Consider the following 41,275-nt stretch of genomic DNA (forward strand, 5'->3'; position numbering starts at 1 on the left):
TCGGGGCTGAAGCACCTCCCCCTGCTGAACGATGCAGAGGGAGGCGAGGATGGCGCCGTTCCTGGAGTGACGGGCCGCAAAATTCCCGCAGGCCTGAGACGCCGCTTTATCCATAAGGCCTGCTCGGGCCCGGTGAGCTCAAGAATCTTCAGCGGATAACTGCCCGCCGGGGATTGGGTGTGCATGACCGGTGGGTGATCGATGATAAGGCTATCGTTCCGCTACTCCACCTTTGGCAAGAACCAGGCCAGCAAGCCCATCAGGGGAAGAAAGGAACACAGCCGGTAGACGGCCTCGATGCCCTGGGCCTCAGCCATCATGCCCAGCAAAGCCGCGGCGATGCCGCCGAGACCGAAGTTCAGGCCGTAGAACAGGCCACCGACGAGCCCGACCCGGTTCGGCAGCAGTTCCATGGCGTAGATCAGGATCGAGGCAAAGGCACTTGCCATGATCAGGTTGATCGACACGGTGAGCACGCCCGTCCAAAAGAGATCCGCATAGGGAAGCACAAGCGTCAGCGGCAAGGGCCCTAGCACCGAGAACCAGATCATCCGGTAGCGGCCGATGCGGTCGCCGAGGATGCCGCCGGCCAGCGCGCCGGCCGCGGATGCGAGCAGGAAGATGAACAGCATCATCTGGGCGGCGGGGATCGACAGCCCGAAGCGATCGATCAGGTAGAAGGTGTAGAAGGACCGGAAGCTCTCGCCATACGCATTCTTCGAGAACATGAGCAGCGTCAACACCACGAGCCCCAGCACGATCGTGGCCTGCGTGTGGGCGGGCGATCCGGCGCGGGATTTGGCGATGGAGGAGCGCAGGGCCGCGAAGTGCTCGCTGATCCGGGCCTGCTGCCGCCCAATCCAGGTCAGCAGCATCATCGCGGCCAGGGCCGCGACAGAGAACCAGGCCAGGCTCGGCTGGCCCCATGGCACGATGACGAGGGCGGCGAACACCGGACCGAGCGCGCCACCCGCCTGGCCACCGACCTGGAAGATGCCCTGCGCCAGCCCCTGCCGCCCGCCCGCGGCATAGCGTGCCATCCGCGTCGCCTCAGGGTGAAAGATCGAGGACCCCGTGCCGATCAGGGCAACCGCGACCAGGATGAGCGAATAGCTCGTGGCGAAGGCGAGAGTCAGAATCCCAGCCAGCGTGAAGACCATGCCCAGCACCGGCGAATAGGGCGCGGGCCGGTGGTCCGTGTAATATCCGATCACAGGCTGGAAGAGCGACCCGGCAATCTGGAAGGTCAGCGTGATCAGGCCGATCTGCACGAAGTCCAGCCCATAGGCGCCTTGGATGATCGGGTAGATGGCCGGGATCAACGACTGCATCAGGTCGTTCAGCAGGTGGGTCACACCGAGAACGAGAAGCACTGCCACATGGGTCTTGGCCCTGGCCGGCTGCAATATGGCGGAACTCATGAGGTGGCCTTTATCCGTTGTGGATCTTGTGGAAAGGAGGTTTGCCGATCCTACGGACTGCCGGAGGGGAACGATAGCGGGCCCGCCTGAAGGCATGTCGGCCTCAGGAAAAGGGGGATGGCCATCGATGGCGCGATCCGGAAGTGACCTGCTACGATCTGCCGGGTAAAGGGCTACTTTGCTGAAAGCCTGTTTTGCTCATCGGCTAACAACAGGGGGATTAGGGCACAGATGTGAGGCTGCAGGGATAAAGCTGCTTGAAATCTCTTGCCGGCACTTTGATGCCTGAGCCCAGCCGAAGATCCGGGAGGCCAGCCGGCGACGTTGTTGGTGTTTCTCACGCAACCGGAATGCCATCCAGTAAGGCCGCATGACCGCCCTGGTCCTGCCGGCTATGCCAAAGGGCGCCGCGCCGGGCTGGAAAGCGGAGCCCGGTTTTCACCGGCCGCTGAAAGGCGAGCCGCCATCGATGGCCAGCGATGCGGGTCCATGAACGGAAAGGAAAGCGAAGTGACCGAGGGTGAGCAATGGGACGCCGCAGCGCCGGCCCTGGCGCGCGTGCGGCCGGAATGGGTGGATCATTACGGCCATATGAACCTTGCACATTATGTCACCGTGTTCGACATGGCGACCGATGTGTTCTGGCCCTCGCTCAACCTCGGCCGGACGTTTCGCGGACAGGGCTTCGGCACCTTCGCGGCGGAAAACTGGGTGTCGTATCGCCGGGAGGTGCGCCTGGATGATCCGCTTTCCGCCAGCAGCGCGGTGCTCGCCCATGACGAGAAGCGTCTGCTGATCCGCCACCGGCTGTTCCATGCGGAGGCGGGGTTCGAGAGCGCGCGTTGCGAGTTGCTGTTTCTGTGCGTCGACCTCGCCGCGCGCCGGGTCGCGCCCTGGCCGGAGCCGGTGAGGGCCGCCTTCGGTGCCGCCACGCCGGGCGCAACACCGGAAAGGCTGGCGCTGCGCCGCCCGGCCTAGCGGCCGTGCCGCCCCAGCCTCCTGCCACACCGCGGCGGCAGGAGCCGCCGCCTGTTCCCCCGGCGGCCTTCATGCGTCCAGCGCCTGGTTCTTGATCCAGTCCCGGAAGGCGCGGAGGGCGGGAATGTCCTCCGCCGCCTCGGGATAGGCGAGGCAATAAGCGGCATCACCATGCAGCGGCTGCTCGAAGGGTGTCGCCAACAGCCCTTCCTCGATTTCCCGACGGACCAGGAACCGCGGCAGCAGCGCGACGCCGAGGCCCGCGACACAGGCGGCGGCCACCATGGCGGTATGCTGCATCAATGGGCCACGCAGCCCGTCCACGCCCTCGGCCCCGACCTGATCCAGCCAGTCGACCCAGCCGCGCGGCCGCGTGGTCTGCTGGATCAGCACTTCCCGCGCCAGGTCGGCCGGCCCGTGCAGCCGCGCCGCGATGGCTGGCGCGCAGACGGGCAGGCGCGCATCCCGCATCAACCGGTGGCGGATGACGCCCGGCACCGCATCCTCCGAAAGCATGATGGCGGCGTCCACATCCTCCGCCGCGAAGTCCAGCGGCGTGAGGCGGGTCGTATAGTTCATGAAGTTCACGATCACGCCGGGATAGGCCGCGCGGAAGCTCGGCAGGCATGGCACCAGCCAGCGTGTCCCGAAGGTGGGGGACACGGCGATGTTCAGCGTGCCGCCGGCGCCGCGATGCGCCAGCAGGTCCCGCGTCGCTCCCTCCAGCCGGGCGAGGGTGGTGCGCACGCGCGGCGCGTAGGCGGCGCCGGCGGGGGTGAGCACCAGACGTTGCCGTACCCGCTGAAAGAGCCGGAGCCCCAGCATGGCTTCAAGCCCGGCGAGCTGGCGGCTGACCGCGCTCTGGGTCAGCCGCAGCTCCTCCGCGGCGCGGGAAACGCTGAGATGGCGTGCGCAGGCTTCAAAGGCCTGAAGTGCGGCTGTGGGCGGGACATGGCGTCGCATGGCCTGACTTTATTCCGTTTGCTCATGAATGCATGCCGGAGTTTCAGTTGCTCCGAGGGCAAATAGCGCGGAACCTGAGGGCAACCGAAGCGAACCAAAGGCATGAACACGCTGGGAAATGGACCGTCCGGCATCGAACCGGGCGGCTGAGGAAACGCTGCACGCCTCACCCGGCTCAGCAGGGAGTGAGTTCGATGACGCTTGTCCGGCTTCCGCGCCGCGCCGCATTGGCTGGCGCCGCCGCTGCCACCCTTTCGCCGCTGGCCGCCCAGGCGGCCTGGACGCCATCCCAGCCGATCCATGTGCTGGTCGGCTATCCGCCGGGCGGAGCCGTGGACATCCTGGTGCGGGTGGTGGCCGAGGGCGCGCACCGGCTGCATGGCTTGCAGGTGATGGCGGAAACCCGCAGCGGCGCCTATGGCTTCATCGCCGCCCAGGCCGCCGCTCGCGCCGCACCGGATGGCTACACCCTGTGCAGCGCCATCATGGGCATGATGAGCGTGCTTCCCGCCATTCCGGGCATTCCGGTTCCGCTCGACCTCGACCACGAATTGACGCCTGTTTCCGCCCTGGCCGGCACGCCCATGGCGCTGGTGGTGCGGCCGAACGCGCCCTTCAACGACATCGACGGCCTGATCGCCTATGCCAGGTCGCGGAAGGGTGCCGCCACCTACGCTTCCTCGGGCAATGGCTCGATCAACCATCTTGGTGGCGCGCTTTTCTGCGGCGCGACGGGTGTGGAAATGACCCATGTGCCCTATCGCGGCGGCGCGCCGGCGACGCTCGACGTATCCGCCGGCCGCGTGGACATGATGGTGGCCAATGTCGCCGAGGTGGCGCAGCAGATCAATGCCGGCCAGCTCAAGGGCTTCGGCGTCACCGCGGTGGAGCCGACGCCGCTGGCGCCGGCGCTGCCGCCGCTGGCGGCGCGCATCCCGGCCATGGAAATCAACAACTGGTTCGGCTTGGCCGGCCCCGCGAACATGCCGGCCGAGGTGCGCGACGGGCTGGGCCGGTTGTTCCACTCGGTTGTTCACGATCCGCAAACCTCGAAGATCCTCACCGAGCGCGGCCTCCTGCCACTCGGCGAATCAGGCCCCGCCTTCAGCCAGCGCATCCTGCGGGACCGCGCGCGCTGGAAGGAGGTCGCGCAGGCCAACAACATCCGCGGCGACTGACGGTCCGCTCCGTCTCGCGCATCAAGGAAGCCCATGACAGCGTCACGTCCAACCTCCGCCTCTCTTTCGCTGGGCATCGACATCGGCGGCACCTTCACCGATCTTGTCATCCTCGACCCGGCGGATGGCCGCGCCGCCATCTGGAAGGAAAGCACCACGCCCGACGACCCGTCGCGCGGCGCCATCACGGGCCTGCAGCGGCTGTTGTCGCGCAGCGGCACCGCGGCCTCCTCGATCGGGCGGGTGGTGCATGCCACCACCCTGTTCACCAACGCCCTGATCGAGCGGAAGGGCGCGCCGACCGGCCTGCTGACCACCGCCGGCTTCGCCGACGTGATGGAGATCGGGCGGGAGCGGAAATACGAGCTCTACGACCTGTTCCTCGACATGCCGCAGCCCCTCGTCCCGCGCCCCTGGCGGCACGAGGTGAAGGAGCGGCTGGCGCCGGATGGCAGCGTGGAGGTGCCGCTGGATCTGGACGGGGTTCTCGCCAAGGTCGCCGGCCTCGTGGAGCAGGGGGTGACCAGCCTCGCCATCTGCTTTCTGCATTCCTATGCCAATCCGGTGCATGAGCGCATGGCGGCGGAGGCCATCGCGGCGCGCTTTCCGCAGCTTTCGCTGTCCCTGTCCTGCGACATCGCGCCGGAGATCCGCGAATACCCGCGCACCGTGACCACGGCAGCCAACGCCTATGTCCGGCCGATCGCCGAAACCTATCTCGACACGCTGGAGCGCGCGCTGAAGCAGGCCGGCATTCCGGGCGGTTTGTTCCTCATGCTGTCCAATGGCGGCCTGACCCATGTCGCCGAGGCCAAGCGCGCGCCCGTGCAGTTGCTGGAAAGCGGCCCGGCCGCCGGCGCCCTGGCAGGCGCCTGGTTCGGCCGCCATGCGGGGCTGGAACGCGTGCTCGCCTTCGACATGGGCGGCACCACCGCCAAGCTGGCCCTGGTGGATGACGGCGAGCCGCTGGTGGCCTGGGGCTTCGAGGCGGCGCGCACCAAGCGTTTCCTGCGCGGCTCCGGCCTGCCCATCCAGATCGCGACGGTGGAACTGATCGAGATCGGCGCCGGCGGCGGCTCCATCGCCCGGCCTTCCGAGCTCGGCACGCTGCATGTCGGGCCGGAAAGCGCGGGCGCGCAGCCCGGGCCTGTCTGCTACGGCCGTGGCGGAACGGAGCCCACGGTCACGGATAGCGACCTGACACTGGGCTATCTGAACCCGGATTTCTTTCTCGGCGGCACGATGCAGATCGACCCCGGCCCGGCTGCGGCCGCGCTGGAAAGCCTTTCCACCCGGCTGGGGCTGGAGGCGGGGCGCGGCGCCCCTGGCATCCACGATCTGGTGAACGAGAACATGGCCGGCGCGGCGCGGGTCGCCATCGCCGAGCGGGGGCGCATCCCGCGCGACTACGCCCTGCTCGCCACGGGCGGCGCGGCACCCGTGCATGCCTGGAATGTGGGAACCAAGCTTGGCGTCTCCCGCGTCATCTGCCCGCCCGGGGCGGGGGCAGGCAGCACCATCGGCATGCTGATGGCGCCGGCCCGCATCGACCGCGTCGCTTCCCGCAACGAGGCGCTGGGCGCGGCGAACTGGGCGGAGATCGGCGCCACCTTCGAGGCCCTGGAAAAGGAGGCGCTGGAAATCGTCAGCGGAACGGGCGCCGATCTGGACCGCCGCAACGTGCGGCGGCTGGCGGATATGCGCTATGTCGGCCAGGGATCGGAGATCACCGTGCCCCTGCCCGAGACGCTGGACGCGGAAAGCGTGCTGGCCGCCTTCGAGGTGGCCTACCGCCAGCTTTTCGGCCGCACGCCGCCGGGCGCCAATGTTCAGTTCGTGGCGTTGCGCCTTTCCGCCTCGGCCCCCATGCCCGGCGCCGGCGAAACCCTGCGCATCGGCGGCGGCACTGCCGGGCGGGAGGTGCTGAAGGGCTATCGCCGTGTCCACTTCCCCGAAACCGGCGAGGTCGAGACCCCGGTTTATGACCGCTACGCCCTGGCCCCCGGCGTGGAGCTCGATGGCCCGGCCGTGTTTGAAGAAAACGAAAGCACTTTTGTCGTCGGGCCGGGCGCGCGCATCGGCGTGCTGCCCGACGGCTCCATCCTGGCGGAGCGCGTGGCATGAGCATGACGGAAACGGCGCGGCGCTTCGACGCCGTGGAGATCGAGCTGCTCTGGCGGCGCCTCATCTCCCTCGTGGACGAGGCGGCGGCGGCGCTGGTGCGCACCAGTTTCTCCACCCTGGTGCGGGAAAGCTACGACTTCTCCTGCGTGGTGACGGATGCCGAGGGCCAGTCCCTCGTGCAGGCGACGGAAAGCATCCCGAGCTTCATCGGCACGCTGCCGGAGACGGTGAAGCATTTCATCCGCCACTTCCCCGAGGACACGCTGCAACCGGGCGATGTACTGATCACCAACGACATCTGGCTCGGCACCGGGCATCTGCCCGACATCACCGTGGCCAAGCCGATCTTCCGCAATGGCAGGCTGGTGGCCTTCAGCGCCTCCACCGCGCACGCGCCCGACATTGGCGGCAAGATCCGCAGCCCCGAGCCGCGCGAGGTGTTCGAGGAAGGCCTGCAGATCCCGCCGATGAAGCTGCTGCGCGCGGGGCAGCAGGATGACACGCTGGTCGCCCTGATCCGCAAGAATGTCCGCACGCCCGACCAGACCATGGGCGATCTATGGGCCCAGCTCGTGGCGCTCGACCTGATGGAGGAGCGCCTGCTCATCCTCATGGAGCAGGCGGAGCTCGAGCATCTGCGCGATCTGGCGGCGGAGATCCATGTGCGCTGCGAAACCGCCATGCGCGCCGCCATCGCCGCCTTGCCGGATGGCACCTATACCAGTTCCCTCCAGACCGACGGGGTGATGGACAAGCCGATCACGCTGCGCCTGGCGCTGACGATCAAGGGCGACAGCATCACCGCCAATTTCAGTGGCACCGACCCGCAGGTGGACCGGGCCATCAACTGCGCCCTCTGCTACACCTATGCCATGACGATGTATGGGGTGAAGGTCTGCACCAGCCCCAACCTGCCGAACAACGAGGGCGCCTGGCGGCCCATCTCGGTCAAGGCGCCGGAAGGCTGCATCGTGAACCCCGTTTTCCCGGCTTCCGGCGGCTCGCGCATGCTGATCGGGCACTACATCCCGATGCTGGTCTTCGGCTGCCTCGGTCAGGTGGTGCCGGACCGGGTGATGGCGGCCTGCGGCTCGCCGATGTGGGGCATGAACCAGTCCGGCGTGAACGCGCAGGGCAAGCCATACGCCAACATGTTCTTCTTCAACGGCGGCATGGGCGGAAACATGCGGGGGGACGGCCTTTCCTGCCTGTCCTGGCCATCCAACGTGTCCTCCACGCCGGTCGAGATCACCGAGCACATCGCGCCGCTGCGCGTGCATCACAAACGCCTGCGCCCGGATAGCGGCGGCCGCGGCCGGCATCGCGGCGGGCTTGGCCAGGAAGTCCTGCTGGAAAGTCGTTCCGAGACGCCGATCGCCGTTTCCTTTCTGGCGGAGCGCACGCGCTTCCCGGCCTTCGGAATCGAAGGAGGCGAAGCCGGAGCCCCGGGGATGCTGCGCATCAATGGCGAGGCGGTGGACCCCAAGAAGCAATATGTGCTGGCGAAGGGCGACACGGTGCTGATGGCCACGCCGGGCGGGGGCGGGCACGGTTCCGTGGCGGAAAGAACCAGGGTCCAGGACAAGGCCGACCTAGAATTCGGCTACCGCACCGGCGGGCCTCAGTGATAAGGATGGCGGGCGCTCAAGGTGGCGCCCGCCATCCGGTCCGCCCGGCGCGTCATGGCTTGCGCGGCTCGTTCTGCTCGATAACCTCCTGATAGGCGGCGAGGTCGAGGAATGCCTCGGCCTCCGTCACGGAGCCATCCTTCATCCGGAAGATCCACACGAACTGGTTGCTGTAAGGTCTTCCCGAGGTTGTGGTGGCCGAGGCCTCAAAGCGGACCACGACGGTGTCGCCGCCGGCCCAGATGTTATGGATTTTGGGGACGAGGGGGGTTGCGAGACGGCTCGTGAGAGGCTGCGAAGCCTGCCTCACGAAATCGTCGCGGCCGCGATAGCTTCTCGCCGCGGGACCCGAGCCATGGACCGTCCAGGCCACGTCGGGCGCGAGAAGGTCCGCGAAAACGTTGCTGCCCGCCGCCCAGGCCTCGAAGGCCTCGACGACGATCGCCTGATTCCGGCCGGATGCGCCAGCGTCTGCGGGCATGGCGCTGGGCTGCGTGGAGGCCGTGATCAGCGCGAGCGCGCATGCTGCGGCGATGGCGCGCGACATGACCATGAAGCATCGGGGGAAAGGCGGCGGGGCCATAGGATGATTCCTTCTGGATGACTCCCGGGAAGCGGCAGCACGCCTGATCGCCGGGCCTGTGGAGGGAAAGGCGCGATCAGGGAGATGAACCGGCTCCACCATGCGCGGGCCGCCGGCGCAGCACCATGCCGCCGTGATGCAGGGTGTTGGCATCGACGAAGTCGCCATCGGCTGTGAAGCCGGTGTCGTCCCAGTATTCGATATGGGTTCCGGTGACCTCGTAGCGGCCCCGATACGCGCTTTCCCGGGCGCCCCGCGCCTCGTCATAGCGGCCATTCGGCAGGAGCTGGTGGCGGACATGCCCGTCATCGGTGACCCACAGGCCGGCATAAGGATGCGTTGCTTGCGCCAAGGTCACCTCCGCGAGGCCGGGATTGACGATGCCGACGGCCAGGGCCGCCAGGGATGCAAGAGCAATGCGCATCAATGCGCCGCCCGCGTCGGACGCACCACGATCTCGCTGACATCCACCTCCTCCGGCTGCTCCAGCGCGAAGCGCACGGCGCGGCCGATGGCATCGGGCTGGAGGGCGATGGCGCGATAATGCCGCATGGCGCTGGCCGCCGCCGGATCGGTGATGGTTTCAGCCAGCTCGCTTTCGACCACGCCCGGATGGATGCAGGTGACGCGGATATCGTCGCGTTCCTGGCGCAGGCCGTCCGAGATCGCGCGCACGGCGAATTTCGTCGCGCAATACACTGCCGCTGCCGGCGAAACGGTGAGTGCGCCAATCGATGCGATGTTGATGATGTGGCCCGAGCCGCGCGCGGTCATCTCCGGCAACACAGCCGCGATGCCATGGAGAACGCCCTTGATGTTGACGTCGACCATCCTGTCCCATTCATCGACCTTCATCGAGGCCATGAGGGAAAGCGGCATGATCCCTGCATTGTTGACGATGGCGTCCACCCGGCCGAAAGTGTCGCGCGCGGCGGCCACGAAGGCGGCAACGCTGCCCCGCTCCGTCACGTCGAGATGGCAGGTCGCCACGCGAGTGCCGAGCAACTCGTCGGCGAGGGCATCGAGGCGGTCCGTGCGGCGGGCGCCGAGCATCAGGCTCGCGCCGGATGCCGCGAGTTCGCGGGCGATTCCGGCGCCAATGCCGCTGGAGGCGCCGGTGATGAGAACGACCTTGTCGAGGGACATGGCTTCCTTTCCTTTCTGGCATGATCGGGCGGGTATGCGGGGCATTCGGCCCAGGCACTGCCCGACACGGGAAAGCTAGGAGGGCAGGCGCGGCACGATAACCGCCGCTATGCGCGATGCCGTGTTCAGTATAACTGGACAATGCTTCATGATCTGAACGCCCTCGCCATCTTTGCCACGGTGGCCGAGGAGCGGAGCTTCCGGGCTGCCGCCGACCGCCTCGGCGTCACGCGATCCGCCGTCAGCCAGTCCATCCGGCGGCTGGAGGAGAAGCTCGGCACCGCCCTGTTCCGCCGGACAACACGCAGCGTCGGGCTGACCGAGGCGGGCGAGAAGCTGCGCATCGACATCGCGCCCGCGATTGCCGAGCTTGGCCTGGCCATGGATCATGTGCGTGACCTTGGCGGAGCGCCGCGGGGGCGGCTGCGCCTGGCGGTTTCCTCCATCGCGGAAAGCTTTCTGTCCGGCCCGCTCCTCGCCGGCTTCGGGCGGGCCTTTCCCGAGGTACAGCTCGATGTTCTTGTTACCGACGAGGAAGGCGACATCGTCCAGATGGGCTTCGACGCGGGGGTGCGGCTCGGCGAGGTGATCGAGCAGGACATGATCGCCATTCCTGTTTCGGGCGACCAGCACCAGCTCGCCGTTTGCTCGCCCTCCTATCGTGCGGAACGGGGAGAGCCGAGGCATCCCCGGGATCTCGCGGAACACCGCTGCATCGGCTGGCGCCCGGCGCCCCACCGCCCACCTTATCGTTGGGAGTTCAGCGAGGGAGGGCGTGAATTCACCGTCGATGTCGCGCCCGAGGTCACCACGAACGACATGGGGCTGATGATCCGGATGGCCCTCAACGGCGCCGGGATCACCTTCGGCATGGCCGAAACGTTCCGCGCCTTGCTGGAGCGCGGCGAGCTGGTATCCCTGTTGCAGGAATTCAGCGCACCCTTTCCCGGCTTCTACCTTTACTATCCGACCCGCCGTAACCTGGACCCCAAGCTCCGGGCCTTGATCGACCACGTCAAACGCCACTCTCCTCCGGAAGCCGGCAGGAAGGCTCCATCGGCCATGCGCTGAAAGCCCAGCTGCCGCTGGCCTGTCCAATGATGGAGCTGGCTTTGCCGTTGGTCGCGAATGCTTTCTTTCCGGTTCGTTTCCGTTAGCCTGCTTCCCCAAGAAGAACGGGAGGAATCGGCATGCCTGATACGATGCGGCGCGCCATGCTGCGTGGTGCCCTGGGAATGGGAACGGCGCTGGGGCTGGCTCCGCTCCTGGCGCGGCCTGCCTTGAGCCAGGGCGGACCTGCCGCCGTCCCGAAGGTGGGAGGGGTCGCCGCGACCGCGATCCCCGAATTCAGGGTCGATCCCTTCTGGCCGAAGCCACTGCCCAACAACTGGATGATCGGCGCCGTCGCCGGCGTCGCGGTCGACAAGCGCGATCACATCTGGATCGTTCAGCGCCCCGGAACCATCGCGCAGCGCCAGCTCATGGCGGAACGCAGCCCGCCGGAAACAAGCTGCTGCGTCCGCGCGCCTTCCGTGCTGGTTTTCGACAAGCAGGGCAATGTGCTGCGCCATTGGGGTGGCCCAGGGCAGGGCTATGAATGGCCGGAGGTGGAGCACGGCATCTATGTCGATGCCAAGGATTTCGTTTGGCTGGCCGGAAGCGGGCCGAAGGACCACCAGCTGCTGAAATTCACCCTGGACGGGCAGTTCGTGATGCAGATCGGCCGTTCCGGCCAGTCCAAGGGCAACAGTGACACCGCCAACCTGAACCGCCCCGCCGATGTCGAGGTGGATACCGAGGCGCAGGAAGTGTATGTCGCCGATGGCTATGGCAATCGCCGCGTCATCGTGTTCGACAGCGAGACCGGAGCCTATAAGCGCCATTGGGGCGCCTATGGCCAGGCGCCGGTAGATGGCGGGCCCGAGGCTTATGGCGGCACCGCGGCCTATACGCCCGGCCAGCCACCTTCACGCCAGTTCGCCAGCCCGGTCCATTGCGTGCGGCTGACGAAGGACCGGCAGGTCTATGTCTGCGACCGGACGAATGACCGCTACCAGGTGTTCCGCCGGGATGGCAGCTTTGTCGCGGAATACTTCATCGCGCCGCAAACGCGGCTGAACGGCTCGGTGGCCGATCTCATCCCCTCGCTCGATCCGTCGCAGGAATTCCTGTTCAGCGTGGACAATTCCAACGGCGTGGCGCGGGTGATCCGGCGGCGGGATGGCGAGGTGCTTTCCACCTTCGGGCGTCCCGGCCGATGGGCCGGGCAATTCCATGTGCCGCACAACATCGCGCAGGACAGCGAAGGCAGCCTCTACATCACGGAGGTCGATAATGGCCAGCGCGTGCAGCGCTTTGTGCGCCATGCGCCATCCTGATACGGTCCTGCCCGTCACGGGCTGGGCGGCGGCCTGCCGTTTTCTTTGTCCTCGGCATCGTCAGCCTCAGTTTCAGGAAAGGTCCAGATCGCCACGGCTCAGGTGAAGGCGGCATCCGCATTCAGGACCTGGTTCCATTGCGCGGGTTCCCGCCAGTCTGGCTGAAGGCCCGTGGTCGTATCCTCGTCCTCGGCCTTGTAGCCCTTGGCGAGAATCGCCTTGTTCGGCCCTTCCGCCTTGGCAGCGGCGAGGAACATCGACACCGGCACTCCCCATCTCGGGCCGGCGGGCAGGGCCCCCTCCACCAGCGGGGCTCGGCTCCAGCTGGTGACAGGCCCGATGATCCTCGGAACGCATGCCGGCATCGCCACCTCCCCGGAGACCTGCGGACGCTCGCGGCTCGCGTCACTGCAATCCGCTCGCCGCGATCCCGCGCCATGACGGGGCCATGGACGCGCGGCCATGGAAAGAGCGGGCGAAGCCGGTCGATCTACCGCGATCTCGCTCCGAATTGGAAAGAAACACGGGACCGATCTTATCGGACGGGAGGGCTGATTCGACGTCCGGGTCCTGGTACCGAAGGTGACCGCGTGAAGCGGATGCCGCCGCGGCGACCTCCCTGGGCGCCAGCCATCAGCCCGGCAGCCTGGCCGATCCCCGGATCACGAGCTAGCCGCGCGGCACGGCGGTTTCATAGGGCAGGCCGGGATCCGCGATCCGGCCGGCCAGCAGGTCCAGACCGCGGCGGAGCATGACTGAAACCGGCTGCGCCACGATGGTCAGGTTGTAGATGGCCCGCGCGGATGGTCCGATATCATCGAAGCCGACAACCGACATATCGCCGGGCACGTCCAGCCCGGCCTGCCGCAGCGCGTCCATGAGCCCCATGGCCATGATGTCGTTCACTGCGAAAACGGCATCGGGCCGTTCGCCCCGCCCCAGCGCCCCGATCCGCAGCCCGGCCGGGCCGCAGCGGCTCGTGCCGCTTGGCCGAAATCATGGGGCAGGGGCCGGACGCCTTCGCCGCCTTTCTGGACAATCTGCGAAGCGTGCCGGCCCAGGTGATCCGCACCGGCGGGATCACCTTTTGAAGCCGGGGCCGGCCGGAGCCCGGTGGCTTCAGGCCGTACCCCCATCATGGGGTGGAGATGCCGGCATGTGGACGGCGAGCCAGAGCGTTTCCCGATCCGGGTCCGTCCAGGCCACCCTGTGGCGGCAGAAGGCAGGCAGGATGACGTAGTCCCCCGCCTCCAGCCGGCATTCGCCGCCATCCTGGAAAACCAGCCTGGCGGCACCGGAAACCAGCAGCACGAACTCGTCCCAGCCCTGTTCATACCAGAAATCCGGGCTGCTCGATGCGCCGAGCGAAAGGATGCGCTCGACCCGGGCGCCGCTCGGCGCGGCCAGCAGGTCGAGGAAGCATTCCTCTCCCGGCGAAGGCCTTGGACCGCCCGCGGCCAGCCGTCCGAAGACGGGAGATCCGGTCCGATCCATTCCCATCCTTTCCCTCCAGCCGCCGGCAGCCTTGCGCCAGACCGGCGGCACGGGAAGAAAATTTTTCGGCGGGGCATGGTTGCGCCCTTCCCACGCAACTGCAACTTTCCGCCGGAACACGATGAAGTAAAAGCCGGAGGATAGTTGATGCGTCGACGCTTGCTTCTGCAGGGGGCCGGAACGGCCGCGCTGTCCCTTGCCATGCCGGGTGTCTCGCGCGGCGCCGATGCCCGCACCCTGCGCCATGTTCCGCATGTCGACCTCGCCTTCCTTGACCCGCACTGGACCACGGCCAACGTCACCCGCAACCATGCCTTCATGGTCTTCGACACCCTCTACGGCCAGGACGAGAACTACGCGGCCGCCCCGCAGATGGTCGAAGGCCATGTGGTGGAGAATGACGGCAAGCTTTGGGCGCTGCGCCTGCGGGAGGGGCTGCTCTGGCATGATGGCGAGAAGGTGTTGGCGCGGGACTGCGTCGCCAGCATCCGCCGCTGGGCGCAGCGGGACGCCTTTGGCGGCGCGCTGATGCGCGCGACCGACGAATTGTCGGCGCCCGATGACCGGACCATCCGCTTCCGCCTGAAGAAGCCCTTTCCCCTGCTGCCCGACGCGCTCGGCAAGTCGCCCGTCTACATGCCGGCGATGATGCCCGAGCGCCTGGCCAAGACCGACGCCATGCAGCAGATCACCGAGATCGTCGGCAGCGGCCCGTTCCGCTACAAGATGGATGAGCGGCTGCAGGGCTCGCGCAACGTGTATGAGCGCTTCGCCGGCTACAAGCCGCGCGAGAACGGCACACCGAGCGGCACCGCCGGCCCCAAGGTCGCCTATTTCGACCGGGTCGAATGGACCACTATCCCCGATGCCTCCACCGCCGCCGCGGCGCTGCAATCGGGCGAGCAGGATTGGTGGGAACACGCCAATCACGACCTGCTGCCCGTGCTGCGGCGCAGCCGCAACATCAAGGTGGAGGTGGTGGACCCGGCCGGCATCCTGTCGATGATGCGGCCCAACCATCTCCAGCCGCCTTTCAACAACCCGGAGATCCGCCGCATCGTGATGCGCGCGATCGACCAGGAATCCTACATGCAGGCGATCGTCGGTGACGATCCCTCCATGTACCACACGCCCATCGGCGTGTTCTGCCCGGGCACGCCGATGGCGAGCGATGCGGGGCTGGAGCCGCTGCGCGGGCCGCGCGACTACGACAAGGTCAAGGCCGATCTCAGGGCCGCCGGCTACAAGGGCGAGAAGGTCGTGCTGCTGGTGCCGAGCGACTACGCCGTCATCAAGCCGCTGGGCGATGTCGCGGCCGACATGTTCACCAAGATCGGCATGAACGTCGAATATGTTTCCACCGACTGGGGCACGCTGTTGCAGCGCCGCACCAACAAGGGGCCGGTGGAGCAGGGCGGCTGGAGTGCCTTCGTGACCAACTGGAACGGCACGGACTGGATGACGCCGGCCACGCATATCGCCATGCGCGGCACCGGTGAGGCCGGCTATGCCGGCTGGTCCACCAGCCCGCGCACGGAAGAACTCTATGAGTCCTGGTATGAGGCGGCCGACGATGCCGGGCGGGCCCGGGTCTGCCAGGACATCCAGCGCCAGTGCATGACGGATGTGCCCTTCTATCCGCTGGGCCAGATGCGGCAGCCGAGCGCGTGGCGCAGCAACATCACCGGCGTCCTCGGCGGCTTCGCCAAGTTCTGGAACGTCCGCCCGGCCTGAGCGGCGCCGGCGGAGAAGGCCGCGCGGGCTCCCCGCGCGGCGAAGCACAGGGCGGGAGTGCCTGAATTGGACAAGATCTGCTTTCTGACGGCCGCCGCGCTGGGCCAGCGCTACGCGGCGGGCGACCTGTCGCCGGTGGAGGTGACAGAGCGCCACCTGGCGCGGATCGAGGCGCTGGAGCCGGCGCTGAACGCCTTCCAGCTGGTGGACCGCGACGGCGCGCTCCTGGCCGCCGGGGAGGCCACCGCGCGCTGGCGGCGGGGCGCGGCCCTGAGCCCGCTGGATGGCGTTCCCGTCACCATCAAGGACAATGTGGACATGCGGGGGCTGCCGACCCGCAACGGGTCGCTCACCTCCTCCACCGCGCCCGCCGCCGGGGATGCCCCCGTGGTCGCGCGCCTGCGCGAGGCGGGGGCGGTGTTTCTCGGCAAGACCACCACGCCGGAATTCGCCTGGAAGGGCATCACGGATAGCCCGCTCAAGGGCTTCACGCGCAATCCGTGGGACAGCGGCCGTTCCTCCGGCGGCTCCTCCGGCGGGGCGGCGGCGGCCCTGGCGGCCGGCATCGGCACCATCGCCCATGGCAATGACGCGGGCGGCTCCATCCGCATCCCTGCGAGCTTCTGCGGCGTGTTCGGCATCAAGCCGACCTTCGGGCGGGTGCCGCACCATCCGATGGAAGGCGTCTTCGCGACGGTGAATGCGGGCGGGCCGCTGGCGCGCAGCGTGGCCGACGCGGCGCTGGCATTGCAGGTCATGGCGCGGCCCGACCGCCGCGACTGGTATGCCCTGCCGCAGCCTTCCGAGGATTGGCTGGCCGGGTTGCGCCCGTGCCTGCGGGGCCTGCGCCTGGCCTACGCGCCCGATCTCGGCGAGGTGGAGCCGGACGCGGAGATCCGCGCCTGCGTGGAGCAGGCCATCGCCCGCCTGCGCGAGGCCGGCGCGGAGGTCGAGGAGGTCGGGCCGGTCGTTCCGCCGCTGCGCCCCATCTTCGAGGATTTCTGGATGGCGGGCTTCGCGCATCTGCTGCGGGGCGTGCCGCGAGAGCGTTGGGACGAGCTCGATCCCGGCTTCCGCCGGATCGCCGAACAGGGACTCGATATCAGCGCCGAGCGGCTGCTGGCTGGCGAAGCGGCGCGCGCGCGGCTCCACCGGCACTTCGCGGAGCTGTATGAGCGCCACGACCTGCTGCTCACCCCGACGGCGCCGCATGTCGCGCCGCCCGCCGAGACGGTGTACCATTCCCCGAATTATGACCGCTGGCGCGATGGCGTGGCCTATACGCTGCCCTTCAACCTGACGGGGCAGCCCGCCGCCTCCATCCCCTGCGGCGTGTCGGCTGCGGGCCTGCCCATCGGCCTGCAGGTGGTCGGTCCGAAATACGGCGAGCGGCTGATCCTGGAAGCCTGCATGGCGATCGAGGTCATGCAGGAGCAGGCGCCACATCCGCAGTTGCTGGCAAGGCTGGAAGCAATCGGCCGGTGAAGCCGGCCCGGAACAGGGCCGGCTTCACCGGAAGCCGCTGTTGACCCTTCGTTCTTCCGGACGTCGCAGCAGCAGGGCCATTATTGGCCGACCCTGTTGCGGTCCGCGGTTGGCGCCAGTCAGGAAAGGCTGCGGTCAACCCTGGGGGCGCGCAGCCCTTCCGCCTGAATGCCCGCCGCGCCTTCCTGCAAGCCCTCGAAGGAGATCAGCTCCCCTGCGATCGCACTTGCGGCAACGGTTGGTGGACTGGCCAGCCAGACACCGCCCGGCCCGCCGCGGCCAGGGAAGTTGCGGTTGATGGCGCTGACGGTCACCTGATCAGGGCGGGTGGATGTGCCGGGGCCGCAATTGGCGCAGGCCCCGCAGGCAGGCTGGAGGATCTGGGCGCCCACCTTCCTGAAGGCCTCCAGATATCCCTTGGCCTCGCAATAATCACGCACCGCCACCGTGCCGAACTGGAGATACAGTTCCACGCCCGGCGCCACGCGCATCCCGCGCTCCGCCGCCCAGGCCAGCACCTCGTGATAACGGTCGAAATCCTCCCGCTTGCCGGCGGTGCAGGAACCGCCATAGGCGATGTCGACCCGCACGGGAGCGGCGAGAGCGCCGAGGTCCAGCCCGCGTCCGGGGTCTCCCGGCGCCGCCACCATCGGGGAGAGGCTGGACTGATCCACTGTGATCCAGCCGGCGTAATGCGCGCCCGGATCGCTGCGCATCCAGGGTTCGATCGGGACATCGATGCCGCGCCGCTCACGCAGGAAGCGCCGGGTTTCCTCGTCAGGCTCCACGATACCGCTGAAGCCGCCAAGCTCGGCGGTCATGTTGGTGAGGGTGGTGCGCTCATCCGTGTTCAGCCCCGCGATGCCGGGGCCGCCGAACTCGAAGATCTTGCCCACGCCCTCGCCGGCGCGCAGGGAGGGCAGCGCCAGGAGATGCAGAACCAGGTCCTTTGCCGTGACGCCGCGCGGCAGGCTGCCCTGCAACTCGATCCGCAACACGGCGGGCACGGCGAGCCGGACGGCGCCCGTCGTCATGGCATTCGCCATGTCCGTGGTGCCGACGCCGAAGGCCAGGCAACCCAGCGCGCCGCTGTGCGGCGTGTGGGAATCCGTGCCGGCGATGAGCTGGCCGGGCAGGGCGTATTGCTCCGCCATGAGCGCGTGAGAAATGCCCTCGGAGCCCTCGCCGCCGGGCAGGTAGCCATGATCGCGCAGACCATGCTCGGCGACGAAGGCGCGGTGCGCCTCGGACAGTGCCCGGACCTGCGGCAGCAGACCGCGCGCCACATGGGCGGCGCTGCGATGCGCGTAGGAATAATGGTCCTCGAAGGTGAGGATGCTCTCCGGTTCGCGCAGCGCCAGGGCCTCTCCGAAGGCTTCGCGCAGCATGAAGCGGCACATGGCCGTGTAGATGTCGTGGATGAAGCGGAGATCCGGCCGCACGAAGGCGCTCTGCCCTGGCGCGAGTCCCGTGGCGATGCCGGGAACGGCGAGGGCATGCCGCGCCAGGATCTTCTCGGCCAGGGTCAGCCGCCCCTGCGGCGCCGCCCCTGTCAGCGCGGCCGTACCCAGCCGCTCGCGCCCGTAATTCAGCAGCCCGCCGGCACGCAACACCGCTGCGGCCACGGGGTCGCGATCCGCGACCAGCTCCTCCACCTCGATGGCCTCGCCACGGCGGATGCGCTCGACCAGGCCGAGATCGGTGGAGGTGAAGAGGCCGAGATTGTCGGCATTCTGGCGGTAGATGCGCTCGAAGCTCTCGGCGATGACAAGGCGGATGCCCGCCATGCGTTCCGCCAATGGCGAATGCTCGCGCGAGGAACCCTTGCCGTAGCGCCCCCCCGCGACCGTGACGGAAAAGCCGCCCTGCCGCACCGCGCCCACCCCGACGGGCAGCGCATCGCCGGCCTTCACCCCGGTATAGGCATGATCCGCCAGCCGTTCGTCGAAATAAACGAGGGAAGGCAGGGGGGTGATCTCGTCGGTGGAGACCTCGGCTCTCAGCGGCCCGGCCGAGCGCAGATCCAGATCCCGCCCGCCGAGCTGGTCCGCGATCACGGCAGGATCGGCGGAGAGGATGAGAACCCGGCCGGGCAGGGGCAGCGTGGTCATTCGGCCGCCTGAGGCAGGCTGGTGGAGGCCCAGAGCGTGCCCCCGGCCACCATGGCGTCGATCTCCGCCTCGCTGAGCCCGGCCTCCCGCGCGATATCCGCGCTGTGCTCACCGCTGCGGGGCGGCTGGCGGCGGATGCCCATGCGGCGCCCGTCGAGCGAGATGGGGAGCCCAGGCAGGCCGGCGGCAGGCTGCACCGGCACGCCGCCGGGCGCGCCCTGGGCGCTGGTCAGCTCGGTCTCGAGCAGGCCGCCGGAGGCGCGCAGATGCGGGTCCTCGAAGAGGTCGGCGGGCCGGGCGATGGGCGCGAAAGGCAGGCCCAGCGCCTCGCAGCGCGCCATCAGCGTGGCCTTGGGAAGGCTGCGGAACACAGCCGCCACGCGCGGCAGGTAGCGGGAGCGGTCGGCCACGCGCTTGGACTGGGTGGCCAGCGATGGGTCGGACAGCAGCTCCTCCAGCCCGAAAGCCTCGCAGAAGCCGCGCCACTGCGTCTCCGTCACCACGCCGACAAAGACCTGCTCGCCCGGATCGGCACTGTCGAAGACATCATAGACCGACCAGGGCTTCTGCATCGCGGGGTCGGCGAAGGGCGGCGGGTTGCGGCCGGTGATGGCGGCGCCGGCCATGTGCTGCGCCATCATCACCATGTTGGTCTCGAAGAGGCCGGACTGCACATGGGCACCACGGCCCGTCGCCGCCCGCTCCCGCAGCGCGGCCAGGATGCCGATGACGCCGAAAAGCCCGCCCATGATGTCGTTGACCGAGGCGCCGGCCCGCAGCGGCTGGCCCGGCGGGCCGGTCATGTAGGCGAGGCCGCCCATCATCTGCACCACCTCGTCCAGCGCGGCGCGGTGCTCGTAGGGACCGGGCAGGAAGCCCTTGCAGGAGCAATAGACCAGCCTCGGGTTCAGTGCCGAGAGCGCCTCATAACTCAGGCCCAGCTTGTCCATGGCGCCGGGCCGGAAGTTCTCCACCACCACATCCGCCTGCGCCGCCAGCTTGCGGACGAGCTCCAGGCTGGCCGGCTGCTTCAGGTCCAGGCTGAGGCTGCGCTTGTTGCGGTTGAAGGAGGGGAAGAAGCCGATGGCGGCCCCCATCAGGCGGCGCGTATTGTCGCCATCTGGCCCGGGCTCCACCTTCACCACATCGGCGCCGAGATCGGCCAGCACCATGGCGCAGCTCGGCCCCATGATCATGTGGGTGAATTCCAGCACGCGGATGCCGCTCAGGGGGCCAGGCTTCGTGGTCTCGCTCATGATCGGCTCCGTCAGGCAGCAGCGTGGTGCGCGGGTTGGAAGGTGCGGGGAATGCCGGCTGCGGCCACGCGGCCGGAGAGAGGCTCATCGGGCAGGCCGGCGCGCAGGGGCTCGCGCGCCGCGATCAGGGCCGCAAGGTCGATGCCGGTGTCGAAGCCCTCGGATTCCAGCAGGTAGACGAGGTCCTCGGTGTTGATATTGCCCACCGAGCCGGGGGCGAAGGGGCAGCCGCCCAGCCCGCCCAGCGCGGCGTCGAAGCCGCGCACGCCTTCCTCCAACGCGGCAAGCACATTCGCGAGGCCGGTGCCCATGGTGTCGTGCAGGTGGAGGTTGCCGAAGCGCTCGGCACCGACCACGCCACGCACCGCCCGCACCAGCCGCCGGACCTTGGCCGGGTTGGCATAGCCCAGCGTATCCGCCAGGGCGATGACATCGGCCCCGGCCTCCGCCAGCTCCGCCGCGAGGGCCACCACCTCATCCTCCGGCACCACGCCTTGCAGCGAACAGCCGAAGGCGGTGGAGATGCCGGCCTCGATGCGCGGCGCCGCCCCATCCAGGGAGCGCGCCCAGGCGGTGATGCCGCGGAAGGCTTCCACCTGCTCGGCCCGGCTGCGCCGGACATTGGAGCGGCTATGCGCCTCGCTGGCGGATACCGGGATCACCAGGGTCTGCGCCCCGGCGGCGGCGGCATTCTGCGCCCCGCGCAGGTTAGGGGCGAGCGCCACGGCATGCACCGAAGGGTGGCTCTGGCGCACGGCGCGCACCAGTTCGGCGGCATCGGCCATCTGCGGCATGGCGGCGGAGGGCACGAAGCTCGCCACGTCGATCTCCCGCAGCCCGGCTTCCGCCATGGCGGCGATCCAGCGCAACTTCGCCTCGGTCGGCATGATGGCGCGGCTGTTCTGCAGCCCGTCACGCGGCCCCACCTCGCGCACCAGCACGGCGAGCCTTTCCGGCATATTCCTCATGCCGCCATCATGCCCCCGCAGATCGCGTGGCAGAAGCGCCATTTCGCGGCCCCAGCGTGCGCGGTTGGCGCACGCTGGCTAGGAGGTGGTCCCGCAACAGCCGGGCAGGTGGGGGAAGCGTCTCGGCAGGCCGGGTGACCAGCCGCAGGCTGCGTCGCGCCCAGGCTTCCCGCAGGGGGATCGCCCTCAGCCCGGCCTGTTCAAGCCCATGGCGCACCAGCCCATCCGGCATGATGGTGAGCCCGAGCCCGGCCGCCACGAGGCTGCGCGCCGCATCCGTGCCCACCACATGGAAGCGGAAGGTTAGGCTTCGGCCGAGCTTCCGGGCCTGTTCCTCCAGCAGGAGGGAAAGCGCCCCGCCCTCCTGCACGCCGATGAGGGGGTGGTCCAGCACCTCCGCGAAGCGCAGGCCAGGGCGGGCCTCCAGGGCATGCCCACGCGGCAGGAGGACCACGAGCTGGTCCCGTCGCCAGGGCCAGCTTTGCAGCGGCGCCGGAATCTCCCCCGCGCCGGTGACAAGGCCAAGGTCGGCCCTTCCTTCCATGAGGTCGTGCAGCACGGTGGAGCTGGCTTCCTCGCGCAGTTCCACGCGGATGCCGGGCCGCTCCCCGAGAAAGGCGGCGAGAAGGGGGCCGAGGTCCGGGCCGCCGATCACGGAGGAGGTGGCATGGAGGCGGACATGCCCCTGCCCCCCGGCGGCGAAGGCCCGCAGGTCATCCGCCATGCGCGCCGAAAGGTCGAATAAGGCCCGCGCATGCTGCGCGACCGCCTCGCCCGCCACGGTCGGGCGCACGCCACGCGCGCCCCGCTGGAGCAGAGGCAGCCCACAGGCCTCCTCCAGCAGGCGGATGCGCTTGGCGGCCGCCGAGCTGGCGATGCCGCAGCGCAGCGCGGCACGGGTGATGCTGCCCAGTTCCACCGCCGCCAGGAACAGCCGCAGCGTCACCCAATCCGCCTGAACACCCTGCATCACCCTTTGCCACCCCTTCCGCTGCCGTGCCGGATCATGCGCCGAGGCGGCGGGGGCCGGGAAGCCGGGCTTGGCGCCCGCCGGCAGCCTGCTCTAGATGGGGGCCGGTTTATGGAATTGGCCGGTCGGCCTGGGCCGGCGGCAGGAGGAAGCGCAATGAAGAGGCGTCAGTTTATGTTGGCCGGTGCCGGCCTGGGCGCCGGAATGCTGTCCGCGCCGCGCCTTTCCCTCGCCCAGGGCCGTACGGTGCTGCGGGTCATCCCGCAGGCGGACCTGGCGGTGCTGGACCCCGGCATCACCACTGCGACCGTGACCCGCAACCATGGCTTCATGGTCTTCGACACGCTCTACGGCATGAACGCGGCCGGCGAGCCGGTGCCGGAGATGGTGGGCGCGCAGGAGGTCTCCGAGGACGGCAAGACCTGGACCCTGCGCCTGCGCGAGGGCCTGCGCTTCCACGATGGCGAGCCGGTGCGGGCCGAGGATTGCGTGGCCAGCCTGCGGCGCTGGGCCCGCCGGGACCCCTTCGGCAAGACGCTGATGGCGGTGACGGACGAGCTCTCGGCCGTGGATGACCGCACGCTCCGCTTCCGCCTGAAGCGCGCCTTCCCGCTGCTGCCCCAGGCCCTGGCCAAGACGACGCCCTACACGCCCTTCATCATGCCGGCGCGGATCCTGCCGGCTGATCCGAATGCCGCCATCACCGAGATGGTCGGCTCCGGCCCCTTCCGCTTCCTGCCGGAGGAGCGGCTTCCGGGCGCGCGGGTGGCCTATTCCCGGTTCGATGGCTATGTCCCGCGCGGCGAAGGCACGCCGGGGATTTCCGCCGGCCCGAAGGTGGTCCATGTCGAGCGTGTCGAGTGGAACATCGTCCCCGATGCCTCGACCGCCCAGGCCGCGATGCAGCAGGGCGAGATGGATTGGTGGGAAAGGCCGATCCCCGACCTGCTCCCCCTCCTGCGCCGCGACCGTTCCCTGAAGGTGGAGATCACCAACCGGTCGGGCACGATGGCCTTTCTGCAGTTCAACCATCTCCACCCGCCCTTCAACAATGTGGCGATCCGCCGGCTGGTCCTCTCGGCCATCAACCAGGACGACTATGCCGCGGCGATGGGCGGTTCCGACACGTCCCTCCAGGGCGGCAAGGTCGGCATCTTCCTGCCGGGCGGCCCCATGGCCACCGAGGCGGGGCTGGAGGCGATGGCCCGGCGCACCGATTTCGACCAGCTTCGCCGCGAGCTGGCCGAGGCCGGCTACAAGAACGAGCCGGTGGTGATGCTGGTCGGCACCGACAGCCCGGTGAACAACGCGGCGAGCGAGGTAACGGCCGACCTGCTGCGCAAGATGGGCTTCAACGTCGATTACCGTGCCATGGACTGGGGCAGCGTGGTGCAGCGCCGCACCAGCCAGCAGCCGCCGGACAAGGGCGGTTGGAATCTTTTCGCCGTCAGCGCCGATGGCGATTATTTCGTCGACCCGACGGTGGTGCCCTCCATCCGCGCCAATGGCAAGGATGCCTGGATCGGCTGGCCGGACAGCCCGGCGATCGAGGCCCTGTACCGCGACTGGTTCCTGGCGCCCGGCCAGGAGCAGCGAAAGGCCATCGCGCGTGACCTGCAGCTGCAGACGCTGAAGGACGTGACCTGGATTCCGGTGGGGCAGGTGTTCCTGCCCACCGTGCTCCGGCAGAATGTTTCCGGGGTGCTGCCGGGCTTCATCAAGTTCTGGAACGTCCGGAAATCCTAGGCAGTGAACCGGTTGCCGGCCAGCGGGAGGAACGCGATGAAACGTAACGCCGCTGGCGGGCTGCTTTGCGCCCTTGCGCTTGCCGGATGCACAGCCTCCGACGGCGCGCCCGGCATCCCGGCTCGCGCCGAACCTGATCCTGGCGCGCTGGCTCGTGCAATTGCCGGACATGCCCGCCGAGCGCGTGTCGGATTGCGATTTCCTGGCGGGAGCCTATGACTATGCCCGCGCGGCCCGCCTTATGGGAGCGCTGCGGCTGAGCGAGGGCCGGTTGTCCGGCCCCGGGCCGTTCCTGCTCATGGTCATACCCGATGACGGCGGCATCCACGTCGCCGGCCTGGACATCTCCCGTCATGCCTTGGGGGACTTCAACCGCTTCATCGATGCCTGGGGCAGCGCATCGCGGACAACGCAGGAGCAGGTAAGCCAGGCGCCCGACCAGCCGGGGCTGGCGAGAAGCATCGTCAACCTGATCTCCGCCATCCTGCGGACTGCCGGAGGCGGCGTGGCGGGATTGATCCAGGGAGGGGTGAGCACCCCCTGAAGGCCTTCCTCGCGAGGAACCGTTTCTCAGGCATTGCCGCCGAACAGCGCCTGATCCGCCGCGACAACCTGGGGCAGGTCATCAATGAGGACGCGCAGGCGGGCCAGGCCGCATTGTTCCCGATGGGTCACCAGGAACAGGCTTTCCAAGGGCGCGGGAGAAGGCGGCATGATCTCATTGAGGCCGGGGGCGCCAAGCCCGACATAGCGTGGCAGGGCGGCGATCCCCATCCCCGCCATCGCCGCAGCGCGGAGCGCCAGCGTGGTGCTGAGCCGCAGCGCAGGGCAGCGGCGCGGAAACAGCCCATGGATCCACTGGATCTCGGGGAGCTCCTCGTGCTCCTCGATGACGGACAGGAAAGGCAGGTTTCCGTCCAGCCCGGATAGCGCCGCCGCCCGCGCCAACGGCGGCGCCGCGTCGAGGCGCCGCGCGACCGTGCTGTGCGCGACGCGCAGCTGGCGGGCGGCCCCGCCACCTTCGCATCGTGATGATCGCGGGCGCGGTCGTCCTGCGGGACGGCGCGCCCACCCGCATCGATCAGGCGGCGGCCCTTGAGGAGCTTGCGGCGCGGATGCGCGTCCCGCTGACCGTGCCGGAAAAGTGCAATCACCGCATCGGCCTGGTCACGGCGGAGCATGCCAGGGCCGTTTGCGCAGATGACGAGGAAGCCGCCCTCGGCGAACCCTTCCACGGCGGCACCGCGCGCGACTGACCATGCCGCGCACGGTGATGGGCGCGGCCATTCAACGAGCCGGCGGCAACAAGAAGACCAGGGAACGCGACACGCGGCCTCATCCAGTATGGAGCAGGACGACGATGAACAAGACGATGATCATGGGAGCGCTGGCGGCGATGCTGGCGATGGCGCAGCCCGCCCGCAGATCGAAGGAAGATCACTGGGGCCGGATTTCACGGTCGTGCCGGAACATTCCCTTATGGATCGCCGCCCGAAGGGTGTCCTCACGGCGGCACGGGCGCCATCGTTTGCTTTCGGGCATGACCGCGCATCCTGGGATGTGCGCATCGCGGAACAACAGGAGCCCGCCGAACTCCACGGGTCGGCTTCGAGGAACGCGGTTCACCAAGCCCAACCTGGAACCTGCCGGGCCTCGGCGTTCGCAAAGGGCGTTCGCCTTTCCCCGGCCACATGCATCCAGAACACGCACCGCCTTGAACCTCGACGGGCCACCTCCGGCCGGTTGAGCGATCCTGGTTTTCCAGGCCGGGGACTGCGTCCAGCCATCTTGTCCGATGTTCGCGCATGATGCTAATGAGAACCATTCTCATTTTGTATATATCCTGAATCATCAATGAGGCTGCCGCGATGACTCGAACCAACTGCCGGGCCAGTGCATGGCCGGTTGCCCATCATGGCGACCACGCCAGCGACCCGGCTGGAATGCCGGCCGGAGCCGGCTCCGATGCATTGACCAGGCATGCGGCCGGAGCCGTGCTGCTCCTCGGCCTTTCCCTCGCGCCGGTCGCTCACGCGCAGCAGGCGGCGGGGCCTGATGCCGCGCCGCCAACAAGGGGAACCGGCGCCATGCCCGGCGTGGTCACCTTGCCAGCCGTGGATGTCACCGCTGACGCCGTGCCCGCGGCATTGCCGCCGCCTTATGCCGGCGGCCAGGTGGCACAAGGCGGGTCGCTGGGCTTGCTTGGGGGGAGGAGCGTGATGGACTCGCCCTTCAGCACGACCAGCTACACCTCCCAGCTGATCGAGGATCAGCAGGGGCGCACCGCGGCCGACACGCTGATCAACGATTCCTCCGTCCGCCTCACGACCGGCAGCAACGGCTTCGACGACACCTTCCAGATCCGCGGCTTCCAGGTCGGCAGCCAGGATGTCGGCCTGAACGGGCTGTACGGCCTGCTTTCCTCGAACCGCGCCCAGGCGCAGTATATCGAGCGGATTGAACTGCTGCGCGGTCCCGGCGCCCTGATCAATGGCATCGCGCCCGGCGGCAGCATTGGCGGCGGCATCAACATCATCACCAAGCGGGCTGGCGACCTGCCCCTGACCCGCCTGACGCCCACCTTCATGAGCGACGGCAATTTCGGCATCCATGCCGATGTGGCGCGCCGCTACGGCGCGAACAACGAGTGGGGCGTGCGCTTCAACGGCCTGTATCGCGACGGCGAGGCCTCGATCGAGGATGGCAACCTGCGCAGCGGCCTCGCCGCGCTGGGGCTGGACTACCGCGGGGACCGGCTGCGCTGGTCGGCCGATGGCATCTTCCAGCGCGACGACACGAAGAACTTCCGTCCGCAGCTCACCCTTTCCCCCACCATCCCCTACATCCCATCCCCGCCAGACGCGCGCGGCAACTGGTACCCCGGGACCAATCTGCGCCAGCAGGACAGCACGGTCGCCACGCGCGTCGAGTATGACGTGACGGACTGGATGACCGCCTACGCCGCCTTCGGCTACCGCGACGGATGGAACGAGCAGACCTTTCCCGATTCCCGCCCAGGGGGCGCCGACGCGCTCGGCAATTTCAGGGTCACCAACGCTTATTACGATTCCTACAGCGAGACTTTGAGCGGGACCGTCGGGGCGAATTTCCGGTTCAACACACTGGGCGTCGGTCATACCCTCAATATCGGCTATTCGGGCCTCCAGCAGGAGGCAGGAAATGCTTATGTCGCCTCGGCCATCAGCTATCCCTCGAACATCTACCGCCCATCCCCGCTTCCGCCCGTCACCGCCGCGCGCACCGATCCGCGGCGGGCTTCCGTGACGGAGTTCTCAAGTTTCGCACTGGCCGACACGCTGTCCTTCCTGGATGACCGGGTGCTGCTGACCGGCGGCGTGCGATTCCAGAACGTGGTCGTCAACAGCTACAGCACGGTGGATGGCGCGCGGACGAGCCGGTACGACGCCGATGCGACGACGCCGCTCTTCGGGCTGGTGGTGAAGCCCTGGCAGAACGTCTCCCTCTACGCGAATTACGCCCAGGGCCTGACCCGCGGCCAGATCGTCGGTGCCGGCTACAGGAACACCGGGGACATTCTTGCCCCCTACAAGTCTGAGCAATATGAGGCGGGCGTGAGAGTGGACTGGGGCCGGATCACCACCGCCGCCTCGGTGTTCCAGATCACGCGGCCGAACGCCGTCCGCACGGCCGATGAGACCCTCGCCTATGATGGCGAGCAGCGGAACCGGGGCCTGGAGCTTTCGGCCTATGGCGAGGTCCTGCCCGGGCTGCGCGGCCTGGCCAGCGTGACCTTCCTGAAGCCCGAGCTGACCAGCCCCACCAACCCCGAGGAGCGTGGCAACGACGCGCAGGGTGTGCCGGACAGGACCTTCTCCGGCGCCCTCGACTGGGACGTGCCGGGCGTGCGCGGCCTCGCCCTCAATGGCCGCGTGATCTATACTTCAGGGGCCTACCTGACCACCGCCAACACCCTGCGCTTCGATGGCTGGACGCGGGTGGATTTCGGCGCCCGCTACAGGACGGAGATCGCCAACAAGCCGGTCACGCTGCGGGCCAGCCTGGAGAACGCGTTCGGGGAGGATTACTGGCTCACAACCGGCAATTTCGTCACCGTGGGCGCCCCGCGAACTGTTCTTGTTTCGGCCTCCTTCGACTTCTAGCTTCGCCACTCTGACGGCAGCAACCCGGCTTCCCGTACGAACCTGCGCATCCCGCCGGTTCTCGACGCGCTGAGCCGCGCTGCTGCCGGTCGCGGCCTTTGCGGCATGGCTGGCCCGGTGGGCCTGGCCGGAGCCGGGCCGCGCCGGTACCCCTGTTCGCCAGCCGCTCACACCAGAAGACGTTGGGGCCGCATCACGCTTCCAGCGGCGACACGGCATCGTCTCCGAAATAAGCGCGCTCCAGGCGCCGCGGCAGATCCGCTTCGCTGGTGGCGGCCTCCAGCACGATGCGGCCCTGGGCCAGGGCATAGACCCGGTCGGCGGCACCCAGCGCCTTCTCGATCAGCTGCTCAACCAGCAGCACCGCCGTGCCCCGGGCCTGCAGCTCGCGGACGACGTTGAGCACGCGGTCCACCAGAACCGGGGACAGGCCGGCGGAAGGCTCGTCCAGCATCAGCAGCCGGGGGCGGCGCACCAATCCCTGGGCGACGGCCAGCATCTGCTGCTGCCCGCCGCTGAGGGCGCCGCCCTTTTCATGCCGCTTGGCCGCGATCTCCGGGAAGAAGGACAAGGCCTCCTCGACACGCGCCATGCGCTCCGCGCGTGGAAGATCATAGCCCGCCAGCAGCAGATTGTCGGTGACGGAGATCTGGGTGAACACCCGGTGCCCCTCGATCACATGGACAAGCCCGGCCTGCGCCGCCTCGCGCGGGCCGACGCCGCGCAGCTCCAGCCCACCGAACCGTGCGCTGCCGCCGCTCCAGGGCAGCAGACCCGACAAGGCGCGCAGCAGGCTGGTCTTGCCGGCGCCATTGGGGCCAAGCAGGGTCACCACCTCGCCGGCGGCGATGTGCAGATCGACGCCATGCAGGACCCCGATCTTGCCATAGCCGGCTTCCAGGCCGCGGACGGTGAGCAAAGCCTCAGGCGCCGAGATAGGCACTGACAACCTCCTTGTGAACGCGGATCTCCGCAGGGGTCCCGCTGGCCAGCACCCGCCCCAGATTGAGCACGGTGACGTGGTCGCAGATGTCGAAGATCAGGTCGGCATGGTGCTCGACCAGCAGCACACCCGTGCCTTGCCGGCTGATGGCCTGGATCAGGCTGCCCAACCGCTTGATCTCCTCGGATGACAGCCCGGCGGCGGGCTCGTCCAGCAGAAGGTAGGCCGGGCGCAGCATCAGGGCGCGGGCGATTTCGACAAAGCGCAGCTCGCTGTGCTGCAGGCGGTCGGCGCGGGCACTGGCCAGCATCTCCAGCCCCACCGCTTCCAGCGCCAGCCGCGCCGCCTGTTCCAGATGGCGTTCGTCGCGGTGGTGGCGCGGCAGGGCGAGCAGGGTTTCCAGAAAGGTCGCCCGGCCATCGATGGTGCCGCCGATCATGACGTTCTGCAGCACCGTGGCCTCGCCGATGATGCGCGGCGTCTGGAAGGTGCGGGCGATGCCGAAGGCGGCGCGCGCCTGCGGCCGCCCGGACACCAGTGGATCATCCCCCAGTGTCATCCGCCCCTGCTGCGGCTGGTAATAGCCGGAGACCACATTAAGCGTGGTGGTCTTGCCGCTGCCATTGGGGCCGATCAGGCCATGCACCTCACCCGGCGCGACCTCCAGATCGACGCCGTCGATGGCGCGCACCCCGCCGAAGGCCAGCATGATGTTATCCAGCCGCAGGCGACCTGGCGCCGGGCGGCGCCGCATCAGCGTCTCCAGCGCGGCGGGGCGCGGCAGGATCGCGCGGTTGGCGGGAAGCGGGCGGCGGCTGGCGAAATCCAGCAGGGCCGCGATGCCGCCGGGCATGGCCAGCACGATCACGAGCAGCAGGACCGCATAAAGGAAGGTGGACCATGCGGCGAGCGGTGCTGCGATCTCCGGCAGCAGCGTGAGCAGAATGGTACCAAGCAGAGGCCCGAGGATCGAGCCGCGCCCGCCGATCAGGATGGCGATGAAGAACAGCAGCGACAATTCGAAGGTGAAGGCTTCCGGCGTGATATAGGTCTGCAGCCCGGCGAAAAGGCCGCCCGCCACGGCCGCCATGGCGCCGGCGAAGATGAAGACGCTGACGAGCAGGGCCGGCTTCGAGATGCCGGTGGCTTCGGCTGCCACCTCGGCGTCGCGGATGGCGATCAGGGCGCGGCCGAACCGGCTGCGGGCGATGTTGCCGGTGGCCCAGGTGCACAGGACGGCGATGCCGAGGCAGAAGTAATAGAAGCCCCAGGCGGTGTCGAAGGGCGCCGGCATCTGCGGCCCGGTGATGCCGATGCCGCCGCCCGTCACATCCTGCCAGGCCAGCGCGATCTGGGTGACGATGGTGGCGAAGCCCAGCGTGGTCATCGCGAAGTAGAAGGTGCGCAGCCGCAGGGCGGGCAGGCCCACCACCACGCCGAACACCGCGCCCACCACCGCGGCGCAGCCCAGCGCCGCGAAGGCGGGCAGCGGCGGCAGCACATTGCCCGTGGCCAGAACGCTGGTGGTGTAGGCGCCGAGTGTCAGCAGCGCGACATAGCCGATGGCGAGCTGCCCGGCGAAGCCCACGATCAGGTTGAGGCCGGCCACCAGCACCCAGTAGATCGCGGCGCGCGTCGCGATCATGGCCCAGTACTCATTGCCCGTCAGCGGCAGGAGCAACGCCAGGGCGAGCAGGCCGAGGAAGGGAAGGAGGGCCGTGGGCAGGGCCTGGGGGCGGAGGGCGGCACGCCCCCCGGGCAGGGCGAGGTGGTCCTTGGCGGCGTCCATCTCACACCCTCCGGGTCGATGGCGAGCCGAACAGGCCTTGCGGCGCGACCAGCAGGATGGCGATGAACATCGTGAACACCATGACAGAGGAGAAGATGCCGCCCACGGTGAAGTTCGCCGCCTGCTGGAACAGGCCGAGCGCCAGCCCGCCGATGACGGCGCCGCGGTTGTTGCCGAGGCCGCCGAGCGCCACGGGAATGAAGCCGTAGAAGTTCAGCAGCGGGCCATTGGCGAAGAAGGCGAGCAGGAGCTGGCCGCCGGAAAAGCCTGCCAGCGCGCCGACCGCGCCCGCCAGGGCATAGCTGGCGATCCGCAGGTTCCGCTCCGGCAGCCCGAGGGCGCAAGCGGCGAAATTGTCCTCCGCCACGGCGATGAAGGCGCGCCCCACCAGCGTCCGGCGATAGAGATATTCGAGGCCAAAGATGGTCACGGCGCAGGTGGCCACGGGCAGCCAGTATTTCTCGTCCCCCATGCCGGAGCCGAGATCGAGCAGGCGCGGGAAGGGGCGCGGCTCCGTACCCCACCCGAGGGCCGTGAGCTGCTGGATGATCAGCGCCACGGCCAGGGTGGAGAGGACATAAAGGTGCTGGTCCAAGCTTTTCAGCACCGGCCGCACGGCGACGAACTCGGTCGCGACGCCGATCAACGCGCAGGCGGCCAGTGTCAGCGGCAGGGCCAGAACCAGGGGCAGGTCCAGCTCCAACATGAACAGCGAGCCGAGGACGCCGCCGAGCATGCCGAGCTGCCCGGCGGTGAAGCTCATCACGCGCGAGGTGGCGAACATGGTATTGTAGGTGATGCCGATGAGCGCGTAGACCGCGCCCACCGCGAGGCCCGAGGCCAGGATGGAAGCCAGCATGATGCCGCGCCCGGTGCTTCAGACGTAACCGGGCGCGAGGGCGAAGGTGCCGTTTTTCGCGGTGTTGGCGGCGGACATCACCACATCCTCCGTCGGGTAGCCGTCATGGTTTTCGGGCGTGAAGGTGTAGGTGCCGTAATAGCCCTGGTGCTTCGTCAGCCCGTTCCAGTGCCGGATGATGGCCTCGCCCGAGGAGCCGCCGGCCGCGACGGCTTCCGCCACGAGGTTCACGGCATCGACCGCGGCGGCCACCCACCAGAGCAGCGTGTCGTCCAGCTGCACCTTTCCGGCCAGCCGGTCCACCAGCTCCTGCGTATGGGGCGGCAGGGCGCCCTTGTCGTCATAGCTGCAACTGCGGTAGCCGATCGCATAAACCTTCTCCCAGTTCGCGGGCCTGGCGAGCAGCCCGGCGATCTCACCGGAGGCCATGGAGGGATGGCCGACAAAGGGCACGTCCCATCCCAGGGAAGCGCGGGTGTTGAACAGCCGCGCATCCATGCCGGTCGAGACGCTCCAGACCACGATGGCCTCGGCGCCGGCATTGCGCGCGCGCAGCATGTCGGGCGTCATGTCCGGCTGCGTGGAATCGATGTTCGACTGATAGACGACCTGCGCGCCATCCTTCTGGAAGGCGGCGACCGAGGCCTTCAGCGCGCTGACGCCGTAGCCTGTGGTGTCGCCGATCACGGCCACCTTCTTCGTCTTCAGGATGTTCAGGCAGTAGCCGCGCACCGCGTCGTCCCACTGGCTGTTGGAAGGCGCGATGCGGAAGGCATTCGGGTAGCGCTTCGTGTCGATCAGGCTGTCCACCACGCAGGGATGGATGTTGGGCATCTTGGCGCGCGCCATGATCGCCGTCACCGCGAGGGACTCCCCGGAATTGGTCGGGCCCCAGATCGCGTGCACCTTGGCCTGGCTGATCATCTCCTGCGTGGCGTTCACCGCCTTGGTTGGATCGCCCTGGGTGTCGCGCGTGATGATCTCGACCTTGCGCCCCTTGACGCCGCCGGCGGCATTGATGGCTTCGGCGGCATAGATCACGCCGCGGTTGAAGCCGACGCCGGGCGCGGAGCTGGGTCCGGTCAGCGCCGCCAGCCAGCCGATGCGGATCGGCTCGCCCTGCGCCAGCGCCGGCCGGGCGAGGGAGGAGGCGGCCAGAGCGCTGAGGCTGCCCAGGGCCAGGTCGCGGCGTGTGATGGTCATGACGTTTTCTCCCGATGTTTTCTTGCGGCATTCCTGTCCGGCGCCGGCCCGTCCTGGCGCGCGCCGGGAAGCCGTCAGTCTTGCAGATGCGCGATGTAGCCTTCGTCGAAGGTGAAGCCCCAGCCGGGCCGCTCGGGAACCAGAACCTGATCCCCGGCAAATTCCAGCCGCTCCCGGTAAAGCCGCGAGAACCATGGCATATATTCCAGGAAACGGGCGTTGCTCAGCGCGCCCAGAAGCTGCAGGCTGGTTTCCGGGAAAAGGTGGCTCGATACCGGTACATCATAGCTTTCCGCCATGTGCCCGACGCGAATGAATTCGCTGACGCCTCCCACTCTCTGGAGATCCGGCATCAGAATGTCGGCGGAACGCAGCTCCAGCATGCGGCGGAAGCCGTAGCGGGTGTATTCCGTCTCGCCGCTGGCGATGGGTGTGTCGAGGGCGGCGGAAACCCGTGCCAGCCCTTCCAGGTCCCAGGCCGGCAGCGGCTCCTCGAACCAGGTCAGGTCAAATTCCTCAAGACCCCGGCCCAGCCGGATGGCCTCGGCCTCGTTCAGGCCCTGATTGGCGTCCGCCATCAGCCGGATGCCGGGCCCGATGGCCTGCCGCACGGCCCGCACGCGGGCGAGGTCGGCGGCGGCGCCGAGGCCGAGCCGCATCTTCATCGCGGTGAAGCCCTGCGCCGCGAAGCTTTCCGCTTCCGCCACCAGTTCGGCGGTGGAGCGGGAAAGCCAGAGGCCGCCGCTGTGGTAGACGGGCACCCGGTTCTGGGCCCCGCCCAGCAGCCGGTAGATCGGCTGGCCGGTCGCCTTGCCCAGCGCGTCCCACAAGGCGCCGTCAATGGCGGAGATGCCGGCGACGGGCACGCCTTTGTGGCCGAGGAAGTTGATGTCCTTCCAGGCCCGCGCCCAGAAATTGGCGATATGCCCGGCATCGCGGCCCACCACCAGATCGGCCAGCTCGTCCACCATCTGCCGCAGCACCCGGGTGCGGCGGTTGTTGAGCGTGAAGATCAGGTTCTCGCCGGTGATGCCGGCATCGGTGCGCAGGGTGACCAGGATGCAGCCGAAGCCGGCGATCTCGCCCAGGGCGCTGCCGATCGGCTGGTCCAGCGGCACCAGCACCGGGCGGGTTTCGATGCGGCTGACCTTCATGGGGATTGTCTCCGTTCCGTGCGATGCGGGGCGCCAATGGCATAGCGAGCCAGTGTTTCGGGGTCGGGGTCGCAGCCAAGGCCGGGGCCGCCTGGCACCCGCATCATCCCGTCCACCGCGCGTACCCAGGGATCGAAGGGGTTGGCCTCCATCTCCAGCCAAAGCACCTCGATCAGCGGCTTCTCCAGCAGGGCGGAGGCCAGGTGCAGGGTGGCGACGAAGCCGGGGCCGAAATACGGACTGTGCGGTGCGACCTCCACGCCATGGGCCTGGCAAAGCTGGATGACCTGCTGCATCTCGGCGATGCCGCCGACCTTGGTGACGCTGGGCTGGGCGATGTCGATGGCGCCGGCCTCGATCAGCGTCTTGAAGCCGAACAGCCCCGCGACATTCTCCCCCGCCGAGACCGGGATGCCGGATTCCCGGATGCGGGCGAGGCCACGCGCGTCCTCAGGCGGCCAGACCGGCTCCTCGAGCCAGAACAGGCCGTCCTTGGCCAGGGAGGCCGCCATGGCCCGGGCTTCCGGCGCCGACCAGGCGCAGTTGACGTCCAGCATGATCGCGGCTTCCGCCGCGCCGGGCGCCGTTCTGGCGGCCAGCACCGCCTCGCGCGTCACTTCATGCAGCTTGATGGCGCGATAGCCGGCGGCGCAGGCATCCGCCGTGTTCCGGGCCACCAGGGCCGTGTCGCCATAGTTCAGCAGGCTGGCATAGGCCGGCATCGGCGAGGGCTCGCTGCCGCCCAGCAGGCGCCAGAGGGGCTGGCCGCTGCGCTTGCCGAGCAGGTCCCACAGGGCGATCTCGATACCGGAGAAGGCGTAGACGAAGGGGCCGTTGCGGCCGAGCAGATGCACGCCATGCAGGATCTGCCGCCGCAGCGCCTGGATGTCCCCGGCATCGCGCCCGACCATCAGCGGCGCAACGATGGTGTCGATCGCGGCGCGCGTCGCGGGAATGGCCGTGTGGCCGAAGGCTTCGCCCCAGCCCACCAGCCCGTCCTCGGTTTCCACCTTGACCAGCAGGATTTCCAGCCGGTTCCAGGGCTGGCCGGCGAACAGGGGATGCGGGCCGCCCATGGTGAAGGGCAGCGACACGACCGAGGTTTCAATGGCTGCAATCTGCATCGGGCTCGCGGACCTTCCGGCTGTGCCGGCCGACCGGGCTGGCTCGTGCGCCGCGCATCACGACGTGAGCGAAACGTTAAGTTTCGCGGAAGATAACCTCAATTGTGCAGGGCTTAATTCTGTATAAGCTGAACTGATGTCGCTCTCGTTCCGCCAGATGGAGATCGTGCACGCCGTCAGCCGGCATGGCTCGGTGACGGCGGCCGCGGCGGCGCTCGGTATCTCGCAGCCCGCGGTCAGCATGATGCTGCGGGAATGCAGTGCAACCGCCGGCTTCCCGTTGTTCCTGCGCAAACAGGGGCGGTTGCAGGCGACGGCCGAGACGCGCGTGCTGCTGGCCGACCTCGAGCGGGTATTCGAGGGGGTCGAGCGCATCAACCGGCTGGTCGAGGACATGCGCGATGCCAGCATCGGCTCAGTCCATGTCGCGGCGACACCGACCCTGGCCGACAATTTCCTGCCGCCGGCGCTTGCCGTGTTCCAGCGGATGCGGCCCCGCATCCAGATCACGATCCATACCATGGACAATCTGAGCGTCGTCGACACGGTGATGCAGGAGCGGGTCGATTTCGGGCTGGTGCTGACGCCGCTCGGCGAGCCGGATGCGCGACTGGTCGAGCTTTGCGCGGGCGAGCTGATCTGCGTCGTGCAGCCGGATCATCCTCTTGCCGGGCAGGGGGCTGTGGAGCCGGCCGACCTGGCGCCTTACCCGCTGATCTCCTTCAGTCGCAGCCTGCCGTTGGGCCATCTGGTGGAACAAACCTTCCGCGCGGCGGGCGTGCCGCGGCGGATCGCGCTGGAGGTGAACCAGTCCTCGGTGGCCTGCGCCCTGGCGCGGGCCGGTATCGGCGTGGCGGTGATCGACCCGTTCCTGCTGCTCGATGACCGTGACCACCGCGTGGCGCGGTTGCGCCTGCGCCCCTCCACCCGGGTCAGCGCCCAGGCCCTGGTTCCCAGGAATGCGGCCTTGTCGCGCCCCGCCTTGCTCCTGATAACGACCATTCGCCGCAGCGCGCGGGCTTTCAGGCAGCGGATGGCGCTGTGATGCCTGCTTGTGTTTTGACGGGAACATTCCGGAAGCATCGCGGCGCCATCCAGCGCGGAAAGGCCTGCGTCTGACTCCGATGGATCAAACGCCGCACGTTCCTTTGCGCGCGGCTTGACATCGCCGCAGCCGATGGCAGGGTTGCTCCCGAAAAGGGGAGGAACTCACACATGCGCGGCTTTCTGCTGGCGATTGCTTCTTGTTTCCTCCCATGTGCCGTTGCGGCGCAGAACACCCTGACCATCGCGGCGCAGTCGGCGCCGACCGCGATGGACCCGCATTTCCACCGCGCAAACAGCAACAATGCGATCCTCCGCCAGATCTTCGACCCCCTGGTCGATTTCGACAATGACGGCCGGATCGTACCCCGCCTCGCCGAATCATGGCGCGCCGTCGACGATCTGACATGGGAGTTCCGGCTTCGCGAAGGCGTTCGCTTCCATGACGGCACGCCCCTGAAGGCCGAGGATATCGCCTTTTCCTTCGCCCGCCTTCCGCTGGTCCCGAACAGCCCCGGCTCCTTCGCCTCGACGGTCCGCACGGTCAAGAGCGTCGACATCCTCGACGATCGAACGATCCGCATCGTCACGAGCGAGCCGACACCGTTCCTGGACGCAGAGCTGACCGCGGTGATGATTCTTTCCCGTCAGCTGCACGAGAACGCCACAACGGCCGATTTCAACAATGGCCGCGCGATGATCGGCACGGGTGCCTACCGCCACGTCTCCTATGAGCAGGGCAACCGGCTGGAAGTGGAGAAGAACCGGGGCTTCTGGGGCGACAAGGCGCCATGGGACCGGGTCCAGATCCGCTTCGTCAGCAGTCCCGGTTCCCGCGTGGCGGCGCTTCTTTCAGGTGACGTCGACCTCATCGACGGAGTTCCGACGCAGGACGTCGCGCGGCTGGACGCCGATCCGCGCATCGAGATCTTCAGCACCGAAAGCAATGGCACCGCCTACCTTTTTCCGGATACGGCGCGCGATCAGGCGCCCTTCATCACGGATCGGGAGGGCAGGCCCCTGGCCAGGAATCCCTTGCGCGATGTTCGCGTCCGCCGCGCCCTGTCCATGTCGATGAACCGCCAGGGCATCGTGGACCGGCTTCTTGCCGGGCAGGGAAGGGCGGCCGAGCAGTTCGCCTCGCCGGTCGCGATTGGCCGGATTCCGGATCAGGCACCCATTCCCTATGATGTGGCACGCGCCCGGGCCCTGCTCGCCGAGGCCGGTTACCCGGATGGCTTCCGCATGACCCTCCATGGCCCGAATGGCTGGTTCCCGGGCGATACCGAGGTGCTTCAGGCCATTGCGCAAGGCTTCACCCGGATCGGCGTGGAAACCCGGGTTGAAGTGCTGCCGACGGCCACCTTCTTCTCGCGCGCGACAAATCGCGACTTCGCGATGTTCATGACCACCTACGCCTCCAATCTCGCGGCGATCACGCTTCAGCAGGTCCTTGCCACCCGCAATCCCGAGACGCGGATGGGACCTTTCAACCGCCAGCACTACTCGAATCCCCGGATGGACGAGGCCCTGCTGGAGGCGATGCAGACAATGGACGAGACGAAGCGCAACGCGCTGACGGCGGAAGCCATGCGGATCGCCATCGACGATGTGGGCGTGATCCCGATCTTCTATCCGAAAGCCATCTGGGCCGGGCTGAAGGCGCGCGTCAGCTATGACCCTTCGCCGGCCTGGTACACCAACGCACTCTTCGCGGCGCCCGTCGATGCGGGCCGAGCCAACTGAATCCATGGGGAAATTCACACGATGTCCGACGCTGCCATGCAGGAGCGCCTGAGTCGCGCGGTTGACGCGCTGTTCGAGAAACAGGTCGATCTGCTGCAGAATCTGGTGCGCTTCCCCTCGCGACGCGGGGAGGAGGGCCCGCTCCAGGACTGGATCGCGCGTGAGCTGGCGGGGCGCGGCTATGCGGTGGATCGCTTCACGCTGGCCGATGTGGGCCTTCAGTCCCATGAGAAGTCGGCTCCCATGGTCGGGGTGGAGCCGTCAGGCTCCCTCCAGGTCGTCGGCACCTATCGCGCGAAGAACCCGACCGGCCGCAGCCTGATCATGCAAGGCCATATCGACGTGGTGCCCGAGGGCCCCGAGGACATGTGGACCCATCCACCTTATGCCGGGGTGGTGCGTGACGGCTGGCTTTACGGCCGCGGCGCGAATGACATGAAGGCCGGCGTTTCCTGCATGATCGCCGCCATGGATGTGCTGCGCGAAGCCGGTTACCAACCGGCCGGGGATGTTTATCTGCAGACTGTGACGGAGGAGGAGAGCACAGGCAACGGCGCCCTGGCGACCTTGTTGCGCGGCTACCGCGCGGATGCCGTGCTGATTCCGGAACCGACCGGCCATACCATCACCCGGTCGCATACAGGCACGCTGTGGTTCCGGCTGCGCGTGCGGGGCGTTCCCGTCCATGTCGCGGTCGCGCAGGATGGCACCAATGCCATCATGTCCGCCTATCACCTCATCCAGGCTCTTGTGGCGCATACCAGGGAGCTGAACCAGGCGGCGGCGTCCGACGCGGTCTATGCGGCCGTCCGGGACCCCATCAAATTCAATCCCGGCATCATCCGCGGCGGCGACTGGGCCAGCAGCACGCCTGCCTGGTGCGAGGTGGATTGCCGCATCGGGCTCCTTCCGTCGATGGAGGTGAAGGATGCGATGGCGGCTGTGGAGCGTGTCGTAAAGGAAGCGTCCCGTGGAGACCGCTTTCTTTCGAACAACCCGCCGGAAGTCGTCTGGCACGGCTTTCAGGCCGATGGCTTCGTGCTTGATCCGGGCAGCGAGGCGGAGGCTGTGCTTGCCGCAGCGCATGCGGAAGTGCATGGCGGGCCGATGCAGGAGCGCCGCACGACCGCGGTGAACGACACGCGCTACTATGGCCGCTACTACAACATTCCGGCTTTGTGCTATGGCCCGAAGGGCGAGGGCAACCACGGCTTCGACGAACGCACATCCCTTGAAGATCTACGCCGCTGCACCCTGACGATGGCCCGGTTCATCGCGGATTGGTGTGGCGTGGAGCCGCGCTGAGGCGGCTGAATCCAGGGTTCCGCGCGCCGCCGGGCACGCGGAACCTCCCGCCGGTCATGACCGTTCCTCTGCCTGGCGCTGATCATCGCGGCCCGGCCGGGGAGCGGCATGCCGCCATGCCTACCCCTCCAGGCGCACGCCTGACCGCCCGGGCAATCTTGTGCCTTTTGCTGATCTCGCTCCGGATGAAGCGCGCGAACTGTTCCGGCATGTCCGGATCGGCAAAGCCGCCCAGCTCCACCATGCGGGCGGCCACCGCCGGATCGCGCAGGATCGCCACGGCGTCGGCATTGATCCGGCGGATGATACAGGGCGGCGGTGCTGCCGGCGCCAACAGGCCGGACCAGCCCATCGCCTTTCGGTGGCATCGCCGCCGCAGCGGCGAGGAATTGGTGTCCATCATCGAACGGAGTGGCGTGACATGGCTGTGAACAGCAACACGGTGCGGGTCGCGCTGATGCCCGGGGACGACATCGGCCCGGAGGTCACCGAGGCCTGCCTGGCGGTGCTGGAGCCGCTGGCCCGCAGGCATGACCTCGGCCTGCGCTTCGACACGCTGCGCGCCGGCGCCATGGCCTATCGCGACACCGGCAGCGCCATGGACGAGGAAACCTTCAAGCGTGCCGAGGCCGCGGATGCCATCCTGCTCGGCGCCATGGGCTGGCCAGGCATCCGCTACCCGGATGGCACCGAGATCGCGCCGCAGCTCGACCTGCGCTTCCGGCTCGGGCTCTATGCCGGGGTGCGGCCGATCCGCGCCCTGCCCGGCGTGCCGGCGGTTCTGGCCGATCCGCGCGCGGCAGGGATCGATCTGGTGATCCTGCGTGAAAGCACCGAGGGGTTGTTCGCCGCCCGCGGCCGCGGCGAGGTCATCGACGACCGCGAGGCGCGCGACACCATGGTGATCACCCGCGCCACGACCGAGCGCCTGTCGGACTTCGCCTTCGGCCTGGCGCGACGCAGGGCTGCGCAGCGGGGCAGGCGTGGCCTGGTGACGCTGGTGGACAAGGCCAACGTGTTCACCGGCTTCGCCTTCATGCGCAAGGTGTTCCACGAGGTGGCGGCGCGGCATCCGGATGTGGAGGCGGCGCACCACTACATCGACGCCATGGCGCTCGACATGGTCCGCCGGCCATGGGATTTCGACGTGCTGCCGACGGAGAACATGTTCGGCGACATCCTGTCCGATCTCGGCGCGGGGCTGGTGGGCGGCATGGGCTTCGCCCCGTCAGCCGATCTTGGCGAGCGGCACGCCGTGTTCCAGCCGAGCCACGGCACGGCGCCGGACATCGCCGGCAAGGGCCTCGCCAACCCGACCGCCATGCTGCTTTCCGCCGCCATGATGCTGGACTGGCTGGCCTGCCGCGGTGCGGGTGCGGGATGGGCCGAGGCGGCCGCCGAGTTGCAGGCCGCCATCGACGCCGCCTTCGCCGGGGGCCTGCGCACACCCGACATCGCCGGGAGTGCAGGAACATCGGATGCTGTCAAGGCAGTGATCGGACACCTTGGGAGTGCGGCGACCTGACCGGGCGTCCATCCCATCCGGGAGCGATGTAGCGGCATCGAGCCGAGCGGCCGGACCTCAGGCAGGACATCTATTCCTCGCCGGGCATATCGGGTGGGGATCGCCGGCAAATATTTCTGCCCTGGCTACACAACCGTTGCGTTTGGCATGAGAATGCTCCCTCAGAGAGCATGGAGCGCCTGCATGGCGGAAGGAAGTCCACTAGGCCTCGTGGACAAACCGGCGATTTGGGGCTTCCCAGCCGGACACTGGCGTGATTCTACGCTGATCTCTGTCAT

At 68.3% G+C, this 41,275-nt stretch carries 36 protein-coding genes; 16 read left to right on the top strand and 20 right to left on the bottom strand.

Annotated features, from left to right (window positions below; all coding sequences use genetic code 11):
• Positions 1 to 221: 221 nt before the first annotated feature.
• The gene (locus F0Q34_RS16265; protein ID WP_149813333.1) at positions 222 to 1,421 is read right to left on the bottom strand and encodes an MFS transporter; all 1,200 of its coding nucleotides are present in this window, start codon (positions 1,419 to 1,421) and stop codon (positions 222 to 224) included.
• Between the two features lie 510 nt (positions 1,422 to 1,931).
• On the opposite strand from F0Q34_RS16265, the gene F0Q34_RS16270 reads away from it, so the two are divergent.
• Positions 1,932 to 2,399 (top strand): acyl-CoA thioesterase, encoded by a 468-nt coding sequence (locus tag F0Q34_RS16270; protein WP_161600908.1) that lies wholly within the window; start codon positions 1,932 to 1,934, stop codon positions 2,397 to 2,399.
• Positions 2,400 to 2,468: 69 nt separating this feature from the next.
• On the opposite strand, the gene F0Q34_RS16275 is transcribed toward F0Q34_RS16270, so the two are convergent.
• Entirely contained in the window at positions 2,469 to 3,362 is an 894-nt protein-coding gene (locus F0Q34_RS16275; RefSeq protein ID WP_149813299.1) for a LysR substrate-binding domain-containing protein, read from the bottom strand.
• A 194-nt stretch (positions 3,363 to 3,556) separates the two neighbouring features.
• Between F0Q34_RS16275 and F0Q34_RS16280 the strand changes: the two genes are divergently transcribed.
• The 3 genes from F0Q34_RS16280 to F0Q34_RS16290 are packed head-to-tail and all read left to right on the top strand — an operon-like array spanning position 3,557 to position 8,292.
• Positions 3,557 to 4,540 (top strand): Bug family tripartite tricarboxylate transporter substrate binding protein, encoded by a 984-nt coding sequence (locus F0Q34_RS16280; RefSeq protein WP_161600909.1) that lies wholly within the window; start codon positions 3,557 to 3,559, stop codon positions 4,538 to 4,540.
• A 33-nt stretch (positions 4,541 to 4,573) separates the two neighbouring features.
• Entirely contained in the window at positions 4,574 to 6,664 is a 2,091-nt protein-coding gene (locus F0Q34_RS16285; RefSeq protein WP_149813301.1) for a hydantoinase/oxoprolinase family protein, read from the top strand.
• Positions 6,661 to 8,292 carry a hydantoinase B/oxoprolinase family protein gene (locus F0Q34_RS16290; protein ID WP_149813302.1) on the top strand — a complete coding sequence of 544 codons (1,632 nt, stop codon included), beginning with the start codon at positions 6,661 to 6,663 and terminating at the stop codon, positions 8,290 to 8,292. Before F0Q34_RS16285 ends, F0Q34_RS16290 begins: the two co-directional genes overlap by 4 nt.
• A 52-nt stretch (positions 8,293 to 8,344) precedes the next feature.
• Here the strand turns inward: F0Q34_RS16290 and F0Q34_RS16295 are convergent, their stop codons facing one another.
• From F0Q34_RS16295 to F0Q34_RS16305, 3 genes are all read right to left on the bottom strand, one after another.
• Positions 8,345 to 8,839 carry a nuclear transport factor 2 family protein gene (locus F0Q34_RS16295; protein ID WP_206668058.1) on the bottom strand — a complete coding sequence of 165 codons (495 nt, stop codon included), beginning with the start codon at positions 8,837 to 8,839 and terminating at the stop codon, positions 8,345 to 8,347.
• 112 nt (positions 8,840 to 8,951) lie between these two features.
• Positions 8,952 to 9,299, bottom strand: a complete 348-nt coding sequence (locus F0Q34_RS16300; protein ID WP_174242065.1) for an Atu4866 domain-containing protein — start codon at positions 9,297 to 9,299, stop codon at positions 8,952 to 8,954.
• Complete coding sequence (locus tag F0Q34_RS16305) at positions 9,299 to 10,021, bottom strand: SDR family oxidoreductase (RefSeq protein ID WP_149813303.1); 723 nt, start codon at positions 10,019 to 10,021, stop codon at positions 9,299 to 9,301. The genes F0Q34_RS16300 and F0Q34_RS16305 overlap by 1 nt, the downstream gene beginning before the upstream one ends.
• Positions 10,022 to 10,162: 141 nt before the next feature.
• Between F0Q34_RS16305 and F0Q34_RS16310 the strand changes: the two genes are divergently transcribed.
• Both F0Q34_RS16310 and F0Q34_RS16315 read left to right on the top strand, forming a co-directional pair.
• Positions 10,163 to 11,092: a LysR family transcriptional regulator gene (locus F0Q34_RS16310; protein ID WP_149813304.1), complete on the top strand. Its 930-nt coding sequence runs from the start codon at positions 10,163 to 10,165 to the stop codon at positions 11,090 to 11,092.
• A gap of 119 nt (positions 11,093 to 11,211) precedes the next feature.
• A complete protein-coding gene (locus F0Q34_RS16315; protein WP_149813305.1) occupies positions 11,212 to 12,399 on the top strand; it encodes an NHL repeat-containing protein in 1,188 nt (395 codons plus the stop codon).
• 98 nt (positions 12,400 to 12,497) lie between these two features.
• Here the strand turns inward: F0Q34_RS16315 and F0Q34_RS21850 are convergent, their stop codons facing one another.
• The 3 genes from F0Q34_RS21850 to F0Q34_RS16325 form a co-directional block, all read right to left on the bottom strand.
• Complete coding sequence (locus F0Q34_RS21850) at positions 12,498 to 12,656, bottom strand: hypothetical protein (protein ID WP_161600910.1); 159 nt, start codon at positions 12,654 to 12,656, stop codon at positions 12,498 to 12,500.
• Between the two features lie 412 nt (positions 12,657 to 13,068).
• Positions 13,069 to 13,356, bottom strand: a complete 288-nt coding sequence (locus tag F0Q34_RS16320) for a substrate-binding domain-containing protein (protein ID WP_149813306.1) — start codon at positions 13,354 to 13,356, stop codon at positions 13,069 to 13,071.
• 162 nt (positions 13,357 to 13,518) lie between these two features.
• Positions 13,519 to 13,893 carry a cupin domain-containing protein gene (locus F0Q34_RS16325; protein ID WP_149813307.1) on the bottom strand — a complete coding sequence of 125 codons (375 nt, stop codon included), beginning with the start codon at positions 13,891 to 13,893 and terminating at the stop codon, positions 13,519 to 13,521.
• A 147-nt stretch (positions 13,894 to 14,040) separates the two neighbouring features.
• Between F0Q34_RS16325 and F0Q34_RS16330 the strand changes: the two genes are divergently transcribed.
• Together F0Q34_RS16330 and F0Q34_RS16335 are read left to right on the top strand one after the other, a co-directional pair.
• Positions 14,041 to 15,627, top strand: a complete 1,587-nt coding sequence (locus tag F0Q34_RS16330; RefSeq protein WP_149813308.1) for an ABC transporter substrate-binding protein — start codon at positions 14,041 to 14,043, stop codon at positions 15,625 to 15,627.
• Between the two features lie 66 nt (positions 15,628 to 15,693).
• Complete coding sequence (locus tag F0Q34_RS16335; protein WP_149813309.1) at positions 15,694 to 17,112, top strand: amidase; 1,419 nt, start codon at positions 15,694 to 15,696, stop codon at positions 17,110 to 17,112.
• A 119-nt stretch (positions 17,113 to 17,231) separates the two neighbouring features.
• Here F0Q34_RS16335 and F0Q34_RS16340 read toward each other — a convergent pair whose 3' ends face one another.
• The 4 genes from F0Q34_RS16340 to F0Q34_RS16355 are packed head-to-tail and all read right to left on the bottom strand — an operon-like array spanning position 17,232 to position 22,417.
• On the bottom strand, positions 17,232 to 19,223 hold the full coding sequence (locus F0Q34_RS16340; RefSeq protein WP_149813310.1) for an aconitase family protein: 1,992 nt from the start codon (positions 19,221 to 19,223) through the stop codon (positions 17,232 to 17,234).
• Positions 19,220 to 20,479 carry a CaiB/BaiF CoA transferase family protein gene (locus tag F0Q34_RS16345; protein ID WP_149813311.1) on the bottom strand — a complete coding sequence of 420 codons (1,260 nt, stop codon included), beginning with the start codon at positions 20,477 to 20,479 and terminating at the stop codon, positions 19,220 to 19,222. The genes F0Q34_RS16340 and F0Q34_RS16345 overlap by 4 nt, the downstream gene beginning before the upstream one ends.
• 11 nt (positions 20,480 to 20,490) lie before the next feature.
• On the bottom strand, positions 20,491 to 21,447 hold the full coding sequence (locus F0Q34_RS16350) for a hydroxymethylglutaryl-CoA lyase (RefSeq protein WP_206668060.1): 957 nt from the start codon (positions 21,445 to 21,447) through the stop codon (positions 20,491 to 20,493).
• Positions 21,448 to 21,454: 7 nt separating this feature from the next.
• Entirely contained in the window at positions 21,455 to 22,417 is a 963-nt protein-coding gene (locus F0Q34_RS16355; protein WP_241665537.1) for a LysR family transcriptional regulator, read from the bottom strand.
• 156 nt (positions 22,418 to 22,573) lie between these two features.
• Between F0Q34_RS16355 and F0Q34_RS16360 the strand changes: the two genes are divergently transcribed.
• Together F0Q34_RS16360 and F0Q34_RS16365 are read left to right on the top strand one after the other, a co-directional pair.
• A complete protein-coding gene (locus tag F0Q34_RS16360; RefSeq protein ID WP_149813313.1) occupies positions 22,574 to 24,163 on the top strand; it encodes an ABC transporter substrate-binding protein in 1,590 nt (529 codons plus the stop codon).
• Positions 24,164 to 24,236: 73 nt separating this feature from the next.
• The gene (locus F0Q34_RS16365; protein ID WP_161600911.1) at positions 24,237 to 24,707 is read left to right on the top strand and encodes a hypothetical protein; all 471 of its coding nucleotides are present in this window, start codon (positions 24,237 to 24,239) and stop codon (positions 24,705 to 24,707) included.
• Positions 24,708 to 24,733: 26 nt separating this feature from the next.
• Here F0Q34_RS16365 and F0Q34_RS16370 read toward each other — a convergent pair whose 3' ends face one another.
• Positions 24,734 to 25,111 carry a LysR substrate-binding domain-containing protein gene (locus F0Q34_RS16370; RefSeq protein ID WP_161600912.1) on the bottom strand — a complete coding sequence of 126 codons (378 nt, stop codon included), beginning with the start codon at positions 25,109 to 25,111 and terminating at the stop codon, positions 24,734 to 24,736.
• 83 nt (positions 25,112 to 25,194) lie between these two features.
• Between F0Q34_RS16370 and F0Q34_RS16375 the strand changes: the two genes are divergently transcribed.
• Both F0Q34_RS16375 and F0Q34_RS16380 read left to right on the top strand, forming a co-directional pair.
• The gene (locus F0Q34_RS16375; RefSeq protein WP_149813316.1) at positions 25,195 to 25,419 is read left to right on the top strand and encodes a hypothetical protein; all 225 of its coding nucleotides are present in this window, start codon (positions 25,195 to 25,197) and stop codon (positions 25,417 to 25,419) included.
• A 612-nt stretch (positions 25,420 to 26,031) separates the two neighbouring features.
• Positions 26,032 to 28,305 (top strand): TonB-dependent receptor, encoded by a 2,274-nt coding sequence (locus F0Q34_RS16380; protein WP_241665533.1) that lies wholly within the window; start codon positions 26,032 to 26,034, stop codon positions 28,303 to 28,305.
• A 193-nt stretch (positions 28,306 to 28,498) separates the two neighbouring features.
• Here F0Q34_RS16380 and F0Q34_RS16385 read toward each other — a convergent pair whose 3' ends face one another.
• From F0Q34_RS16385 to F0Q34_RS16410, 6 genes are all read right to left on the bottom strand, one after another.
• On the bottom strand, positions 28,499 to 29,248 hold the full coding sequence (locus tag F0Q34_RS16385; RefSeq protein ID WP_161600913.1) for an ABC transporter ATP-binding protein: 750 nt from the start codon (positions 29,246 to 29,248) through the stop codon (positions 28,499 to 28,501).
• A complete protein-coding gene (locus F0Q34_RS16390; RefSeq protein ID WP_149813318.1) occupies positions 29,229 to 31,037 on the bottom strand; it encodes a branched-chain amino acid ABC transporter ATP-binding protein/permease in 1,809 nt (602 codons plus the stop codon). Before F0Q34_RS16390 ends, F0Q34_RS16385 begins: the two co-directional genes overlap by 20 nt.
• A gap of 1 nt (position 31,038) precedes the next feature.
• The gene (locus F0Q34_RS16395) at positions 31,039 to 31,896 is read right to left on the bottom strand and encodes a branched-chain amino acid ABC transporter permease (protein ID WP_149813319.1); all 858 of its coding nucleotides are present in this window, start codon (positions 31,894 to 31,896) and stop codon (positions 31,039 to 31,041) included.
• A gap of 18 nt (positions 31,897 to 31,914) precedes the next feature.
• Positions 31,915 to 33,099 (bottom strand): ABC transporter substrate-binding protein, encoded by a 1,185-nt coding sequence (locus F0Q34_RS16400; protein WP_149813320.1) that lies wholly within the window; start codon positions 33,097 to 33,099, stop codon positions 31,915 to 31,917.
• 74 nt (positions 33,100 to 33,173) lie between these two features.
• Positions 33,174 to 34,253 (bottom strand): mandelate racemase/muconate lactonizing enzyme family protein, encoded by a 1,080-nt coding sequence (locus F0Q34_RS16405; RefSeq protein WP_149813321.1) that lies wholly within the window; start codon positions 34,251 to 34,253, stop codon positions 33,174 to 33,176.
• Positions 34,250 to 35,377 carry a mandelate racemase/muconate lactonizing enzyme family protein gene (locus F0Q34_RS16410; RefSeq protein WP_149813322.1) on the bottom strand — a complete coding sequence of 376 codons (1,128 nt, stop codon included), beginning with the start codon at positions 35,375 to 35,377 and terminating at the stop codon, positions 34,250 to 34,252. Before F0Q34_RS16410 ends, F0Q34_RS16405 begins: the two co-directional genes overlap by 4 nt.
• Before the next feature lie 136 nt (positions 35,378 to 35,513).
• Here F0Q34_RS16410 and F0Q34_RS16415 point away from each other — a divergent pair, with 136 nt between their 5' ends.
• The 3 genes from F0Q34_RS16415 to F0Q34_RS16425 all read left to right on the top strand — a co-directional run bounded on the left by F0Q34_RS16415 (position 35,514) and on the right by F0Q34_RS16425 (position 39,472).
• Positions 35,514 to 36,422, top strand: coding sequence for a LysR family transcriptional regulator (locus F0Q34_RS16415; RefSeq protein ID WP_149813323.1), 909 nt, complete (start codon positions 35,514 to 35,516; stop codon positions 36,420 to 36,422).
• Positions 36,423 to 36,592: 170 nt separating this feature from the next.
• Positions 36,593 to 38,167 carry an ABC transporter substrate-binding protein gene (locus tag F0Q34_RS16420; protein WP_149813324.1) on the top strand — a complete coding sequence of 525 codons (1,575 nt, stop codon included), beginning with the start codon at positions 36,593 to 36,595 and terminating at the stop codon, positions 38,165 to 38,167.
• A gap of 21 nt (positions 38,168 to 38,188) precedes the next feature.
• Entirely contained in the window at positions 38,189 to 39,472 is a 1,284-nt protein-coding gene (locus F0Q34_RS16425; RefSeq protein WP_149813325.1) for an ArgE/DapE family deacylase, read from the top strand.
• A gap of 82 nt (positions 39,473 to 39,554) precedes the next feature.
• On the opposite strand, the gene F0Q34_RS21855 is transcribed toward F0Q34_RS16425, so the two are convergent.
• Positions 39,555 to 39,824 (bottom strand): type 2 periplasmic-binding domain-containing protein, encoded by a 270-nt coding sequence (locus F0Q34_RS21855; protein ID WP_161600914.1) that lies wholly within the window; start codon positions 39,822 to 39,824, stop codon positions 39,555 to 39,557.
• A 69-nt stretch (positions 39,825 to 39,893) separates the two neighbouring features.
• On the opposite strand from F0Q34_RS21855, the gene F0Q34_RS16435 reads away from it, so the two are divergent.
• A complete protein-coding gene (locus tag F0Q34_RS16435) occupies positions 39,894 to 40,997 on the top strand; it encodes an isocitrate/isopropylmalate dehydrogenase family protein (protein ID WP_149813327.1) in 1,104 nt (367 codons plus the stop codon).
• The last annotated feature ends 278 nt before the right edge of the window (positions 40,998 to 41,275 follow it).

The organism is Teichococcus oryzae (assembly GCF_008386565.1).
GTDB lineage: Bacteria > Pseudomonadota > Alphaproteobacteria > Acetobacterales > Acetobacteraceae > Pseudoroseomonas > Pseudoroseomonas oryzae.

Coding starts and splice junctions, on each gene's coding strand:
- F0Q34_RS16410 (WP_149813322.1), bottom strand. CDS start 35,377: ATGCAGATTGCAGCCATTGAAACCTCGGTCGTGTCGCTGCCCTTCACC.
- F0Q34_RS16350 (WP_206668060.1), bottom strand. CDS start 21,447: ATGAGGAATATGCCGGAAAGGCTCGCCGTGCTGGTGCGCGAGGTGGGG.
- F0Q34_RS21855 (WP_161600914.1), bottom strand. CDS start 39,824: ATGGGCTGGTCCGGCCTGTTGGCGCCGGCAGCACCGCCGCCCTGTATC.
- F0Q34_RS16290 (WP_149813302.1), top strand. CDS start 6,661: ATGAGCATGACGGAAACGGCGCGGCGCTTCGACGCCGTGGAGATCGAG.
- F0Q34_RS16355 (WP_241665537.1), bottom strand. CDS start 22,417: ATGCAGGGTGTTCAGGCGGATTGGGTGACGCTGCGGCTGTTCCTGGCG.
- F0Q34_RS16415 (WP_149813323.1), top strand. CDS start 35,514: ATGTCGCTCTCGTTCCGCCAGATGGAGATCGTGCACGCCGTCAGCCGG.
- F0Q34_RS16420 (WP_149813324.1), top strand. CDS start 36,593: ATGCGCGGCTTTCTGCTGGCGATTGCTTCTTGTTTCCTCCCATGTGCC.
- F0Q34_RS16285 (WP_149813301.1), top strand. CDS start 4,574: ATGACAGCGTCACGTCCAACCTCCGCCTCTCTTTCGCTGGGCATCGAC.
- F0Q34_RS16400 (WP_149813320.1), bottom strand. CDS start 33,099: ATGACCATCACACGCCGCGACCTGGCCCTGGGCAGCCTCAGCGCTCTG.
- F0Q34_RS16330 (WP_149813308.1), top strand. CDS start 14,041: ATGCGTCGACGCTTGCTTCTGCAGGGGGCCGGAACGGCCGCGCTGTCC.
- F0Q34_RS16280 (WP_161600909.1), top strand. CDS start 3,557: ATGACGCTTGTCCGGCTTCCGCGCCGCGCCGCATTGGCTGGCGCCGCC.
- F0Q34_RS16275 (WP_149813299.1), bottom strand. CDS start 3,362: ATGCGACGCCATGTCCCGCCCACAGCCGCACTTCAGGCCTTTGAAGCC.
- F0Q34_RS16395 (WP_149813319.1), bottom strand. CDS start 31,896: ATGCTGGCTTCCATCCTGGCCTCGGGCCTCGCGGTGGGCGCGGTCTAC.
- F0Q34_RS16345 (WP_149813311.1), bottom strand. CDS start 20,479: ATGAGCGAGACCACGAAGCCTGGCCCCCTGAGCGGCATCCGCGTGCTG.
- F0Q34_RS21850 (WP_161600910.1), bottom strand. CDS start 12,656: ATGTTCCTCGCCGCTGCCAAGGCGGAAGGGCCGAACAAGGCGATTCTC.
- F0Q34_RS16375 (WP_149813316.1), top strand. CDS start 25,195: ATGATCGCGGGCGCGGTCGTCCTGCGGGACGGCGCGCCCACCCGCATC.
- F0Q34_RS16305 (WP_149813303.1), bottom strand. CDS start 10,021: ATGTCCCTCGACAAGGTCGTTCTCATCACCGGCGCCTCCAGCGGCATT.
- F0Q34_RS16325 (WP_149813307.1), bottom strand. CDS start 13,893: ATGGATCGGACCGGATCTCCCGTCTTCGGACGGCTGGCCGCGGGCGGT.
- F0Q34_RS16300 (WP_174242065.1), bottom strand. CDS start 9,299: ATGCGCATTGCTCTTGCATCCCTGGCGGCCCTGGCCGTCGGCATCGTC.
- F0Q34_RS16265 (WP_149813333.1), bottom strand. CDS start 1,421: ATGAGTTCCGCCATATTGCAGCCGGCCAGGGCCAAGACCCATGTGGCA.
- F0Q34_RS16340 (WP_149813310.1), bottom strand. CDS start 19,223: ATGACCACGCTGCCCCTGCCCGGCCGGGTTCTCATCCTCTCCGCCGAT.
- F0Q34_RS16425 (WP_149813325.1), top strand. CDS start 38,189: ATGTCCGACGCTGCCATGCAGGAGCGCCTGAGTCGCGCGGTTGACGCG.
- F0Q34_RS16360 (WP_149813313.1), top strand. CDS start 22,574: ATGAAGAGGCGTCAGTTTATGTTGGCCGGTGCCGGCCTGGGCGCCGGA.
- F0Q34_RS16315 (WP_149813305.1), top strand. CDS start 11,212: ATGCCTGATACGATGCGGCGCGCCATGCTGCGTGGTGCCCTGGGAATG.
- F0Q34_RS16390 (WP_149813318.1), bottom strand. CDS start 31,037: ATGGACGCCGCCAAGGACCACCTCGCCCTGCCCGGGGGGCGTGCCGCC.
- F0Q34_RS16435 (WP_149813327.1), top strand. CDS start 39,894: ATGGCTGTGAACAGCAACACGGTGCGGGTCGCGCTGATGCCCGGGGAC.
- F0Q34_RS16310 (WP_149813304.1), top strand. CDS start 10,163: ATGCTTCATGATCTGAACGCCCTCGCCATCTTTGCCACGGTGGCCGAG.
- F0Q34_RS16405 (WP_149813321.1), bottom strand. CDS start 34,253: ATGAAGGTCAGCCGCATCGAAACCCGCCCGGTGCTGGTGCCGCTGGAC.
- F0Q34_RS16295 (WP_206668058.1), bottom strand. CDS start 8,839: ATGTCGCGCGCCATCGCCGCAGCATGCGCGCTCGCGCTGATCACGGCC.
- F0Q34_RS16380 (WP_241665533.1), top strand. CDS start 26,032: ATGACTCGAACCAACTGCCGGGCCAGTGCATGGCCGGTTGCCCATCAT.